The organism is Pseudomonas sp. NPDC096917 (assembly GCF_044762555.1).
GTDB lineage: Bacteria > Pseudomonadota > Gammaproteobacteria > Pseudomonadales > Pseudomonadaceae > Aquipseudomonas.
Genome location: NZ_JBIWEO010000017.1, coordinates 57,672 through 106,926 on the forward strand (window position 1 = coordinate 57,672; position 49,255 = coordinate 106,926).

Annotated in this window: 49 protein-coding genes and 1 pseudogene (1 of these 50 running past the window's edge); 26 read left to right on the top strand and 24 right to left on the bottom strand. The window is 57.1% G+C overall.

What is annotated here, in order from left to right; genetic code table 11:
* Both ACIQYF_RS18885 and ACIQYF_RS18890 read left to right on the top strand, forming a co-directional pair.
* On the top strand, positions 1–828 hold the 3' portion of the coding sequence (locus ACIQYF_RS18885) for a collagen-like triple helix repeat-containing protein (protein WP_402864863.1). Its footprint begins 813 nt before the window's first position; only the last 828 of its 1,641 coding nucleotides appear in the window; its start codon lies off the left edge, out of view; it ends in the stop codon at positions 826–828.
* Between the two features lie 183 nt (positions 829–1,011).
* The gene (locus tag ACIQYF_RS18890; protein WP_402864865.1) at positions 1,012–2,694 is read left to right on the top strand and encodes a ShlB/FhaC/HecB family hemolysin secretion/activation protein; all 1,683 of its coding nucleotides are present in this window, start codon (positions 1,012–1,014) and stop codon (positions 2,692–2,694) included.
* A 138-nt stretch (positions 2,695–2,832) separates the two neighbouring features.
* Here the strand turns inward: ACIQYF_RS18890 and ACIQYF_RS18895 are convergent, their stop codons facing one another.
* From ACIQYF_RS18895 to ACIQYF_RS18905, 3 genes are all read right to left on the bottom strand, one after another.
* Positions 2,833–3,231: a response regulator gene (locus ACIQYF_RS18895; RefSeq protein WP_402864867.1), complete on the bottom strand. Its 399-nt coding sequence runs from the start codon at positions 3,229–3,231 to the stop codon at positions 2,833–2,835.
* A gap of 4 nt (positions 3,232–3,235) precedes the next feature.
* Complete coding sequence (locus tag ACIQYF_RS18900) at positions 3,236–3,457, bottom strand: Flp family type IVb pilin (RefSeq protein WP_402864868.1); 222 nt, start codon at positions 3,455–3,457, stop codon at positions 3,236–3,238.
* A gap of 61 nt (positions 3,458–3,518) precedes the next feature.
* The gene (locus ACIQYF_RS18905; RefSeq protein WP_402864870.1) at positions 3,519–3,743 is read right to left on the bottom strand and encodes a Flp family type IVb pilin; all 225 of its coding nucleotides are present in this window, start codon (positions 3,741–3,743) and stop codon (positions 3,519–3,521) included.
* A 331-nt stretch (positions 3,744–4,074) separates the two neighbouring features.
* Between ACIQYF_RS18905 and cpaB the strand changes: the two genes are divergently transcribed.
* The 8 genes from cpaB to ACIQYF_RS18945 are packed head-to-tail and all read left to right on the top strand — an operon-like array spanning position 4,075 to position 11,509.
* Positions 4,075–5,013, top strand: coding sequence for a Flp pilus assembly protein CpaB (gene cpaB / locus ACIQYF_RS18910; RefSeq protein ID WP_402864872.1), 939 nt, complete (start codon positions 4,075–4,077; stop codon positions 5,011–5,013).
* Positions 5,014–5,040: 27 nt separating this feature from the next.
* Entirely contained in the window at positions 5,041–6,267 is a 1,227-nt protein-coding gene (locus ACIQYF_RS18915) for a type II and III secretion system protein family protein (RefSeq protein ID WP_402864874.1), read from the top strand.
* The gene (locus ACIQYF_RS18920; RefSeq protein WP_402864876.1) at positions 6,264–7,463 is read left to right on the top strand and encodes a pilus assembly protein; all 1,200 of its coding nucleotides are present in this window, start codon (positions 6,264–6,266) and stop codon (positions 7,461–7,463) included. The genes ACIQYF_RS18915 and ACIQYF_RS18920 overlap by 4 nt, the downstream gene beginning before the upstream one ends.
* Positions 7,460–8,734 carry a CpaF family protein gene (locus ACIQYF_RS18925; RefSeq protein ID WP_402864878.1) on the top strand — a complete coding sequence of 425 codons (1,275 nt, stop codon included), beginning with the start codon at positions 7,460–7,462 and terminating at the stop codon, positions 8,732–8,734. Before ACIQYF_RS18920 ends, ACIQYF_RS18925 begins: the two co-directional genes overlap by 4 nt.
* Positions 8,735–8,744: 10 nt before the next feature.
* Positions 8,745–9,629, top strand: coding sequence for a type II secretion system F family protein (locus ACIQYF_RS18930; RefSeq protein ID WP_402864880.1), 885 nt, complete (start codon positions 8,745–8,747; stop codon positions 9,627–9,629).
* 1 nt (position 9,630) lies between these two features.
* Positions 9,631–10,515: a type II secretion system F family protein gene (locus tag ACIQYF_RS18935; RefSeq protein WP_402864882.1), complete on the top strand. Its 885-nt coding sequence runs from the start codon at positions 9,631–9,633 to the stop codon at positions 10,513–10,515.
* 14 nt (positions 10,516–10,529) lie between these two features.
* Entirely contained in the window at positions 10,530–11,225 is a 696-nt protein-coding gene (locus ACIQYF_RS18940) for a tetratricopeptide repeat protein (RefSeq protein ID WP_402864884.1), read from the top strand.
* 17 nt (positions 11,226–11,242) lie between these two features.
* Positions 11,243–11,509 (top strand): DUF3613 domain-containing protein, encoded by a 267-nt coding sequence (locus ACIQYF_RS18945; protein WP_402864886.1) that lies wholly within the window; start codon positions 11,243–11,245, stop codon positions 11,507–11,509.
* Positions 11,510–11,606: 97 nt separating this feature from the next.
* On the opposite strand, the gene ACIQYF_RS18950 is transcribed toward ACIQYF_RS18945, so the two are convergent.
* On the bottom strand, positions 11,607–12,386 hold the full coding sequence (locus ACIQYF_RS18950) for a response regulator transcription factor (RefSeq protein ID WP_402864888.1): 780 nt from the start codon (positions 12,384–12,386) through the stop codon (positions 11,607–11,609).
* A 119-nt stretch (positions 12,387–12,505) separates the two neighbouring features.
* Entirely contained in the window at positions 12,506–12,982 is a 477-nt protein-coding gene (locus ACIQYF_RS18955) for a prepilin peptidase (protein WP_402864890.1), read from the bottom strand.
* Between the two features lie 71 nt (positions 12,983–13,053).
* On the opposite strand from ACIQYF_RS18955, the gene ACIQYF_RS18960 reads away from it, so the two are divergent.
* Both ACIQYF_RS18960 and ACIQYF_RS18965 read left to right on the top strand, forming a co-directional pair.
* Entirely contained in the window at positions 13,054–13,494 is a 441-nt protein-coding gene (locus ACIQYF_RS18960; RefSeq protein WP_402864892.1) for a TadE family protein, read from the top strand.
* A gap of 26 nt (positions 13,495–13,520) precedes the next feature.
* Positions 13,521–16,247, top strand: a complete 2,727-nt coding sequence (locus ACIQYF_RS18965; RefSeq protein WP_402864894.1) for an ATP-binding protein — start codon at positions 13,521–13,523, stop codon at positions 16,245–16,247.
* Here the strand turns inward: ACIQYF_RS18965 and ACIQYF_RS18970 are convergent.
* The 7 genes from ACIQYF_RS18970 to ACIQYF_RS19000 all read right to left on the bottom strand — a co-directional run bounded on the left by ACIQYF_RS18970 (position 16,236) and on the right by ACIQYF_RS19000 (position 23,147).
* Positions 16,236–18,233 (bottom strand): pilus assembly protein TadG-related protein, encoded by a 1,998-nt coding sequence (locus tag ACIQYF_RS18970; protein WP_402864896.1) that lies wholly within the window; start codon positions 18,231–18,233, stop codon positions 16,236–16,238. The two genes, ACIQYF_RS18965 and ACIQYF_RS18970, sit on opposite strands and share 12 nt — an antisense overlap.
* A 188-nt stretch (positions 18,234–18,421) precedes the next feature.
* Positions 18,422–19,009, bottom strand: a complete 588-nt coding sequence (locus ACIQYF_RS18975) for a DUF4136 domain-containing protein (RefSeq protein WP_402864898.1) — start codon at positions 19,007–19,009, stop codon at positions 18,422–18,424.
* Between the two features lie 27 nt (positions 19,010–19,036).
* On the bottom strand, positions 19,037–19,651 hold the full coding sequence (locus ACIQYF_RS18980; protein WP_402864900.1) for a DUF4136 domain-containing protein: 615 nt from the start codon (positions 19,649–19,651) through the stop codon (positions 19,037–19,039).
* 23 nt (positions 19,652–19,674) lie between these two features.
* Positions 19,675–20,424 carry a methyltransferase domain-containing protein gene (locus tag ACIQYF_RS18985; RefSeq protein WP_402864902.1) on the bottom strand — a complete coding sequence of 250 codons (750 nt, stop codon included), beginning with the start codon at positions 20,422–20,424 and terminating at the stop codon, positions 19,675–19,677.
* Positions 20,421–20,726 carry a MazG-like family protein gene (locus tag ACIQYF_RS18990; RefSeq protein ID WP_402864904.1) on the bottom strand — a complete coding sequence of 102 codons (306 nt, stop codon included), beginning with the start codon at positions 20,724–20,726 and terminating at the stop codon, positions 20,421–20,423. Before ACIQYF_RS18990 ends, ACIQYF_RS18985 begins: the two co-directional genes overlap by 4 nt.
* Positions 20,727–20,924: 198 nt before the next feature.
* Positions 20,925–21,791: a MaoC family dehydratase gene (locus ACIQYF_RS18995; protein WP_402864906.1), complete on the bottom strand. Its 867-nt coding sequence runs from the start codon at positions 21,789–21,791 to the stop codon at positions 20,925–20,927.
* A 3-nt stretch (positions 21,792–21,794) separates the two neighbouring features.
* The gene (locus ACIQYF_RS19000; RefSeq protein ID WP_402864908.1) at positions 21,795–23,147 is read right to left on the bottom strand and encodes a 3-oxoacyl-ACP reductase; all 1,353 of its coding nucleotides are present in this window, start codon (positions 23,145–23,147) and stop codon (positions 21,795–21,797) included.
* Positions 23,148–23,269: 122 nt separating this feature from the next.
* Between ACIQYF_RS19000 and ACIQYF_RS19005 the strand changes: the two genes are divergently transcribed.
* The 3 genes and pseudogenes from ACIQYF_RS19005 to ACIQYF_RS19015 all read left to right on the top strand — a co-directional run bounded on the left by ACIQYF_RS19005 (position 23,270) and on the right by ACIQYF_RS19015 (position 25,515).
* Entirely contained in the window at positions 23,270–24,544 is a 1,275-nt protein-coding gene (locus ACIQYF_RS19005; protein WP_402864910.1) for an acetyl-CoA C-acetyltransferase, read from the top strand.
* Between the two features lie 165 nt (positions 24,545–24,709).
* The gene (locus ACIQYF_RS19010) at positions 24,710–24,862 is read left to right on the top strand and encodes a hypothetical protein (protein ID WP_402864912.1); all 153 of its coding nucleotides are present in this window, start codon (positions 24,710–24,712) and stop codon (positions 24,860–24,862) included.
* Positions 24,863–24,970: 108 nt separating this feature from the next.
* Positions 24,971–25,515: pseudogene (locus ACIQYF_RS19015) on the top strand (DUF2515 family protein).
* A gap of 203 nt (positions 25,516–25,718) precedes the next feature.
* Here ACIQYF_RS19015 and ACIQYF_RS19020 read toward each other — a convergent pair.
* Positions 25,719–26,747 (bottom strand): bile acid:sodium symporter family protein, encoded by a 1,029-nt coding sequence (locus tag ACIQYF_RS19020; RefSeq protein ID WP_402864914.1) that lies wholly within the window; start codon positions 26,745–26,747, stop codon positions 25,719–25,721.
* An 82-nt stretch (positions 26,748–26,829) separates the two neighbouring features.
* Here ACIQYF_RS19020 and ACIQYF_RS19025 point away from each other — a divergent pair, with 82 nt between their 5' ends.
* Both ACIQYF_RS19025 and ACIQYF_RS19030 read left to right on the top strand, forming a co-directional pair.
* The gene (locus tag ACIQYF_RS19025) at positions 26,830–27,621 is read left to right on the top strand and encodes an AraC family transcriptional regulator (protein WP_402864916.1); all 792 of its coding nucleotides are present in this window, start codon (positions 26,830–26,832) and stop codon (positions 27,619–27,621) included.
* A 246-nt stretch (positions 27,622–27,867) separates the two neighbouring features.
* Positions 27,868–28,761, top strand: coding sequence for a PA4780 family RIO1-like protein kinase (locus tag ACIQYF_RS19030; RefSeq protein WP_402864918.1), 894 nt, complete (start codon positions 27,868–27,870; stop codon positions 28,759–28,761).
* An 80-nt stretch (positions 28,762–28,841) separates the two neighbouring features.
* Here ACIQYF_RS19030 and ACIQYF_RS19035 read toward each other — a convergent pair whose 3' ends face one another.
* A complete protein-coding gene (locus ACIQYF_RS19035) occupies positions 28,842–29,705 on the bottom strand; it encodes an MBL fold metallo-hydrolase (RefSeq protein ID WP_402864920.1) in 864 nt (287 codons plus the stop codon).
* A 92-nt stretch (positions 29,706–29,797) separates the two neighbouring features.
* Here ACIQYF_RS19035 and ACIQYF_RS19040 point away from each other — a divergent pair, with 92 nt between their 5' ends.
* The 3 genes from ACIQYF_RS19040 to ACIQYF_RS19050 are packed head-to-tail and all read left to right on the top strand — an operon-like array spanning position 29,798 to position 32,546.
* Entirely contained in the window at positions 29,798–30,127 is a 330-nt protein-coding gene (locus ACIQYF_RS19040) for a metalloregulator ArsR/SmtB family transcription factor (protein ID WP_402864922.1), read from the top strand.
* Between the two features lie 44 nt (positions 30,128–30,171).
* On the top strand, positions 30,172–31,737 hold the full coding sequence (locus ACIQYF_RS19045) for a TIGR01244 family sulfur transferase (protein ID WP_402864924.1): 1,566 nt from the start codon (positions 30,172–30,174) through the stop codon (positions 31,735–31,737).
* 8 nt (positions 31,738–31,745) lie between these two features.
* A complete protein-coding gene (locus tag ACIQYF_RS19050; RefSeq protein ID WP_402864926.1) occupies positions 31,746–32,546 on the top strand; it encodes a sulfite exporter TauE/SafE family protein in 801 nt (266 codons plus the stop codon).
* Between the two features lie 35 nt (positions 32,547–32,581).
* Here the strand turns inward: ACIQYF_RS19050 and cueR are convergent, their stop codons facing one another.
* The 3 genes from cueR to ACIQYF_RS19065 all read right to left on the bottom strand — a co-directional run bounded on the left by cueR (position 32,582) and on the right by ACIQYF_RS19065 (position 35,873).
* The gene (gene cueR / locus ACIQYF_RS19055; protein WP_402864928.1) at positions 32,582–32,995 is read right to left on the bottom strand and encodes a Cu(I)-responsive transcriptional regulator; all 414 of its coding nucleotides are present in this window, start codon (positions 32,993–32,995) and stop codon (positions 32,582–32,584) included.
* 1 nt (position 32,996) lies between these two features.
* Positions 32,997–35,390 carry a heavy metal translocating P-type ATPase gene (locus ACIQYF_RS19060; protein ID WP_402864930.1) on the bottom strand — a complete coding sequence of 798 codons (2,394 nt, stop codon included), beginning with the start codon at positions 35,388–35,390 and terminating at the stop codon, positions 32,997–32,999.
* A gap of 102 nt (positions 35,391–35,492) precedes the next feature.
* Complete coding sequence (locus ACIQYF_RS19065) at positions 35,493–35,873, bottom strand: hypothetical protein (RefSeq protein WP_402864932.1); 381 nt, start codon at positions 35,871–35,873, stop codon at positions 35,493–35,495.
* A 146-nt stretch (positions 35,874–36,019) separates the two neighbouring features.
* Here ACIQYF_RS19065 and ACIQYF_RS19070 point away from each other — a divergent pair, with 146 nt between their 5' ends.
* Together ACIQYF_RS19070 and ACIQYF_RS19075 are read left to right on the top strand one after the other, a co-directional pair.
* The gene (locus ACIQYF_RS19070; RefSeq protein ID WP_402864934.1) at positions 36,020–36,214 is read left to right on the top strand and encodes a heavy-metal-associated domain-containing protein; all 195 of its coding nucleotides are present in this window, start codon (positions 36,020–36,022) and stop codon (positions 36,212–36,214) included.
* Between the two features lie 120 nt (positions 36,215–36,334).
* Complete coding sequence (locus ACIQYF_RS19075; RefSeq protein ID WP_402864936.1) at positions 36,335–37,531, top strand: multidrug effflux MFS transporter; 1,197 nt, start codon at positions 36,335–36,337, stop codon at positions 37,529–37,531.
* 1 nt (position 37,532) lies between these two features.
* Here ACIQYF_RS19075 and ACIQYF_RS19080 read toward each other — a convergent pair whose 3' ends face one another.
* Positions 37,533–37,703 (bottom strand): hypothetical protein, encoded by a 171-nt coding sequence (locus ACIQYF_RS19080; RefSeq protein WP_402864938.1) that lies wholly within the window; start codon positions 37,701–37,703, stop codon positions 37,533–37,535.
* 122 nt (positions 37,704–37,825) lie between these two features.
* A complete protein-coding gene (locus tag ACIQYF_RS19085) occupies positions 37,826–38,839 on the bottom strand; it encodes a zinc-binding alcohol dehydrogenase family protein (RefSeq protein WP_402864940.1) in 1,014 nt (337 codons plus the stop codon).
* Positions 38,840–38,963: 124 nt separating this feature from the next.
* On the opposite strand from ACIQYF_RS19085, the gene ACIQYF_RS19090 reads away from it, so the two are divergent.
* Entirely contained in the window at positions 38,964–39,881 is a 918-nt protein-coding gene (locus ACIQYF_RS19090) for a LysR family transcriptional regulator (protein ID WP_402864942.1), read from the top strand.
* Between the two features lie 107 nt (positions 39,882–39,988).
* Here ACIQYF_RS19090 and ACIQYF_RS19095 read toward each other — a convergent pair whose 3' ends face one another.
* A complete protein-coding gene (locus tag ACIQYF_RS19095; protein ID WP_019408737.1) occupies positions 39,989–40,942 on the bottom strand; it encodes an adenosine deaminase in 954 nt (317 codons plus the stop codon).
* A gap of 225 nt (positions 40,943–41,167) precedes the next feature.
* On the opposite strand from ACIQYF_RS19095, the gene ACIQYF_RS19100 reads away from it, so the two are divergent.
* Positions 41,168–42,253, top strand: a complete 1,086-nt coding sequence (locus ACIQYF_RS19100; protein WP_402864945.1) for a calcium:proton antiporter — start codon at positions 41,168–41,170, stop codon at positions 42,251–42,253.
* A gap of 204 nt (positions 42,254–42,457) precedes the next feature.
* Here ACIQYF_RS19100 and ACIQYF_RS19105 read toward each other — a convergent pair whose 3' ends face one another.
* From ACIQYF_RS19105 to ACIQYF_RS19120, 4 genes are all read right to left on the bottom strand, one after another.
* A complete protein-coding gene (locus ACIQYF_RS19105; RefSeq protein ID WP_402864947.1) occupies positions 42,458–43,141 on the bottom strand; it encodes an SDR family oxidoreductase in 684 nt (227 codons plus the stop codon).
* A 536-nt stretch (positions 43,142–43,677) separates the two neighbouring features.
* The gene (locus ACIQYF_RS19110; RefSeq protein ID WP_402864949.1) at positions 43,678–44,280 is read right to left on the bottom strand and encodes an IMPACT family protein; all 603 of its coding nucleotides are present in this window, start codon (positions 44,278–44,280) and stop codon (positions 43,678–43,680) included.
* A 1-nt stretch (position 44,281) separates the two neighbouring features.
* On the bottom strand, positions 44,282–44,944 hold the full coding sequence (locus ACIQYF_RS19115; RefSeq protein ID WP_402864951.1) for a TetR/AcrR family transcriptional regulator: 663 nt from the start codon (positions 44,942–44,944) through the stop codon (positions 44,282–44,284).
* A gap of 56 nt (positions 44,945–45,000) precedes the next feature.
* Positions 45,001–45,921 carry a LysR family transcriptional regulator gene (locus tag ACIQYF_RS19120; protein ID WP_402864953.1) on the bottom strand — a complete coding sequence of 307 codons (921 nt, stop codon included), beginning with the start codon at positions 45,919–45,921 and terminating at the stop codon, positions 45,001–45,003.
* A gap of 123 nt (positions 45,922–46,044) precedes the next feature.
* Here ACIQYF_RS19120 and ACIQYF_RS19125 point away from each other — a divergent pair, with 123 nt between their 5' ends.
* Complete coding sequence (locus ACIQYF_RS19125; RefSeq protein ID WP_402864955.1) at positions 46,045–47,394, top strand: aspartate aminotransferase family protein; 1,350 nt, start codon at positions 46,045–46,047, stop codon at positions 47,392–47,394.
* An 82-nt stretch (positions 47,395–47,476) separates the two neighbouring features.
* Positions 47,477–48,970, top strand: a complete 1,494-nt coding sequence (locus ACIQYF_RS19130; RefSeq protein ID WP_402864957.1) for a CoA-acylating methylmalonate-semialdehyde dehydrogenase — start codon at positions 47,477–47,479, stop codon at positions 48,968–48,970.
* Positions 48,971–49,255 lie beyond the last annotated feature (285 nt).

Sequence of the window (49,255 nt, forward strand, 5' to 3'; positions counted from 1 at the left end):
ACCGTCACCATGATCGGCAACACGCTGAACGCTGACGTCACCAGTGGCCAATTGGGCAAGGTGACCGGCGGGGTCAATGACAAGGTGCTGGTGCCCGTGATTTCGCTGGTCGAGAAAACCACGGGTCAAGTGGGCACTGCAACAGGTTTGGGAGCACCCGTGGATGGGGTGTTGAACAAGGTTGGCGGTGTGGTGACCGGGCTCGGCAACAAGGTGGCCAGCGTCGGCGATCAAAACCCTGTGACCACGTTGGTCGGGGGGGTGTTGGTCGGTGTCGGGGGGGCAGCTGATAAGGCCGGTGGTTATGTGAACCCGGCCCCCGCTACAGGCACAGGTACGGGTACGGGTACCGGGATCGGTGGATTGCTGGGTAGCGTGACCGGCGCGGTCGGTGGCTCAGGTGCGGGCGCAGGTACTGGCGCTGGTGGTGTGGGCGGCTTGCTGGGCGGCGTGACAGGTAGTGTGACAGGCGGCTCGGGCGCAGGTACTGGCGCTGGTGGTGTGGGCGGCTTGTTGGGCGGCGTTGCAAGTACGGTCGGTGGTGTTGTAGGTACTGTAACCGGTGCGGGTACAGGCACAGGTGCTGGTACGGGGGGTGTTGGCGGCTTGCTCGGCGGTGTAGGTGTTGGAGCAGGTGTTGGCGTAGGGGCTGGTGTCGGTGCAGGAACCACCACCACAGGCGCAGGTGCAGGGGTTGGTGCTGGTGTGGGTGCCAGTGCGGGCGCTGGTGCAAGTGCGGGTACTGGTGCAAGTTCGGGTACAGGATTGGTCGGTGGCTTGGTTGGGGGAGTGCTTGGCGGGTTAGGCAACTTGGGCAAGAAAAACTAACGAAATTGCACCTGGCCGGTTCGACGGCCACACCTACAACGCCTACGCTTGGTTGGGACGAGAGATTCCTTTGGATCTCTCGTCTTTTTTCATGTCCAGGCTGTAGGACTGCTATTTGGACAGTGTCACCGCCAGATGACGACCCAGGTCGTTAAGCCGCTGAAGTTGACCATGGAGTGTCATATGCGAACGTACGTCCCTTTTTTGCTCTTGGCATTGACCCCGTATGTGAGTGCCGAACCTCTTCCTCGTTACCTCAACAGCAACGACACCCTGCAGTCCCTGCCAACGCCCAACTTGCCGGTGGATGCCTATCGCCCGCAAACGCCTGCGCTGGAATTGCCCAAACCGGGTGCCGCCGAACCTCAGCCTTTATTGATGGGGACCAAACTGACCATCCGTAAATTGCAGATTGAAGGCGGCACGGTGTACCCGCTGCAAGAGCTGGGCGCGGCCTATAAACCTTTGCTGGGCCATGAAATCACACTGAGCGAATTGATTGAGGCCACGCGCAGCATCACCCAGCGTTATCAAACCGATGGTTACTTGTTGTCGTACGCGTTTTTGCCTCCTCAGAATTTCGATCAAGGCCTGGTGCGCGTGGTGCTGGTCGAAGGGTATATCCGTGATTACACGGTCGATGGCGATGTGGGGCGGGTCAAAGGGTTTATTGATGAGCTGGTCGACAAGCTCAAGGGCGAGCGCCCATTGACCCGTAAAACCTTTGATCGATACGCCACGCTGATGAGCCGGATTCCGGGGGTGACCTTGCAGGCGCAAGTGCCACCGCCGGGGACCACGGATGGTGCGGCAACGCTGCATGTCACTGCCAGTCGCAAACCATTCACCACCAGCATGAGCCTCACCGAAGGCAGTCGTAACAGCACCCAGGCCTTGTTTGCAGTGAGCAGCAACTCGCAAACCGCCATGGCCGAGCAACTGACCTTGAGCGGATTATTCCCGCCCGGCAACGACAAAGAGCACTACTACCGTCTCGATTACAGCCAATTCTTGAATGCCGAAGGCACGCAATTGAGTCTGTATGGCGCGCGTTATCGCAGTGATCCGGGCACTAACATTGCCACCAGCGATGGTTTCGAACTCAAGCCCCACCGCGAGAATGATCGTTTTTCGATTGGCGTCAGCCACCCGCTGATTGTCGCGCCGGACCAATGGCTAAGCGTCGCGGGCCGCTTGTATGGGGTTAACGACAAAACCGACTACGACATCGTTGGGTATTCGCAGACCATCAGCGAGAAAACCAATGTGCGGGCACTGGCCTTTGAGGGTGACTGGCGCAAGTCCACGGCCAGTCAGTTGCGTATTGTCAGTGGCGGCGTGTACCAGGGTATCAACGGCATGGGGGCCAAGACCGAGAGCAACTTGACCGGCAACCACTACGACCTGGACTTCTTTCGTTTGCGATTATCCGGAGTGCAGAGTGATACGTTCTTCGACAATTGGCAGGGGGTGATGTCGGGTGCGTTGTATTGGACTGACGACAGTGTGCCGGACAGTGAGCGTGCCGTTTTTGGTGGGCAAAACTTTGGTCGTGGTTATCCCGATGATCAGGCCTCAGGTGATAAAGGTTGGGGTGTGGCGTATGAACTCAACTACAGTTTTAACCGCGAGGGTGAGTGGGTGAAACTGTTACAGCCTTATGCCGTTTTGGACAGGGCCAAAACCTGGTTCAACGAACTTCCGCTTAAAGGCTCTGATATGTCGTCCGCTGCTGTCGGGCTACGTTTTAGTGACAAGCGTTATTACAACATTGCATTGGAAGTGGCCAAGCCATTGTCCGATATGGCGCTGGACAGTTTTAATCGTCGGCCACGCTATACGTTGAGTTTTAGTTATCAGTTGTAAGTTCCTGGCTGTTATTCCTGTGGGTGTTTTTAATGCGGCGAATGTTTGGCGTGTGCGCAATAAATCAGGCGTGCAACACGTCAAATGTTCGCCGTTTTTTTCGTCTGTCTCTACGGGATATAAAGAGAGGAACGTAAGTTACAGGGAATGGTATTTTGGGAAGAGATTGTCGAGGGTATTAATCAAGCGCAGGTGATAGATGGGTTTTCGAAATAAATCCAGGACCTGCAATCGTAACAAGTCGCTGACATCGTTCATGTCGGCATGCCCCGAGATGACAATGACGGGCAAGTGCTGGCGCGAGGTGTGTTTGCGTAGACGCTGGATCAACGCTATGCCGCTTTCCTCAGGCATGCGCAGGTCGGTGATGACCAGCGCAATGTCCGGGTGCAGACTCAATTGCTGAAGGGCGAGGGTGACTGATGTTGCCGTAAAGCAACAAAAGCGCTCGCCTTCCAGCAACTCCGCCAGTTCCAGAAGTGCCTCTTCTTCGTCATCTACGATCAGAAGCTGCTCTCGTGTTGAGGGGGCGCCCATAGGGTTATGCGGGTTTGGTGACAGCGGCTTGAAGCGTCGTGAACATCGTGGTGATCGCACCAGAGATGGGCGTCACGAATGCTGCCAAAGCGATAGCCACCATGGCTGCGATGATGGCGTATTCAATGCCCGAGGCGCCTTCTGTACGCTGAAAAAACAGCTTGGCCTGACGTGTCAGGAACACGTGAGCCGGGACGTAGACTTTCAGAACGGTGGTTGAAATCATTTTAACTCTCCTGAGGACGCCGTAATGACAGCAGTTTTATAGCGCTTGAACAGAAGTAGAACTACGTCCCTGTTTTAGTCACTGCTGTTTGAATGGTTGTGAACATGGTTTTGATTTGGCCCGAGATCGGCGTCACAAAAGCGGCGAGTGCGATAGCCACCATGGCCGCAATAATGGCGTATTCAATACCCGATGCACCTTCTGTTTGCTTGGCGAACTTTTTAGCCTGTTGCGCAACAAACATTTGGGTCGGTACGTAGACTTTCAATACGGTATTCAAAAACATCTGACTTCTCCTTAGTGCACCGGTTTGGGCACTGCGCAACAGTGGGGCACATCGTTACTTTGTGCTATCACAGCATGGCAATATCAGGCGATTCAGCAACTGTAAAAAAGCGCTAATGACAAAGTATTAATCCGAAAGTACCTGCTTGGAAAGTGTGGTAAATCAACGGGTTTTCCTGAACTAAAATATTTTTAAGCTGACTAATGGCATTTTGCTTTGTCTGGGCTACGTTCAAATAGCGAAATGGTTGCAACACAATTATCTGCAATAGCTACCTGATTGCGAATGGGTTTTTTTGTCAGCAGTACGCAGTGGCATAGGGAGTGTGTTAATGAACAACCAACGCAGTTTGATCTTGGCCGCGATTCTGTTTGTCGGTGCCATTGCTGCCGGTTATTGGGGGTTAGTGTTGATGCGCGAACAACAGCCCGTTGCAGAAGTCCCTGTGACTCAGGTTGTTGAGCAGAGCGTGGCAAAGGTTGAAGATCAAACCCGCCAGCCGGTCGTGGTATTGGCCCGTGATGTGCCCCCGCACCAGGCGTTGACAGCCGACGATGTCATCATTGAAAAAATGCGAACGGCACCCGCAGGCAGCTTCACCACGGTTGAGCAGGCGGTAGGCAAGACCCCTTGGCGCAGTTTGAGTGCGGGCACCTGGCTTAATGCACAAAGCTTTGAGGTTGGCGGTCCCTTGGCGCGGATGATCCGCCCCGACGAGCGTGCCCTTGGAGTAGCCATTGATGAGGTTGTAGGCGCGGGCGGGCAGTTGACCCCGGGCGACTACGTGGATGTCTTGCTGTTTTTACGCAAGGATCCGGAGAACCCGCAGCAATCGGCACAGGTGGTATTGCCGGCGGCGCGTGTACTGAGTGTGGGGGATGAACTGGGCTTGACCCACGACGGCTTGCCTTCCGGCCAGCCACTGAGTGCCGAAGAAGCCCTTAAGCAAACACAACGCCGAGTCGCTGCGCGTACAGCGGTACTGGCGATTCCAGAGGCGTTGATCGATCAGATGATGCTCGCGACTCAAGCGGGCACCTTGCGCCTGGCCGTGCGCAGCGCTGATGAGCAGCGTTTGAGCAAATACTGGGCGGGCGATTCGCAGGCGCCCACCAACCTTGAGAACGCCAAGCGCGATCTTTATCAGTTCAATCAATTAGCCCTGACCGGGCCGGTAAAAGTGTTCAGCAGCAACCCTGGCAGCCCTCCTCGGGCACGCGGTATTGAAATTATTCGCGGCAATCAAACGGCCCAACAGCCAGCCCAATAAAAAGTCCTGATCTGCAAGGAGGCCCGCATGAGCCATCGTCGCGCTGCGCTTTACAAACGAGTTGTCTGGACGCTGGTCTTGAGTAGCTTGCCTTATGAAATGGCGTTGGCTGCTTCAGACAGTTGCGCTGCACTCGGCCCGTTACCCGCTGTATTGGAAGTGACCCAAGGGGCCCAGCAGGCGCTGGATTCACCGGTCAGCATTTCACGCATTGCAGTGGGCGACCCCGCCATTGCCGATGTACATGCCAATGGCAGCAATGCATTTCTACTCACGGGGGTGGCGCCGGGGACTACCAGCCTGATGGTCTGGACCGCCTGCTCCAAGTCGCCGCGCCAGAGCATGGTGTTCGTCAGAGGCAAGGCCACGGATGGTTTTACCACCGCCACATTGCCACCGTCTGCCGATGCAACATTGCCCAGCCAGGTGCAGACCGACATTCGTTTTGTCGAAGTCAGCCGTACCAAGTTGCAAGAAGCCAGCACCTCGATCTTCGGCATGGGCAAAGACTTTCTCTTCGGGTCGCCAGGCTCATTTATCAGCAATGCCGAAAGCCTGATTACGGGTGGTCCGGTGGCCAACGGCAAGTACTTCAACATTGGTTTTGGCGGTGGTCGGGTCAAAGCCATGATCAATGCGCTGGAAGGCAGTGGTTTTGCCTACACCCTGGCGCGTCCGAGCCTGGTCGCATTGAGTGGGCAGAGTGCAACCTTTCTCGCGGGTGGCGAAGTGCCTATCCCGGTGCCCAGCAGTGGTAGCGATAACGTGTCGATCGAGTACAAGGAGTTCGGTATCCGCCTGACGCTGACCCCGACCGTCGTGGGACGTGACCGCATTTTGCTGAAAGTGGCACCCGAGGTCAGCGAACTCGATTACACCAATGCAGTGAACATCGCCGGGACCTTAGTGCCGGGGCTGAACGTGCGTCGCACCGATACCAGTATTTCCCTGGCCGATGGCGAGAGTTTTGTGATCAGTGGCCTGATCAGCTCCCGCAATAGCTCGCAGGTGAACAAATTTCCGGGGCTGGGCGATGTTCCGATTCTTGGCGCCTTCTTTCGCGATTCCAACATTAGCCGTGAAGAGAAAGAGCTGTTGATGATCGTGACCCCGCATTTGGTCCAGCCGCTTGCAGCTAATGCGGCTTTACCGAGTATGCCCGGCGAAAAACTGCGCAATTACGACCCTAACTGGTATCGCTTGTATTTCCTTGAAAACGGAAATTTTAATAGCCGTAGCGGGTTATCCCAATGAGCCAAAGCCTAAGCCAGACGTTTCTCGCGCTGACGCGCAACAACACGGACCTTGAGTGGTTGCAAGGCGCACTGGCACCGCTGGGGCAAGTGGTGGGCGCAGGGAGCAGCAGCCTGGATGAGCTGTTGGCGTTGATTGACGTGACCTTCGCCGGGCTGGTGTTCGTGGGGTTGGACCGCGACAAAGTGGTGGCGCAGTGCGCATTGATAGAAGGTGCGCTGGAAGCCAAGCCAATGCTGGCGATTGTCGCGTTGGGCGATGGCATGGATAACCAGTTGGTGCTCAATGCGATGCGCGCCGGGGCACGAGATTTTGTGGCCTACGGCTCGCGTTCCAGTGAGGTCGCGGGGCTGGTCCGACGCCTTAGCAAGCGATTGCCGCCGCCCACGCCGAGCACTGAATTGGGTGGCCTGACCGTGCTGTTCAGTGCGCAGTGCAATGCCGATGGAGCATTGCTTGCCAGTCACCTGGGGCTGGTGGTGCAAAAGAGCGGGCAAAAAACCTTGTTTCTGGACTTGGGAATTCCCCGTGGCGATGGCTTGGCACTATTGGGTCTGGAGAGTTCGTTCTTCTTTGGCGATGCGCTGCGGCATTTGCGTCGCCTGGACAGTACGTTGATTGACAGTGCGTTTACTAAAGCCCCCGATGGATTGCGGGTGTTGGCTCATAGCGATAACGACGAGCCTCTGGAGCATACCAGCGCCGCCGAGTTGTATATGTTGCTCAGCGCTTTGCGTCAGCACTTTCAGCACATTGTGGTGAACCTGACAGGTCAGCCCGATGGTGAGGGGGTACGCACGTTTGTCACCCACTGTGACAAGTTGCTGTGGTACGTGGATCAAAACGTACTGGATTGTCGGCGCAATCTGGATGTGCTCAACCTGTGGCGCGCCAAAGGCATGAAGCTTGAGCACACCAGCCTATTGGTTGATCGCTGCCTGCGCGGTGTTGCCCCGGACGCCGATGCACTGGCCAAGAGCTTTGGCTTGCCGGTGTTGAGCACATTGCCCATGAGCGCCGAGTTACGCATCAATGCCAAGAATCAGGCCGTCACTCTGTTTGAGTTGGGGCCACGCGAAGCCCTTAGCCAAGGGTTGAAAAAAATCGGTGAGCAGTTGGCGAAGCGCTCACAGTTGTCTGGCAAAGCGGGCGCCAAACCTGGCAAATGGCTAAACCGCCTGTGGGGGTCTCAATGACCAATGAACAGCTTTTTGGCGCTGGCCTCTACAAGGATGGGCATGCCGATCACGACGGCCTGAAACTGGTGCTGCACCGCTACATCATTGATGCCATCGAGGAGAGTGGCAAAAACCTGTTGGAAGATTCGCGCCATGCTTTGTCGCAGTTCGTCACTGACCGGGTGGCGGAGTATGTGTCGCGTCTGCACCTGGCTATTTCACGTTATGAGATGGAGCGGCTGGCCGAAGAAATCGTCGATGAGTTGACCGGCTTCGGTCCTCTAGAGGTCTTGCTGCGCGACACTGCCGTCACGGAAATTCTGGTGAACGGCCCGCACCGGGTGTTTGTGGAGCGTGAGGGTGTGTTAAACCGAAGCGATCTGCGTTTTATCGACGACCATCACGTTGAACGGGTGATGCAGCGCATTCTGGCCCCGCTCGGCCGGCGCCTTGACGAGTCGTCCCCCATGGTCGATGCGCGCTTGCCCGATGGCAGCCGGGTCAATGCGATCATCCCGCCGATTGCGCTCGACGGCCCATGCCTGTCGATCCGTAAGTTTCGTCAGGACATGCTCAAAAGCAGCGACCTGGTGGCGATGCAAACCATCGATCAGGCGATCTATGAGTTTTTCCAGGAAGCCGTGGGTAAGCGCTGCAACATCTTGATCAGCGGCGGTACCGGTACCGGTAAAACCACACTGCTGAATATCTTGAGCCAACTGATCAATCCACATGAACGTCTGGTGACCATCGAAGACGTCGCCGAATTACAGCTCGGCCACCCGCACGTGGTTCGCCTGGAAACCCGTCCGCCAAATGCCGAAGGGCATGGCGAAGTCAAATCCAGTGATTTGATTCGCAACGCCCTGCGGATGCGCCCGGACCGCATCATCCTTGGCGAGATTCGGGGCGTGGAAGTCCTCGATGTACTGACTGCGATGAACACCGGTCACGATGGTTCGATGAGCACGGTGCACGCCAACAACGCGCAAGATGCCCTGCTACGACTCGAAACCCTGGTGGGTTTGACCGGGCGCACGGTGGCAGAAAAAACCCTGCGCCAAATGATTTGCGCCGCGCTGGACGTGATCATCCAGTTGACGCGCATGCCGGACGGTCGGCGTTGTGTCAGTGAAGTGCTGGAGGTGGTGGGCGTGCGAGACGATGTGTACGTCACCAACACGCTGTTCCGTCTCGATAAGCGCACCGGCTTTGGTTTTATGCGCGAAGCGCTGAACCCGGCAAGCGACAAGTTGCGCCGTGATCCTATTTTGAATGCCAACGGCTGAGGCGCTGATCATGATCCCGGCCTTAGTCCTCTTTGTGATTAGTTTGATGATGTTCCTGATGTCGATGCGCCTGGTCTACCTTGCCCTGCGTGACCCCACCACCAGCCGAGTGCTTGAGCGCTTGACGCAGGGGCAGCCGCAATTGGTGGAAAAAACGCTGGGTGTTGCGTGGTTGGACCGGGTGTTTATTCAGGCGGGTCTGGGGCGTCCATCCGAGCGCCTGGGGCTGTGGCTGGCCATTTGGGGGGTGGCTGTGGTGTTGGCCGGCCTGCTTGGCGGCTGGGTTCTTTTTTTCGTGTTTCTGATCGGGCCGCCGCTGTGCTTGCGGCTGTTTATCAGCTGGCGTTACCAGCGCCGGGTACGGCGCATGGTGGAGCAACTGCCACAACTGCTTGATCACTGTGTGCGCAGCCTGAAGGCCGGACGCACGTTGGCCGACGCTGTTCTGAATGCCATCGAGGTGTCCAATGATCCGCTTAAAAGCAGCATCAGCCGGGTGTCGCGCAACGTGCAGTTAGGTGTGAGTTTGCCCGAGGCGGTGCAGGACTTTGCCGAGCTGTATGAGCGTGACGAGTTCCGAATGTTTGCGCTCGGTTTGAAGGTTAACCACCGCTACGGCGGCAACGCCAGCGAGTTGCTGGAAAACCTGATCGTACTGATTCGTGAGCGTGAGTCAGGGGCGCGCAAGCTTAAGGCCATGACCGGTGAAACCCGTGTAACGGCGCTGGTATTGGCACTGCTACCGCTGATGGTCGGCGGCTATTTCATGCTTACCAACCCGACCTTTCTGGTCAATATGTGGCATGACCCGAGTGGTCAACACTTGCTGATTACGGCTTTTGCCATGCAGGCAATTGGCTGTTTTGCACTGTGGCGCATGGTACGGAGCGTATGACATGGCCTTGTTGATAAGCGTACTTTTGTTGATTGGCGCTTTTGGGGTGTTGATCAGTACCGCGGTCCAGCAGCGTTTGCGTCAACAGCGGGTGGTGCAGCGACTGGAGGGCGACAAGACCGGCCCAGGCAAAATCAGCCTGTGGGTGCGGGCGCTGGGCAGTAGCAAGTTTGGTCAGCGTTCGGTGTCGATGGACAACGAAACGCAAATCTTGCTCAACCGTGTGGGGTGGCGCACTGCTAGCCAGCGCTCGCTGTTCGCTGCCTTTCAGGTCGGTACGCCAGTTGCGCTGGCGGGGCTGGCTTTTTTAGGCCATGAGCTGTTTTTTCCACGTTCTGGCTATCTGGCCATTGTGCTGCTGTTCGCGTTGGCGCTGGGTTATCTCATCCCCAAGCGGATGCTGGCCTACGTCGCTAAAAAACGTCAGCAAGAAGCCGCTGTGGAGGTTTCAACGTTTATTCCGTTGCTGCGCATTTTGTTTGAGTCGGGCATGGCCGTTGAGCAAGCGTTGCGGGTGCTGAGCCAGGAGGGGCGGCATTTGTTGCCTGTGCTGACCTCAGAGTTGCGCCTGGTGCTGGCCCGTGTCGACTCAGGGCTGGAGTTGAGCCAAGAGCTGGACAAAGCCGCCAGTTTGCTGGCGGTGGATGAGTTTGACGATACCTGCGTGATTCTTCAGCAATTGATCCAGCAGGGCGGTGGTGCGATGAAGTCATTGCAGTCGCTGAAAAGCTTGCTTGATGACCGACGGCTTACGCGTATGGAGGAATACATCTCAAAGATGTCAGCCAAGATGTCGGTGGTGATGATGATGTTTCTGTTTCCGGCGCTCCTGATTGTCTTGGGCGGCCCGAGTTTTATTGCTATCGCACGGGCCTTTGGCTCTTGATCAGGAGTATGAGCATGAAAGTTGTCATTGCCGTTTGTGCGCTATTGATGTTGGGAGGTTGTGCCACAGGGGGGCTGAGTAATCCGCCGTGGGCGAGCTTGAGTGGCGGCAGTTGCTCCAAGCTGAGCGCCGACCAGGAGTTGTCCATGAAACTGGCGGATGACATGGCCCAGGAAGGCAAGTTGCACGCCAGCCTTGCGAACCTGCAAAGCCTGCCGGAGCGCTATGCAGAGGTACAACTGCGCAAGGCGCGTATTTATCGGCAGTTGGGGCGGCCTGAAGCCGAACCGTTGTATAGCGGCTTATTGCGCACCTGCCTGAGCGCCGAAGGCAACCATGGGCTGGGTCAACTTGCCGCCGCACGAGGTGATAACGCCCTCGCTGCTTCTTACCTTGAACGTGCCGCACAGGCGGCTCCGACGGATGCAAAAATCCGCAATGACCTGGGCGTGGTGTACCTCAATCAACTGCGGATAGACCAAGCGCGTTTTGAGTTTTTGACGGCCTTGGAGCTTAAACAAGCCGATTCGCTGGCGGCGCTGAATCTGGTGACGTTGCTGATCTATCAAGACCAGTGGAAGCAGGCCGCTGAACTGGTGTCGCGCGCCGAGTTAACCCCCGAGCAAGTGGGCGATGCGCAAGCAAGGGCACAAGCACTCAAAGCTCAGGCTGCCAGCCCGGCCAGCAACCAGGTGGCGGCTCTTAAATAAAGCGTTGGAGGTTTGCCATGAAATGTTCTGTTCGATTGGGTTTGCTGTTAGCCGTGATGCCGCTCAGTGCCTTGGCCATTCAGCCGGGGCCGGCGTCGACCTCGCAGCAGGAAACCGAACGCTGGTTGCAGCTTCAGGTGAGTGGTCAGGCTAAGTCGCCTGTCGTGCAGACGGCCACTCCACCCGAGCGTGAGCGCAGCCTCCAGCGTTGGCTGGACACCTACAGTTATCCCATACCCGAGCACTTCAAACAGGATGAGGGGGGGAAGGCCAAGCAAGAGTGAGGTTGGGCCTGGGTCAGGAAACGTGTTAACTGCGATCTTTGGAGAGTGAAACAGCACAGTCCAAATATCGCAGTCTGCGCGGCGCTCAAAAGAGGGGTCAGTGCGCGGTCAGTTTCTGCGGTTGGCTGGCTACATTGGGGGACAGAGCCAGCGCCAGTTGAGTTCGATTGTTCATGTGGGTCAGGCGCAACACTTGCGACACATAGAGTTTGACGGTGTTTTCAGTGATGCCCAAATCGCACGCAATCTGATAGTTGGTCTGGCCTTTGCTCACCAGTTTTGCCACATCCAATTGCCGCGGTGACAGTTGCTTGAAAATCGCCGGTATGCCGCCGCTTAAAGTCGCATCATCCCCTGTGGGGCTGCTTTTGAGGGGGGGAGGGCGACGCACCGATTCCATGTCGTGATAAAGGTCATCGATCGACTCAGCCAAATACTGCAGCTTCTGGTTCAAGTGGCCCAAATGCTCACTTTTTTGTCGTTCGTGCAGAATCGCATCCTGACGCTGAATGCCCTCGAGTAATTCATCAAGGTCTACCGGCTTTTGATAGTAGTCGGCGATACCAATGCGCAAGGCTTTGATCACGTCCTGCTTGTCGGCTCGGCCGGTCAGCAAAATGCTTTCAAACAACCGATTTTTGCCGGCTATTTTTTGCAGTTGCTGAGTCAGTTCGATGCCGTTCATGTCGGGCATGTGCAGATCACACAGGACCAAACCTATTTCGGGGTCTTCGATGAAGGCCCTGATCGCGTCGTGACTGGAATGACAGGGCGCACAGCGGTATCCGCTGCTTTCCAGGAATTCGCACAATTCTTCGACAATCAAAGGTTGGTCGTCGACGACAAGTACTTTTATTTTTGAGGTGAGCTTGTTCACGCGTTACTCCATGCCTGCCAAGCCATTTTAAGGCGTCCTTTACCATTCAATCGAATGGCGGTGGTTTTTAAAACATAGTCGTACTTTTACCTGCTGTACAACCATTAAACCCAATGTTTTTACTGGGTTAGACACACAGTAGTCAGGCCGAAACCACCTAGCAAGAACGGTGCAAAAGGTAGTTTTTTTGACACTTGGGCTGTGTTTTGAACAAGTGAAGAGCTAAGGCGTTGATTCATAGGATTCAACATTTTTGGCGTGAGCCAGTACCAAAGTCCGGCGCACAGGCCTGCGCCGATGAACGTGCCCAGCAGCATCTGACGGTCGGTTGCCAGTGCCAGCGCGATAAGCAGTTTTACGTCGCCCGCGCCCAATTTGTTCAGCGCATAACCTGGCAGGGTCAGTACTAATGCAATCAGCAGCGCCCAGCCTCCTTCTGCAGCGCTGGCGCCGAGCCAGGTCTGGCCAACCCAGAGTAAATACACCAGTGCCAGACCCGCAGCGCCAAACGTGAGTGTGTTGGCGATGTGGCGCGAATACAGGTCTTGGGCGGCACAGGCGGCTAGCCAAATGAACACAATGAGTAAATGGATCACGTAAAAAACATTCCTTTTTTTTGAATGATTCTATGCTGATATCACGGTGATTTATCAGGGTAGACGCAGTCATGAACACAGGCCTTCCCAAGAAGCAAAAAGGTGCAGCAGCCATTGAATTTGCGCTGGTTTTTGTGATCTTTTTCGCAGTTCTTTATGGGGTTCTCAGCTACAGCTTTCCGCTGTTGCTGATGCAGTCTTTCAATCAAGCCACCGCAGAGGCGGTGCGACGTAGCATGGCGGTCGACCCGTCGCTGGCGGCGGATGATTACAAAAACCAGGTTGAAACCCTGGCCAAAAGCGTGCTGGACACGCAACTGGGCTCACTGCCGACCGCGCTGACCACCAATGTCAGCAAAACGGCGGTGTACAACGCAGGCGTATTAACCGTGACGGTTACCCTGCCTGTCGCTACGTTGAACGCCATTTTGCCGGTGCTCAAATTGCCGGGAAATATAACCGTGCCCAGCTTGCCGCCCACGTTGTCGTCCACCTCGAGCCTTCAGTTTTGAACCCGGAGGGAAGGTTTTTTGGGCGAATGACGGCGCGTGATAACGAGCATCTGACCGATCTGAGCGAGCCACAGTCGGGCAGCCCTATGAGCCTGCAAATGTTGCTTGATCATCAGGGACGAGTGCTTAAAACATTCGGTGCGCAGCGTTATGGCCTGGCTTGGGCGACCCGGGATGAGGCGCCACGGTTGCTGCTCGATTACGTGGTGCCAGGTAGCACCCAGGCGCTGGAGGGCACGCCAGCGGATTGGGTGGGGCAAAGCCTTGATCTGGACTTTCAGAGAAGCGCGCAGCCGGTGCTGCACACCCGAGGCTGGATTCAACCGCAGGCCGATGGCTGGCTGCTACAACTGCTGGATATCAGTGATTTGCGGCGCAGCAGTCAGCAGGCCCGCCGTCGTGAGTATTGCACACAACTGAGCTTGAGCGTGGCTGGGCAATTACGCATGTGCGCCCTGACGCGTTTGCCTGAGGTGATGCTTGAGTCGTTGCAGCGTGTGGCCCAGCACGGACATGTGCCCTGCGTCGCTCTGGCGCTGCGCGATGCTGAGCAGCAGGGGTGGAGCCTCTACAGCGTGTATCAGGCTTTTGACGCCCCTCAACTGTGGCGGGCGGGACAGTTTATTGGCTGCGCCCTGGACAGCCTCGGTGCTGCGCAGCGCATCAATCTTGACTCTGCCAAAGGGCAACACCTTGCGCTCAGCAGTCTGTTTGGCGCGGCCACCGAGGGGTTGTGTGTGCCCTATCGCGACCAGCGCGGGATTAGCGCGTGGCTGCTGCTCGGGTTTTATCCCCCCTCAGAGCAGATGAGTGAGAGCGACTGGTCGCAGATGTGTGCTGAGTTGGCTGGCCCGTTGCTGGAACGTTTGCGCGAGCAGCAGCAGATCGAAGACCGTGACCGCAATGAGGCACTGCAAGGTTTACTGGGCGCGGGATGGTGGGAGTGGTCGATACCCGATGAGCACCTGCAACTGGCACCTCAATTGGCTCAACGCGTGTTGTCGACGCAGGCTTCTTTGACGCGCGAAGCGTGGCTGGCGCTGTTTCATCCTGCGGATCGGGATGAGCTGAGTAGCCGTTTTAACGAGCTACTGGATAACGGTAAAGAGTTGCTGGTATGCGCGCGGCTGCATCAGTCGCAGAGCGCAGAGCCTGCGCAGTGGTATCGGATTCAAGGCCAGGCAATGGGCAGAGGCAACCTACGGCGTATCGTGGGGTTTATGCTCGATGTCAGCGTTATCAAGAACCAGCAGATGCAAGCTGCGGCGGCCCATGCACGGTTGGACAATTTGATCGCCAGTTCACCGGCGGTGATTTACGTACAGCGCTATGACCAAGGTGCGTTAGTGCCCGCTTTTTTCAGTGACAGTTTGAAACCCTTACTGGGCTGGACGCTGGAAGACGCCACCCGCACTGCGCTGATCGATTGGATACATCCCGATGACCGTGAACAGTACTTGGAGCGCTCGCGCCAACTCATGCGTTTGGGCAGTGCCCGAGGCCGTTACCGGTTGCGAGATCGTCGCGGCAATTATCACTGGTTGCTGGACGAGGCCAGACTGCTGCGTGATGACTTGGGGCTCCCTATTGAAACCGTAGGGCTGTGGTTGGACATCACCGAAGCCACCGAGAACTCTGAGCGAGTGCGGCGCAGCGAAGAACGTTACCGGATGCTGGTGGAAGACTCGCCTGCGATGATTTGCCGGTACCTGCCGGATCTGACCCTGACGTTTGGCAACCAACCGCTGGCCACCTATTTGGAGTGCGCCCCGGAGCAGCTTGCGGGTATCAATCTGGGCAGTTGGTTGTCGCCTGAACAGCGCGAAGCGTTTGTACGTCGCATCGCAAACTTGAGTGTGGAGTTTCCGGTGAGTACGGCGGAAATCAGCTTGCAACTCCCGGGGCGCGAATATGCGTGGTGGGTATGGTCGGATCGAGGCGTCTTTGACGCCCAAGGCAACCTCTTGGAAATACAGGCCGTTGGCCGCGACAACACCGAGGTGCGTCGCTCGCAGCAGCAACTGACTCACGGTGCAAAAATGGCTACCCTCGGTGAGATGGCCACCGGCCTGGCCCATGAGATCAATCAGCCGCTGAATGTGATGCGGATGGCCATCGCCAACGTGCTCAAGCGTCTGAGCAATGACGACGTACAGGTGGACTACCTGCTCGAAAAGCTTACTCGCATCGATGCGCAAATCCAGCGTGCGGCGCGGGTGGTTGACCATATGCGGGTGTTCGGTCGTCGTTCTGAAATCGAGCAACAGGTGTTCAATCCCGCGCAGGCGCTGGAAGGCACCTTGGCTTTGTTGGGCGAAGGTTTACGCGGTAAAGGGGTTCAGGTGCGCAGTGAGGGCCTTGCCTGTACTGCACACGTGCGTGGTTACTCCGACCAATTGGAGCAAGTGCTGATCAACTTGCTGGTTAATGCCCGTGACGTGCTGATGAGCAAACGTGAAACCGATCGCGACTTCCAACCCTGGATCTCACTGAGCGCAGAGTCGTGTGGCAACTGTGTCCGCCTGTGGGTGGAAGACAACGGCGGCGGCATCGACCCGCGTTTGCTGGAGCGGATCTTCGAGCCTTTCTTCACCACCAAGGCGGTCGGTCAGGGCACAGGGCTGGGGCTGTCCGTCAGTTACGGCATTATCAACAACATGGGCGGCCGGTTGAGTGTCTGCAACACCGGGCACGGCGCCCGGTTTTGCGTGGAGTTACCGGTGGTTGAACCGGCGGGGCTGTCAAAGGACTAGTTGGGCGCGTCCGCCTTGAGCACAGTTAAGGTTGGCGCCGATCTGGACGTCTACCAGACTGATCCCCAATGCAGAAAGTAAATTGTTGATGAGCGGGTCCAGCAACGGACTGAGCAATTTCTGGATGACGGGATTCAAAAGGTCACTCACTGACGTGATCAGCCCGGTGAGCGTGGTCAAGACAGTACTGAAAACGTTGTTGTCCTGCGGAGCGTAAGCCTTAATCCCGATGCCGCTCAGTGTGCTGGACAAGCTGTTAACAATGTCTTTCGTAGGAGGCGTGCCCAGAATGGCCGGTGGCAGTTTCAAATTGGGTGGCGTTGCGTCAGGTGTCATGTTTTTTGAAAATACCAGCGTCTGGGGTGGGCTTGGCAAAACATTGCTGTTGGCCATGAGGCCAATGCCGCCTGCCGCAAAAGGCACCCTGGCGTCGCACGACTCAAAAAGAATAAGCGTCTTGTAGCAAGTTTGTGTACCCAAATCGACGATGGGTATCGCTGTGGCTACCGGCGCAGCAGTAGAAGAAAAAGCCGTTGTGGGATCAATTTTCCCGATCCTCAAATCGACTAAAGACTTTGTCGTGGTAACGGTCAGGCTTTTAAGGCCGGTGTCGCCGACTGGGCAGCTATAACCGGCTATTTGGGCCTGGGCGCCACCGGCATCAAGGCTGATGAATATGTGAGGGTCTGGCAGTAACAGAGGGGAAATTTTCTTGCAGCCATCGGGGCGCGGGCAAAACAAATCGTCAAGCAACCCGACTAAGTCAAGCGACAACGCTTTATTCAAAGCAGTGAAAAGTGTGCTGGCCAACCCTGCTACGGCGTTACTCAGGTTAGTGATGGGCCCCAGGGCCAAGTCGACAGCAATAAGCGTTCTGACCTGAGCGGTACGCACGGAAATGAGTTGGCCGGAACTGGGGTCACCGATAGCTGAAAATTGGGGGGGCTGTATCACTTTCATCGCGAGCGTTACGCTCAGTAAGCCCGGTATTTTGGCCGGCACTGTCAGGTCAACCGCGTTCTTACTATTGGCGATTTGAATAAAAGCCTGCACCAGTTGAAAGGCTTGCAGGTTTGCATCCACCCCCGCCGATTTTGTGCCGGTTGCCAAGTTGAGCAGGTCGCCCAGCTTGAGCGTAGTGGGCTTCACCTTAAGGGCTGCTTGCAGCAGGCTATCCAAGCTGGCGGTTAAATCCGCCGTTGCTCCGTTTGCTTTGGCAACGGTGAGAGCGGTCGTCAGTAATTGAGTGAGGGTTGTATTGGCGGACAACAATTTATCGTAATTACCTGCCGAAAGTTTAAGATCAAGGGCAAGTTGGTCCATGAACTTCAGGAGGTTGATGTTGCCATTAAGAAGTCCATTCCACCCGGCAACACTTAAAGTGATATTTCCCCCAAGCAGGGAGCTAAAAACCGCATTTAATATAGCCGCCTGAGAGTCAGTCGTTACTGTTGCCAGGGTACTTCGGATACTTATCTGCGCAAGTAGCCCCTTTGGAGCAGCCCCTACCGCACTCGCTGTCAATTGTGTTGTCTGTCCAAATGTCCCGGTGGTAAACAATTGCCACAATCCACCGGCGATGCTGGTGGGGATGGTGTTGGTGACAATGATGCGGATAGCGTCGGTCTTGGTGGGATCGAGTTGAAAGGTGCGCAGGTTCTTGACGGTCACCAAGGTGCCGCACGCTGCACTCAGGGTCTGAAGCGTACCGGCGGGGACGAAGCTGTTACGGGCTGCGTTTTGGGTGGCATAGAGGGTGGCCGTCGAAGGCGTGGCGGCACAAGTGCCACCCCGACTGACGGTCTCGAGCGCGGCCATGTCCGCCACCCGTTGCAGCTTGCGCTGCTCCAGGTAGAGGCGGCCGCTGTCGACCACCAGCAACATAAAGACCAGCACCATCCCAAGTGTCAGTGCCGCCATTAAGCCAATTGCCCCGCGTTGTTGCTCACGGCCGATGAAATGCACACCACGTAGTTGGGGAGACATCGAGCACTCCTGAGGCTGGAACAACGTCCAGCGCTAACGCTCCAAAGTTTAAGCGAGTGTAGTCAAGAAGTACTGGCTGGTGGCCTTTTTTATAGCAGTTTTTATGGGGTGTAACTTACTCGCGAAAGTATTAATCCCTATGGCTTAGTTACTTCGTGAGTAAGTTATCCCTTATAAAGTTGTATGAGTTACTTGGGTGGGTAATTACTCAGGATTTTCGTCACCGCTTCGCGGATGGCCGCGCTGCGTTCTTGCGGTGTCGGGCTGTCGTTGAGGGTTTTTTCAGCGCTGCCACGCCAGACCAGCCTGCCGTCTTTGGCATCGGTCAGGTCGATCTGCAGGGTGCCGACCTGATAGATCACATTGCGGGTTTCGTTGTACGCCGCAGGGCCCCAATAACCTTCCCATGGGCCACCCCAGTAACCTCCCCAAGGCCCGCCCCATGGACCGCCATAGCCGTAGTTAGTCACCACCTGTTCCTGGCGGTTGGCCACGATCAGGTAGGTTTGCACCAACAGGTCCGGCTTGCCGCCCGCCGCCACCGGGCGTAGGCCGCGTTGGTCCAGTTGGCTGCTGACGGCCTGAATAATCCGTTGCTCTGTCAGGTCACTCTTGAGCATCGGATTGTTCGGTTGGTATTGCACGGCAGGGTCTTTCCAGGCCCAGGTTCGAAACTGTGCGAAATCCACAGTAGGGTTGAAGTCGTTGGTAACCTGCATGCTTTCACAAGCACTGAGCAACAGGGCCAATCCCAATAACGCAATGCGCCTTAACATGATGATTGCTCCACTTAAAAAACAGTCTTAATGGGGAGGATAAGCCTGCACTGCCTTGTTCAGTGATTCGCGCAGGGCGTCACCGCGTTCGCTCAGGCTGCCTTTACTGCTGGTCTCTGCACTTGAACTCCAGACCGGTTGACCGGTTTTTCCGTCATACAAGTTGATGCGCACCACCATCACTTCAACTTCATAGGTGCGCACCACCGGTACGCTGTTGTACATGCCGTACGGGTTGCCATAGCGGCCATATCGGTCGCCATACATACCGCCATAACCATAGTCTTCCTGAACCTGACGCAGACGTTTTTCTGTGTGTAAATCTGCGCTGACCAGCAGGTCTGCTGGACGGTTTGGCCGTGCAGGCCGCAATCCTCGTTGGTCCAGGGCGTTACTCACGGCTTCGGCGATTTGTGCCGAATCTGCCCATGCCGAGCCCGCAGGCAGGCGGCCATTGAGCCAGGCCCAGCTTTGATAACGGCCGTAGTCCCGTGGCGCCGCCGGGTAGGCGCTCAAGTCCAGGGTGTTGGCCGCTTGCGCCGGAGCAGGTTGCATTGGCAGGGAGCTGGCGATGTAAGGGTTGGGGCTTTGGCACGCCCCCAAGCCGAGGCTTAAAACGAGCAAGGCGACGCGGCGATACATCATGTACTCCTCGAACGGATGGTTTAAACCGGGCGGCAAACCCAATGCAGATAACGTCCAAGCCCCGCAAACGCTGGATGGCGACGATGGGCCAGTTCCATTTCAACCAGTGCTTGCAGCTCGGCGCGGGCTTGAAACTCCACTGGCATGTAGTCGTGAAACACCCGTACACCACTTTGCGTTTCAACGTGCCACAGGCCTTCAAGCGCGGTCGCCAGCGCGCGCGGATCGAGCGGTTGTTGCGGGGTGAGGCTTTGTTTTTCGCCTGCCATGTCGTTCTTGCGCATTTTGCGGAAGTGGCCTTTGAGCAGGTTGCGATAGATCAGCGCGTCGCGGTTATAAAACGCCAGCGACAGCCAGCCGTCTTTGGCGGTCAGTTGGTGCAGCACGGGCAGAATTGCGTGAGGTTCGGCCAACCATTCCAGCACGGCATGGCAGAGTACCAGGTCGTAGGGCTCGGTCAGTTGCCCCAGCAATTCTTGCCACGGTGCCTGAATAAAGGTGCCGGTCTGGCCTGCCTCGACAAAGCGCTGACGCGCGCCTTCGAGCATCGGTGCAGCAGGTTCTGCCAGGGTGACGTCGTGCCCTTGTTGAGCCAGCCACAGCGACATATGGCCAAGGCCTGCGCCGATGTCCAGCACGCGCAGCGGGCGCTGCGGCAATGATTCTTGTAGGTCGGCCTGAAGCACGGCCAAGCGAATGGCACCTTTGGCACCGCCATAGATTTTCTCGGCGAAGCGGGTGGCCAGTTGATCGAAGTGACGGTCACTCATTTGCTGAAACGCCTTTCGCTGTCGGCCAGTTTGCTGCGTACCACTTCATTCATGTCCAGCCCCAATTCACTGCATAACAGCAGCAGATACAGCACGATGTCGCCCACTTCCTGTCCGGCGTGGGCCCGTTGTTCGGCGGGCAGTTGGCGTGATTGGTCTTCGCTGAGCCACTGAAAAATTTCCACCAGCTCGGCCATTTCGACACTCGCCGCCATGGCCAGGTTTTTCGGGCTGTGAAATTGTTTCCAGTCGTTGTTATCGCGAATGCGGTGCAGGCGTTGAGTGAGTTCGTCGAGGTTCATCGGGGGTGGGTTCTCCAGAAGGAGCAAAGCTTGCGGCGGAATAAGAATTGGTGCAAGTGAAAGGCATCGTCACCTCGCGAAGATCTTTTGTAGCCGTTGCCGCAGGCCGCGAGCGGACCCGAAGGGGGCGTGCCTTTACAAGATTGAAGGTCCTCCGGCCCTTTTCGTCGCCTGCGCCAGCGGCTACACGTGTCTCTCTCAGCTCACCGGCCGCCACTGTCCGACCATGTGCACCAAGTCCCCCTGCCCATTGAGCTGGAAGTCACCACTGGCCCCCGCATCGCTGCTCAGCAAGATGACTTCATTGGGCAGGCGTACCGGCTTTTTAAACGCCACGTTGATCTCGACATTGGCCACCGGTAAATGCGTGGTGAGCGCCGCGAGTGCACGCGCCTTTAGCCAAAGCCCGTGGGCGATGGCGCTGGGCAGGCCAAAGAGCTTGGCGCTGGCGGCGCTCAGGTGGATGGGGTTGTAGTCACCGGACACTTTGGCGTACTGGCGGCCAATACCGGCGGGGGCGTACCAGCGTGTCAGTTCGCTCAACGCCATCGGCGCTGGCGTTGCGGTCTGCGGCACCTCGCCCGGCACCTCGCCCGGCACCTCGACGCCTTTGCACAGCAACCTACTTTCGGCCTCCCACAATGGCCCGAGCAGGTCATCGGCCTGAGTCACGACCTCAAACGTCGCGCCCTTGGGGTGTTTTTGCAGGTTGTGCACAAATACACCGATGCGCAACTGCGTCACGCCGCCCAAGGGGCGCAACACCCGAATCCGATTGCTCAGGTGAATCAGCCCGAGCAGCGGGAAGGGAAAGTCCTTGTCGGTCAGTAGCTGCATTTGCAGGCCAAAGGCTAAAACATGGGGATACGTCGGCGGTAACAGCGGGCTTGGTGCTAATCCGCAGACATCCCGAAAAGCAGCCAGCGACTTGGCCTCGACGTCGACCCAGCAGCGTAATCCTTGCTCCGGGAGGGTGTTGCCGGTGATTTTGCGCTTGGTGGCTGCGTGGGCATACAGCGCAGGCAAGGGCGGCGGGCTGTCGAGGTCGAGCCAATGCACGGTCATGGTTTAGGCCCCCAGTACACTTTGGCCGCACACCCGCAGCGCTTGCCCGCTGACGGCGCCCGACCCCGGCTGGCTTAACCACGCCACGGCTTCGGCCACGTCTTGTGGCAAACCGCCCTGGCCCAGAGAGCTCATGCGCCGCCCGGCTTCGCGCAGGGCAAACGGGATATGCGCGGTCATTTGGGTTTCGATAAATCCGGGGGCCACGGCGTTGATGCTGATGCCGCGCTCGCCCAGCAGCGGCGCCCAGGCTTGAGCCAGGCCGATCAACCCGGCTTTGCTGGCCGCGTAGTTGGTTTGGCCGCGATTGCCGGCGATGCCGCTGATGGACGCGAGCAAAATCACCCGTCCGTTATCGCGCAGGGTGCCGTTGTCCAGCAGGGCTTTGGTCAGCACTTGGGGGGCGTTTAGATTGACCGCGAGCACCGCATCCCAAAATTCGGGTGTCATGTTGGCCAAGGTTTTGTCGCGGGTGATACCGGCGTTGTGCACCACAATATCGACGCCCTCGGGCAGGTGTTCGATCAACTGCACGGGAGCCTCTGCGGCGCAAATATCCAGTGCAATGCTGCGCCCGCCCAAGCGCGCGGCGAGTGCATCGAGATCACTTTTAGCCGCTGGCACGTCGAGCAGGATCACCTCGGCACCGTCGCGGGCCAGGGTCTCGGCAATCGAGGCGCCAATGCCGCGCGCCGCGCCGGTGACCAGGGCTTTGCGTCCGGCCAGTGGGCGGGTCCAGTCCGCCACCTGAGTGGCGCATGGGCGCAGGCGCACCACTTGAGCGCTGATGAACGCGCTTTTCGGTGAGAGGAAAAACCGCAGAGCGCCTTCGAGCTGATCTTCGGCACCTTCACCGACATACAACAGCTGCAACGTGCCACCACTGCGCAATTCTTTGGCCAGTGAGCGGCTAAACCCTTCAAGGGCGCGCTGGGCGCTGGCGGCAAAGGGATCACGCAGGGTTTCGGGCGCCCGGCCCAACATCACGATGTGCGCGCAGGGCGCAAGACTGCGCAGCAGCGGCTGGAAGAACTCGCGCAATTGCTTGAGCTGATCGGCGTGCAGCAACTCGCTGGCATCAAACACGACGGCTTTGAGCTTGGGCCCTTGGCCAGGAATCCACGGGTTCGCCTCCCATGGCCCGGTGCCGTAGCCGAACACGGCGTCGGTGAGTTTGCTGGCAAATCCGCCCACCTTGGCCGCCAGTGCGCCGCCGCCCAACAACAGCGCGCCTTCTACCGGTCGCACCCGGCCTGCTTGCCAGCGTTCCAGTCGTACCGGTGACGGCAGACCCACTGCACCGACCAGGCGATGGCCGATGGATGAGTTGGCAAAGTCGATATAACGGTCTGACATGGAACACTCTCCGACAGATGGGGTTCAAAGGGTTGACCACAAACATGTCATGGTCGTTCGTTATCAGCGATAAGGCCTACGCTTGTTACGATCAAAGGCCTTGAAAGAATAGGGAACATCTTATGAGTTTGCGTCGTGTAGCCATTATTGGCGGTAACCGGATTCCATTTGCCCGTTCCAATGGGCCGTACGCGACCGCCAGTAATCAGGCGATGTTGACGGCGGCGCTGGAAGGGTTGATCGAGCGCTACAACCTGCACGGGCTGCGCATGGGCGAAGTGGTGGCCGGGGCGGTGCTCAAGGACTCCAGAGACTTTAGCCTCACTCGCGAGTGCGTGCTGGGGTCGCGTTTGTCGCCGCAAACCCCTGCCTATGACCTGCAGCAAGCGTGTGGGACGGGGCTTGAAGCTGCACTGCTGGTGGCCAATAAAATTGCCTTGGGGCAGATCGAGTGCGCGATTGCCGGTGGCGTCGACAGCGCTTCGGACGTGCCGATTGGCTTGAATGACGGGCTGCGCCAGTGGTTGTTGCAGTTCAACCGAACCAAGGCGCCGCTGGACAAGATCAAAACCTTGCTTGAGTTGCGTCCCAGTTTTTTAAAGCCTGAGTTTCCACGTAATGGCGAACCCCGTACCGGGTTGTCGATGGGCCAGCACTGCGAGTTGATGGCTCAAACCTGGAACATCCCTCGCACCGAGCAAGATGCGCTGGCCCTGCACAGCCACCAGGCGCTGAGCGCGGCGTATCACGCGGGCTGGGAAGATGACTTGATCACCCCGTTTCGGGGGTTGAGCCGCGACAACAACCTGCGCCCGGACCTGACGCTGGAGAAACTCGCAGCCCTTAAGCCCGTGTTCGAACGCAGCGCCAAAGGCACCTTGACGGCGGGTAACTCCACACCGCTGACCGATGGCGCCTCAGTGGTTTTGCTCGGCAGTGAGGAATGGGCTAAAGAACACGGGTTGCCGATTTTGGCTTATTGGCGAGATGGCGAAACGGCTGCCGTGGATTTCGTGCATGGCGCCGAAGGCTTGCTGATGGCCCCGGTGTATGCGGTCCCACGGCTTTTGGCACGCAATGGCCTGACCTTGCAGGACTTTGACTACTACGAGATTCACGAAGCGTTTGCTGCGCAGGTGCTGTGCACCTTGAAGGCCTGGGAAGACGCCGAGTACTGCCAGAAAAGACTGGGGTTGGATGCGCCGCTGGGCGCCATCGATCGCCGCAAACTGAACGTCAAAGGCAGCTCATTGGCGATTGGGCATCCATTTGCCGCGACCGGTGGGCGGATCGTGACCAACTTGTCCAAATTGCTCGCCACGGCCGGGCAGGGACGAGGTTTGATCTCGATTTGTGCGGCGGGCGGTCAGGGCGTTACAGCGATTATTGAGCGTTAAGGCATCTGTAGCCGCTGCCGAAGGTCGCGATCTTAAGACCGTGTAACGCGCTCGTTCCTACAGTATTGAGCGCTGGGAGCAGTAAGGCATGTCCTGATTTTTTGGGTGATGCTGCGCGCAAGTATTGGGCTGTTAGGATCGCAAAAAATGCCCCGGACCCAGCCCATGAGTCAGTGTTTTAAAGACCACCCCTGCGACACCCAGAAGTTGAATGAAAGCACTACACCGCTGGATGAGTGTAAAAGCCATGTGATGGAACTTTACGGCGTTCAGACGTTAGTGACTGATGTGCCGATCCTGACCTGCGCGTGTATTTAGCGCATTTTTCAGCGCAAAGCTGAAGAGATCGTCGCTCCCGGTGGCACGTTGATTGCCGACTCTAAAGAGCGTAACCGCGCCATCAATGCGGCGTATGCCCGGTTGTGGTTGCACGACTCGCGTTTTCAATGGCCGGGTTGGCAGCGTTTGCGTCCAAGCAAGTGGGGTGCGGGTTGCTGCATGCAGCGCACGCGATTGAGCGTATTCAAGCAGAAGAAGATGCGCAGCAAGACTTACGTGACAGTCGACGCGATTGGGGCCTGTTCACGAAGGACCAGATGGCGCCGCAACATCAATTGCTGCGTGAATATCAAACTCGGGATGCCCAAAACCCTGTGCCTTTAGATGTTTGGCTTGCGGGTGACGTGCAGTCTGTTGTCCAGCAACAGTTCCAGCATGTGTACGACATGATGGCTTTGGGCAATACCACTTTGTTTCTGGATATCTTCCCGCTGCATGCGTTTTATAAGAAACGCGGGCTTCAGGAGTTAAAGACCTGTTTGAAACACCGCGCGGGCATTTATGGGCATCCGAAGTTTCATCAGGTCATGGTGCTTTTGGGGCGTTTCAAGGACAGCAGACGGCCTGACGAAGAGCGCTACATGATCACACTTGCGATCGCTAGCCCGTGGGTGCAAGGCGACGAAGAATAACCTGCGCATAACGCCCGCTCTTTCATCTTCTTTAGGCCATGACACCCAGCAGAATGAGTCTTGAAAATGAAGCACCCGAGCCTGCCAAGGACTCGAAAATTTCCGTGCATGTAATCATCAGTTGATCAATTTTGTGCAGGGTTTGGGCGCGGAAGGCTGCGGTCTTATAAGCCATCAAAAGATCGCAGCCTTCGTCCCTTGGACTAGTTGGCGGGCACTGCGGGTGGGTTTAGCGCGGCTTTCTCTTGGTGGTTACGGCTGGCGTAGCTTTCGGCCATCACCGAGCACACGATGAGCTGCAACGGGTGATAGATCATGATTGGCAGCAGAATCAGCCCAATCCCGGGGTTGGCGCCAAAGATCAGGGCGGCCATGGGTGCACCTGCGGCGAGTGATTTTTTGCTGGCGCAGAACACGGCCGCGATCTCGTCTGCGGTGCTGAACCTGAGGGCGCGGGCGGTGCGGGTGGTCAAATACAGGATGATGGCGAGCAGCATCGCGCTACCGGCAAAGGCGCAGAAAATCACCGATGAGCCTTGCTGTTGCCACATGCCCGAGACCATCGAGTTACAGAACGCGGCGTACACCAGCAGCAAGATCACCAGTTTGTCGCAGATGTTGGTGTAGCGCTTGTGGCGGGCGAAAAAGCGTCCGAACAACGGGCGCACCAATTGCCCGAGTACCAGCGGCAACAAGAGCATGGCGCACAGGTCGAGCAGGGTTGAGCCCAGATCGATACCGCCTGAACCGCTGCCCATCACAAAGCTCACCAGCAAGGGTGTCAAAAATATCCCCATGACGCTGGACAGGCTGGCGTTGAGAATCGCCGCGGGCACGTTGCCGCCTGCGCTGCCTGTAAGGGCCACGGATGAGGAAATGGTTGAGGGCAGGGCGCACAGGTAGAAAAAGCCGAGCATCAGCAGTGGCGGAATGTGCGCACCCAGTAACGTGTTGGCGAGCACCCACATCAGCGGAAACACGATAAAGGTGAAGCCCTGAACCATGAGGTGCAGGCGTATGTTTTGCAGGCCATGGCGGATTTGCTCGCTGGACAGGTTGACCCCGTGCAGGAAAAACACCAGAAATACGCCGACATTGATCACCACTTCTGCGTGCATCGCCCCGCCCGTGCTGCCGAAGGTCGGAAACAGATAGGAGAGAAATGTCGCCACCAACATGCCGCACAGAAACCAGTCGGTGAACAATCGTTTGAGGTGTTTGAACATAGCCATCGCGGGCCCCTGAATATTGTAAGAATTGATGACTTAGCCTAACGTCGGCCCTATCTGACGTCTTGCGACATAAGGCCAATCAATGCCGCCAAACGGACAACGTGGTACGCAACGTGCGATTCCTGCGCTCAATACCTTGCCTCGGCCGCTGTATGCCCGCGCCGAAAGCTTGGGGGCCGGGTCTTGGACGCCGCGTCATCGACATGATTGGGTGCAGTTTTCTTACGCCATCAGCGGTGTGCTTGGCGTGCACACCGACGAAGGCAGTTTTTTCGCGCCGCCACAGTGGGGGATCTGGATCCCCGCCGGGCTGGAGCATGAAGTCGTGACCTCGATGCGCGCCGAGATGCGCAGCTTGTACGTGCGCCGTGAAGCGTGCCTGTGGGCACCGGGGCACTGCCGCGTACTGGAAGTCACGCCGTTGGCGCGGGAGTTGATCAAAAGCTTTTGCGCTTTGCCGGTGGATTACCCGGAGGGCGCAAGCCCGGAGCAACGCTTGGTGCAGGTGTTGCTCGATCAACTGGCGGGTTTGAGTCAGGTCGGTTTTTCGCTGCCATTGCCACGGCATGCGCGGTTGTTGACGCTGTGTAATGAACTGATCGAAAACCCGGACGCTGACGCGAGCCTGAGCCTCTGGGCCGAGCGTTTGGGCACATCTGAAAAAACCCTGATGCGTTTATTTGACCGTGAAACCGGTTTGAGTTTTCGCCGTTGGCGTCAGCGTATGCGCTTGCTTTCGTCTTTGCGTGTACTTGAAGAGGGCGCCAGTGTGACGCTGGCCGCGCTGTCGTGCGGGTATGAGTCGACGTCGGCGTTTATTGCGGCCTTTAAAAAGATGTTTGGCTTCACGCCCGGCGAGTTATTCAGACATTAATAAGGCGCTTTTCGAAAATGGCCTGCATACGTTTACCCCTGCTCTAGTAGGTGCGCGTTTATTCAACGGGATTAGTCGATGCTCTTCGGTTGGCGCTCGACTATCATCCATGCCATTCGGAATTTTTGGCACATGACGTGTCTACAAGCGACTCATACACGTTCGCCCCTTCCCCGTAATGAGTGGATTGCCGTATAACGAGTGACATTCGCGTGTTTGGTAACAAAGGACCCACAATAAAAGCTGATGAAGACTCCAAAACGCTTAGAACCCCTGATCGAAGACGGTCTGATCGACGAGGTGCTGCGCCCACTCATGAGTGGCAAAGAAGCAGCTGTTTACGTGGTCCGCTGCGGCAATGAGCTGCGATGCGCCAAGGTTTATAAGGAGGCAAACAAACGAAGTTTTCGCCAGGCCGCTGAATATCAGGAGGGTCGCAAGGTTCGTAACAGCCGTCAGGCTCGAGCGATGGCCAAGGGCTCGAAGTTTGGTCGTAAAGAAACCGAAGATGCCTGGCAGAACGCTGAAGTGGCAGCACTGTTTCGCTTGGCAGGTGCCGGTGTTCGGGTTCCCAAGCCGTTCGACTTCCTTGAAGGCGTGCTGTTGATGGAGTTGGTGGCCGATGAGTATGGCGATGCGGCGCCGCGTCTGAATGACGTTGTGCTGGAGCCGGATCAGGCCCGCGAGTACCACGCGTACCTGATTTCGCAGATCGTGCTGATGCTGTGCACGGGGCTGGTTCACGGTGACTTGTCCGAGTTCAACGTGCTGCTCACGCCGACAGGGCCGGTGATTATCGACCTGCCGCAGGCTGTCGACGCGGCGGGCAACAACCACGCGTTCAGCATGCTGGAGCGGGACGTTGGCAACATGGCTTCTTACTTCGGACGTTTCGCGCCGGAGTTGAAGAAAACCAAGTACGCCAAGGAAATGTGGGCGCTTTACGAAGCGGGCACCTTGAGCCCTACCAGCGTATTGACGGGTGAGTTTGAAGAGCCTGAAGAGTTGGCGGATGTCGGCGGTGTGATCCGCGAGATTGAAGCGGCTCGACTGGACGAAGAACGTCGCCAGGCGGTGCGTGCTGCTGATGATGCACCACCGAGCAAAGCCGAAGAGCCGCCTCCACCCTGGATGCAGTGATTCGATGAATGAAAAATCCGGCTCAGGCCGGATTTTTTATGCCTGGAGAATACTGAGTGTGAGGGAGCGCTTTGCAGTCTTTAAAACCGGTTCAAAGGGATTTTTAAGCTGCGCAACCCGCTTTCATCGGCTGGCGGCAGGTTGCCGGCGCGGATGTTGACTTGTATGGCCGGGATTAGGAGTGCCGGCACGCCCAGAGTGGCGTCGCGGGCCGTGCGCATGTCGACAAAGTCCGCCAGCGCGATGCTGTCGTTGACATGAATATTTCGAGCGCGCTGTTCGCCAACGGTGGTCGACCAACGGGCCTCGCGACCGGCTGGCGGGTAGTCGTGGCACATGAACAGTCGCGTGTCGCTCGGCAAGGCCAGCAGGCGTTTGATCGATTGATACAGCTGCTGTGCATCGCCCCCCGGAAAATCGCAACGTGCGGTGCCGACATCCGGCATGAACAGGGTGTCGCCCACGAAAATAGTGTGATTTTCGATCTGATAGGCCATATCCGCCGGCGTGTGGCCCGGCACGTGGAGCGCCCGCACCTGGAGTCGGCCAATCTGGAACACTTCATCGGGTTCAAACAAATGGTCGAATTGCGAACCGTCCAGTTGGAATTCAGGCTCAAGGTTGTAGAGGTCGCGAAACACGCCTTGTACCTGGGTGATCGCCGAGCCGATGCCAATCTGGCCGCCGAGTTTTTGCTTGAGGTAGGCGCTGGCTGACAGGTGATCGGCGTGGGCGTGTGTCTCCAGTAGCCACTGCACCTTCAGGCCGTGGGCTTCTACAAAACCAAGGATGCTGTCTGCGCTGTCGGTACTGATGCGCCCGGCGGCGGCGTTGTAATCGAGTACCGGGTCAATGATTGCGCACTTGCCCCCACTGGCTTCGTACACCACGTAGCTCACGGTCGAGGTGGCAGGGTCGTAGAAGCCTTGAATTTCGGCGTGCATGGAAAGCCTCACGTGTATCAAAAGAGTTTCAATATATTGAAACATATATTATCGAGTCGTAGACTGTCGACCATTACGTTACGGAGCCTTCCATGCCTGCTCAGCTCACCAGTGAAGAGATCGGCCTTCTGCGCGATTCTGCCACCAAAGCCTGCACCCTGCTTAAAGCCTTGGCCAATGAAGATCGGCTGCTATTGCTGTGCCAACTGACGCAAGGCGAACGCAATGTCGGCGAGCTTGAAGCGCTGACGGGGATCCGGCAGCCCACCTTGTCGCAACAACTTGGCGTGTTGCGCGATGAGGGCATGGTCAATACCCGCAGGATGGGTAAATTCATTTTCTACTCGCTCGCCAGCTTCGAAGTGGTTTCGGTGATGCAAACCCTGTCGGGTCTGTATTGCGGTCAAGCGCTCAAGAAGTAACGGGCCAACTATTCCATTCATTTTTGTTGTGCCTGGAGTGACCCATGGAGCCAACCATCAAGCGAATCGACGACACATTTTCTGTATCAGGGCAGCTCGCGCTGTCGGAACTCCAAGCATTGGCCGCGCTGGGTTTTCGCAGTGTGATCTGCAATCGCCCAGACCATGAAGGCGGGCCGGAGCAACCCGAGCACACGTCCATGCAGCAGGCCGCTGAGGCCTTGGGGCTAGGCTTTGCTTACCTGCCCGTGCAAACCAGCGGGGCGACTCCCGAGCAAGCGCAGCAGTTGCATCAATTGTTGAGCGAGATGCCCAAGCCGGTATTGGCGTATTGCCGCACCGGTAATCGCTCCTTAAAGCTGTATGAAGCAGCGACTCGGAGCGTGCGTGAAGTCCGCCAATTTGACGTGGTCGTGATTGGCGGCGGCTCGGCCGGTATCTCGGTAACGGCCAGCTTGCTCAAGCGCGATGCATCCTTGCGCATCGCGGTGATCGAACCCAACACCGAACACTACTATCAGCCAGCGTGGACGCTGGTGGGCGGTGGTGCCTACGACGTCAAAGACACGGTGCGGCCCACCGGTGAGGTGATGCCCAAAGGGGCGCAATGGATCAAGGCATCGCTTTGCGCCTTTGCGCCGCAACGCAAAGTGGTGTTGATCAGCGATGGCACTGAGCTTGGCTATCAGCAATTGATCGTTTGCCCTGGGCTGCAACTGGCCTGGGAGAACATCGAAGGCCTGGAAGAAACCTTGGGCAAGCATGGCGTCACGTCCAATTACCGACATGACCTGGCGCCCTATACCTGGGAGCTGGTGCGTTCGCTGCGCGGTGGCAAAGCGCTGTTTACGCAGCCGGGCATGCCGATCAAATGTGCCGGTGCACCGCAAAAAGCCATGTACTTGTCGTGTGATCACTGGCGCAAGCAGGGTGTTCTGGATTCGATTTCGGTGGAGTTCAACCTGGCCGGCGCGGTGCTGTTTGGTGTCCCGACCTTTGTCCCACCATTGATGAAATACGTTGAAGCCTACAAGGCTCAGTTGGCGTTTCAGTCCAATCTGGTCAAGGTCGACGGACCTAACAAGACCGCCTGGTTTGATGTGACGGGGGTTGATGGCCAGGTTACCCGCCATGAAAAACGTTTCGACATGCTACATGTGGTGCCGCCACAGCAGGCGCCGGATGTGATCCGCCGCAGTGAGCTGGCAGACAAGGCCGGCTGGTTTGAAACCGATCCGGCGACGTTGCAACACCCGCGTTACCCCGAAATTTTCGCGGTAGGCGACGTGTGCGGAACATCCAATGCCAAGACGGCAGCGGCGGCTCGCAAGCAAGTTGTGGTGGTGGCCGACAACCTGATTGCCCTGCGCAAAGGGGTTGCGTTGCCCAAGCGTTATGACGGCTATGGTTCTTGCCCGCTGACGGTGGAAAAAGGAAAAGTGATTTTGGCCGAGTTTGGCTATGGCGGTAAATTGCTGCCGACGTTCCCGCTGGACCCGGTTGTACCGCGCAAGTCGGCGTGGTTCCTGAAGGCGACGCTGCTGCCATGGTTTTATTGGCAAGGCATGCTCAAAGGCCGCGAGTGGTTCACTGACTGCAAGCAGGACTGAGTTCAAGCATGCTGATTATCATCTTGGGCACGTTGGTGGGTTTGCTCCTGGGCTTGACCGGTGCGGGCGGCGGCATTTTGGCCATCCCGGCGCTGACGCTGGGCTTGGGTTGGACGTTGCTTGAAGCGACCCCGGTGGCGTTGTTGGCCGTTGGGGTGGCAGCGGCCGTGGGCGCAGTCGACGGATTACGCAAAGGGTTGGTGCGTTACAAGGCTGCCGGGTTGATGGCCGGGGCCGGTTGGCTGGCTTCGCCGGTGGGGTTGTACCTGGCCAAGGTGTTACCGGGTGCGGCACTGATGGCGCTGTTTGGCTGCGTGATGGTGTTCGTTTCCGGGCGTATGTTTATGCAAGCCAGAGCAGGTTGCCCGGGCGACGAGGGCGATCACCCTAAAAACTGCCAGCTTAACCCTTCAACCGGGCACCTGAAGTGGGATGCACGATGCGCCGCGACGCTGGCGTCCATCGGCGCGACGTCGGGATTGCTCACGGGGCTGTTGGGGGTTGGCGGCGGTTTTTTGATCGTGCCGGCCTTTCGAAAGTTTAGCGACGTGCCCATGCACGGGATTGTAGCCACGTCGTTGATGGTGGTGGCCCTGGTGTCACTGGGCACGTTGGGGCATCTGGTTTATCAGGGGTTTAGCCTGTCTGAGGAGGCGGTGTTGTTTATCAGCGCGACCTTGGCCGGGATGATTGCTGGACGTGTTCTGGCGCCTAACGTCTCGGCGCAACGAATGCAGCAAGGCTTTGCCGTGTTGTGTGCGGTGGTCAGCGTGTTGATGATAGGCCACGTGTTGCTGATGGTGCTGTGACGGGTATTTGATGTAGCCGCTGTCGAGGCACCGGGTTATGGACTTACGGGATCACAGCAGCTACCCGACTCCAGGTCCTTAAGGATTGGGCAGTCGGGGCGATGGTCGCCTTGGCAGCTTTCTACCAGCACTTGCAGGGTGTCGCGCAGGCTGCTCAGCTCAAGAATCTTTTGATTCAGGGTGTCGATGTGCTGGCGCGCAAGCGCTTTCACATCGCCGCTGGCGCGTTGGCGGTCTTGCCATAAGGTCAGCAACTTGCCGACCTCTTCCAATGAAAACCCCAAGTCCCGCGAGCGTTTGATAAACGCCAGCGTGTGCAGGTCGTCGTCGCTGTACAGGCGGTAGCCGCTATCGCTGCGCAGGGCGGGTTTGAGCAAGCCAATAGACTCGTAGTAACGAATCATTTTGGCGCTCAGGCCGCTGTGTTTGGCGGCCTGGCCGATATTCATGTCAGTCGTCTCCCAGGTCTTTGGGTTTCCAGAACTTCAGTAACAATGCGTTGCTGACCACGCTGACGCTGGAGAAGGCCATTGCTGCGCCTGCCAGCACCGGATTTAAAAAACCAAAGGCTGCCAACGGAATGCCGATCACGTTGTAGACAAAGGCCCAGAATAGGTTTTGACGGATTTTAGCGTAGGTTTTACGGCTGATTTCCAAGGCGGCGGGCACCAGTCGTGGGTCGCCGCGCATCAGGGTGATGCCGGCTGCATGCATGGCCACGTCAGTGCCGCCACCCATGGCGATGCCAATGTCGGCTGCTGCCAGCGCCGGGGCGTCGTTGATGCCGTCGCCGACCATGGCCACCACGGCGGTTTTTTTCAGTTCGGCCACGGTGGCCGCCTTGTCGGCGGGCAGCACTTCGGCGTGCACATCGGTAATGCCCAGCGCCTCAGCCACCACGCGGGCGCTGCCGCGGTTATCGCCGGTCAGCAGGTGACTGCTGATATGGCGTGCATTGAGTTGCTTAATCGCGGACTGTGCACCTGTTTTGAGCGTGTCGCCAAAGGCAAAAAGCCCCAGCACTCGAGTCTGCGGGCTTTGCTCGATCAACCACGACAGGGTGCGGCCTTCGTTTTCCCAGGCGGCTGCGGATTGCGCCAATGAACCTGGGGTGAGGCCCGTTTCATCCAGTAGGCGGCGATTGCCCAAGGCCAGGCGATGACCCTCCAGCGTACCTGCGATACCCCGGCCTGTGAGTGATTGGCTGTCCGTCACATCCGGCACCTTCAGGTTACGGGCGGCGCAGGCGTCAAGTACGGCTTTGGCCAGCGGGTGTTCGCTGCCGCGTTGCAAGGCCCCGGCGGCTTGCAGCAGGCGGGCTTCGTCGCCATCCAGCGCACTGAAATGAGCAATTTGCGGAGTACCCGAGGTTAAGGTGCCGGTTTTATCGAAGACCACGGCGCTGACTTCGTGTGCCCGCTCGAGGGCTTCGGCGTCTTTGATCAGAATACCGTAGCGTGCGGCCACGCCGGTCCCGGCCATGATTGCAGTCGGTGTTGCCAAGCCCAGCGCACACGGGCAGGCGATGACCAATACGGCCACGGCGTTGATCAGTGCCGTCTCGATTGGGGCGCCATAGAACCACCAGCCGAGCAGGGTGGCGAGGGCGATCAAGAGTACGACCGGGACGAAGATCTGGCTGACTTTATCCACCAGTTTCTGGATCGGTGCTTTACCGGCCTGCGCGTCTTCGACCAAGCGAATGATGCGCGCCAATACGGTTTCTGTGCCCAGTGCCAGGGTTTTGATCACCAGGCGGCCTTCGCCGTTAATGGCGCCGCCGGTGACTTTATCCCCTGGCTGTTTGGGCACGGGCAGACTTTCACCGCTGATCAGCGCTTCGTCGGCGTGGCTTTGACCGTCGACCACTTCGCCATCCACAGGGAATCGCTCGCCGGGTTTGACGAGCACCCAATCATTGAGGCGCAAGTCGCTGATGGCGACGTCTTGTTCCTGTCCGTCGACCACCCGCAATGCGCGTTCGGGGCGCAAGGCTTCAAGGGCTCGAATAGCGCTGGCGGTCTGACGCTTGGCGCGGCTTTCGAGGTATTTGCCCAGCAGTACCAGTGCGATGACGACGGCCGAGGCTTCGAAATACAGATGCGGTGTGCTGCCCGGCGCTGCGATGGCCCACTCGTACAGGCTCAGACCGTAGCCGGCGCTAGTGCCGAGGGCGACCAGTAAGTCCATGTTGCCAGCGCCGGCCTTGACGGCTTTCCACGCGGCTACATAAAAGCGTGCACCCAAAATGAACTGCACGGGCGTGGCGAGTACGAACTGTGCCCACGCGGGCAGCATCCAATGAATACCCAAAGGCATGAGCAGCATGGGCAGTACCAGCGGTAGCGCCAGCACGATGGCCAGAATCAGCGACCAACGCTCACGACGCAGGCGTTTTTGCTGATCGTCATGGAGTGTTTGCTGGTTTTGCGCCTGGTGCAGGCTGGCGCTATAGCCCGCCTGGCTGACGGCGTCGATCAAAAGCTTAGGGTCGATCTGGCCGAGCAGTTCGACATAGGCACGCTCGCTGGCAAGGTTGACGCTGACACGTTCAACGCCTGCGACTTTGGCCAAGGCTTTTTCGACGCGTCCGGCGCAGGACGCGCAAGTCATGCCGCTGATATCGAATTCCAGACTCTGCGCCGGGACGCTGTAACCTGCTTGCTGCACGGCTTCGACCAGTGCAGGCAAACTGTCGGCAGGGGCTTGGACACGCGCCTGTTCGGTGGCTAGATTGACGCTGACCGAGCTGACCCCCGGGACTTTGGCCAAGGCTTTTTCGACGCGTCCAGCACAACTGGCGCACGTCATGCCGTCAATCGGCAGGTCGAATTGGGTGGGCACGAGCAGTCCTCCTCAAGAAGTTATCTGTCCCTAGAATCGACCTTGACCCCATGGCAAGGTCAAGGTGTCTTGCTGTGCTTTATTTGGGCGCTTGGCGTGAGTTTAATATTCCAGTTTGGCGGGTTTGAGGTACATGCCGTCTTTGCCGAGGGCGATCCGGTATTTGCGCACGTCACCGGCTTTCAACGTGAATTGCTGCGCGGGCGGCACCAGTATGCCGGGCAAGCAGCCGGGCGCTTGTCCGGGCAGTAGCTTGAGTCTTATGTCGACGCTGGCAGGTGGCAAATTGAAGGACAGCGACTGCTCTTGAAATAATCGGCCAGCCAGTTGGTCATCGATGTACACGCCGATCTCGCAGTGGGTGGGGACTTCTAGACGCTCGCGCGAAATGATCAGCACGCCATAGTCCTGATCGGCATTCGCCCACAAAGGCAGGCTGGCGAGACTTAGAAGACTGACTAGGCTTAAAACGGACCCGCGCATGGCTCAGTTCCCTGTTTTCAAATCACAAGGCATTGAGCTTGGCCGAGCCAGGTTCAGATTGCCAGCGCGCTGATTCAACCAGGGGCTTGACCTTGCCACGATGGCAAGGTCAAAGCTGTAGGCCTCTCAAACAAAGGAGGTTCAACATGCCGACGTTTAAAGTGGATGGAATGACCTGTGGCGGTTGTGTACGGGGTGTGACTAATGCGATTCAGCGCGTTGACCCTCAATCGACCGTTCACGTCGATTTGGCGACCAAGACCGTTGAGGTTGATAGCACGCTGCCTTCAGCACAGATCGTCGCTGCGATTAAAGGAGCCGGATTTGATGTATCTGAATAGGGCTTCGCAACGGTGTACGCCCTGGGGGTTTAATAGCTAGCTCGCTATCTTTATGTTCATCGTCTGCAACCACGGCTAGACTATCGGGCTGCGCTAACCGCACTTCGATTTGGATACCTGATGAACGTTAGAACAATCCTGATTCTGGGCGCTCTCAGCGCTTTTGGTCCCTTGGCCATCGATTTTTACTTGCCAGGCTTTCCGGCGATGGCTCAAGCCTTTGCCACTGATGAAAAGCACATTCAGCTCACGCTCGCGGTCTACTTTCTGGGCTTGTCCATCGGCCAACTGGTGTATGGCCCGATCGCTGATCGTTTTGGTCGACGGGTGCCGCTGCTGGTTGGTGTGGGCCTGTTTACGCTGGGTTCCTTTGCCTGTGCTTTTGCCCCAACGCTCGAGTGGCTGATCGGTGCGCGCTTTATCCAGGCGCTGGGCGGTTGCGCCGGGATGGTGCTGTCGCGGGCGATTGTCAGTGATAAGTGCGACGCGGTGGGGTCGGCCAAAGTGTTCTCACAGCTGATGCTGGTGATGGGGCTCGCGCCGATTTTGGCGCCGATGCTGGGCGGCCTGTTGGTAAATGTGTATGGCTGGCAGTCGATTTTTATCGTGCTGACTGTCTTCAGCGCACTTGCGGCCCTGGCCGTGGCGCTGGGCTTGCCGGAAAGCTTGCCGGCCAACGTGCCGCGCCAACCGTTGTCGGGGGCGCTGCGCCAATATGGCCGTTTACTCAAAGATCGCGAATTTCTGGGGCATGCACTGACCGGGGGGATCGCAATGGCCGGGATGTTTGCCTACATTGCCGGTTCACCTTTCGTATTTATCAAACTCTACGGTGTGCCTGCTGAGCACTATGGCTGGCTGTTTGGCAGCAACGCGGCAGGTTTTATTTTGGTTGCTCAGGTGAACGCCCGTTTGCTGGCCAAGCGCGATCCAGGCTTTTTGCTGGCGCGCACAGTGTGGGTCTATCTGGCAGCGGGCCTTGCGTTGCTGGGCATTAGCGCTTTGCACACCGAGCAACTGTGGCCGTTGCTGATTCCGTTGTTTGTCTGCATCGCCAGCTTGGGTTGCATCATCCCCAATGCCTCGGCGTGTGCCATGAACGGGCAGGGCGCGCGTGCGGGCAGTGCTTCTGCGATGTTGGGCTTTCTGCAGTTCAGCGTCGCTGCCGGGGCTGCCTCACTGGTTGGCGTGTTGCATGATGGCAGTGCGATGCCCATGGCAATGGTCATCACCTTGTGCGGGCTTCTGGCAGTGGCAATCGGTATGGCGACCCGCCGCTTATACACTGCGCGGATCGCCGCCCAAGACGCTGCCTGAGTTACCCCACCCAGCGCTCTGGCAATCTGTGCGGGGCTTGCAAGCGTGATTGCAGTTTATCCACAAAAGCTCTGGCCTCGGCTTCACTGCGAAAATTCACGGCTTGCTGGTCGATTTGAACCTGCCATTGGCAGTCACGCGATCTTGCTAACGCTTTAATCAGGATTTTCATTTCTGGCCTCCTTTGGTTGGCAAAGGTGGCCAGTGTATGCCCGAAAACCTTGACCAAGATGACGGACATCAAGTCTCTGACTGACGGTTAGAAATTGGCCGTTTCAGTCCCCGCCGCTTTGCTCAGAACCCTTCCAGTACGATTTTGCCTTTGGATTTGCCGCTTTCCAGCAGCGCATGGGCGCGCCGCAGGTTAGCGGCATTGATGGTGCCAAAGTGCTCACCCACGGTGGTACGCAATGTGCCTGCATCAATCAGCTCGGCAACTCGGTTCAACAGGTTGTGTTGCTCGATCATGTCCGGGGTTTCGAACAGCGAGCGGGTGTACATGAACTCCCAGTGCAGCGACAGGCTTTTGCGCTTTAGTTTGGTGATGTCGAGCGCTTTAGGGTCATCGATCAGTGCCAGCTTGCCTTGTGGCGCAAGGGCTTCGACCAGTTGGTCCAGGTGCTGATCGGTTTGGGTCAGGCTGGCGACGTGAGTGACCGCGCTAATGCCTTGACGCTTGAGTTCTTCGCTCAATGGCTGTGCATGATCGACGATGACATCGGCGCCCAGTTCGCGCACCCAGGCTTGAGTTTCGGGGCGTGATGCCGTGCCAATCACCTTGAGCGCGGTCAACTGGCTGGCCAGTTGGATCAAGATAGAGCCGACGCCGCCTGCCGCACCGACGATCAGCAGGCTTTGTTGCTCATCGGTTTTACCTTCTTTGATCCCCAGGCGTTCAAACAGCAGCTCCCATGCGGTGATGGCGGTCAGTGGCAGCGCAGCGGCTTCGGCGAAGCCCAGGCGCTTGGGCATGTGCCCGACAATGCGCTCATCCACCACGTGAAGCTCGCTGTTGCCACCCGCGCGAGCGATGGAGCCCGCGTAAAAAACCTTGTCGCCCACCTTGAACAGGCTGACCTCACTGCCGACGGCCTTGACCACGCCGGCCACATCCCAGCCCAGCACTTTGGCGGCATCGGCCTCGGGCTGCACGTTTTGGCGGACTTTGGTGTCCACCGGGTTCACAGAAATCGCTTTGACCTCCACTAGCAGGTCACGCGGGCCGGCCTCGGGCGCGGGCAGTTCGATGTCTTGCAGGGCTTTAGGGTCTTGAATCGGCAGCGAATGGTAGTAAGCGATAGCTTTCATGGGGCAAGTCCGAAAAGTGAGTACGAAAGTGAGGCGATGATTAACCATTTCACAGGGCGATAAAACCGGCTAAAACAGCAGTCTCTTTCAACAATATTTTGATAATGGCGAGGATGAGCCCTGGATGCTGCGTTTCGATGACCTGCAATTGTTTGTTCGCGCTGCTGATTTGGGCAGTTTGTCGGCGGCCGCGCGGGTGATGGACATGTCGCCCGCCGTGGCAAGTGCCGCGCTCAAACGGATAGAGGCGCAATTGGGGGCTCGATTGTTGGCGCGCTCCACTCGCAGCTTGCGCCTCACGGCAGAGGGACAGGGGTTTCTCGACTATGCGCGTACGGCGTTGAGCAGCCTTGATGAAGGACGACGCCTTTTAGCCCGTGGGCAAGATCAGGTGAGCGGTGTGTTGCAGCTTTCGGCCCCGTCGGACTTTGGACGCAATTTGTTATTGCCGTGGCTGGATGAGTTCCAGCGTGCGCATCCGCAGTTGACCGTGCGGCTGTTACTGGGCGATCGGATTGCCGATTTGTTCCGCCAACCGGTGGACATCGCCTTGCGCTATGGCGAGCCGGAAGATTCCAGCCTGGTTGCGCTACCGGTGGCCACCGATAATCGGCGAGTGTTGTGTGCGTCGCCAGATTACTTAGCCCGTAAGGGCGAGCCTCGTCAGCTGGAACACCTGCTGCAACATAATTGCCTGTTGTACATGCTGGGGACGCGGGTGCACGACTATTGGCAGTTTGACGACGGTAAGCGTGATTTAGGGCTGACGGTCAGCGGTGATCGTTTTAGTGATGATGCTGATGTGGTGCGCCTGTGGGCAGTTGCCGGGGCCGGGATTGCTTACAAGTCGTGGCTGGACGTGGCGGGGGATGTGACGGCGGGGAGGCTAAAGGTGCTATTGCCCGAACTGAGATGCGAGCGGGCGCCCCTGAATATGCTGTGCAGTCATCGCGCGCAGTTGAGCAAGCCGGTGAAGTTGCTGCGTGACATGTTGAGTGAGCGGTGTGCGGGATTGAGCCATTTGTACCCGGTAAAACGCTGACCCTGTGAGGGCGCGAACTTGCTCGCGATTCAGGCGACGCGGTTTGTGAGTCAAACCGAGTATTTTCCATCGCGAGTAAGCTCGCTCCCACAGAAGACAGTAGGGGCTTACGGTTTGACCAACCGTGCGTCCAGGCTGTTTTGCGCCAGGCGCTTGGCTTGATCCTGGGTCATGCCCAGATCGGTGTACAGCGCGTGGAAGTTCTCGGTTACGTACCCGCCGAAGTAGGCAGGGTCATCGGAGTTGACGGTGACTTTCACGCCGCGCTCAAGCATGTCGAGAATGTTGTGTTGCGACATGTGATCGAACACGCACAATTTGGTGTTGGACAGCGGGCAGACGGTCAGCGGGATTTGCTCGTCAATGATGCGCTGCATCAAACGCTCGTCTTCAATCGCGCGCACACCGTGGTCGATGCGCTGGATTTTCAGCAGGTCGATGGCTTCCCAGATGTATTCCGGCGGGCCTTCTTCGCCAGCGTGGGCGACGGTGAGAAAACCTTCGTGACGGGCGCGGTCAAACACACGCTTGAACTTGCTTGGCGGGTGGCCCATTTCTGAACTGTCGAGGCCAACGGCGACAAAGGCATCGCGAAATGGCAGCGCTTGGTCGAGGGTTTTTTCCGCTTCTTCTTCGCTCAAGTGGCGCAGGAAGCTCAGGATCAAACCGCTGGTGATGCCCAGTTGCTGTTCACCGTCTTTGAGTGCGCTGGCAATGCCATTGAGCACGACTTCAAACGGCACGCCGCGATCGGTGTGGGTTTGCGGGTCGAAGAAGGGTTCAGTGTGAATGACGTTCTGTGCCTTGCAGCGCAACAGGTAGGCCCAGGTCAGGTCGTAGAAATCCTGAGAGGTGCGCAGTACGTCCGCGCCCTTGTAGTAGAGGTCCAGGAACTCTTGCAGGTTGTTGAAGGCATACGCCTTGCGCAAGGTTTCAACATCATTCCAAGGCAGGGCGATTTTGTTGCGCTCGGCCAGGGAGAACAGCAGTTCAGGCTCCAGAGAACCTTCAAGGTGCAAGTGCAGTTCTGCTTTTGGCAGGGCGTTCAGCCAGTCATACATATACTTTTTTCTCATCAAATCAGGTGCAGATGGCGGCATTCTACAGGCGCAGGACGACACAGCTTGTAAAAAAGCCCCCGCCATTTGTCGCACCGCGCTCGTCCGAGTGGGATGCCAGTGCCTTCGAGTCGCGTGTCCCTGAACTAACATGTAACGAAACGTTAGCCAGTTGTTGCAGTCTGTAACCTCACAACATGTATTCGACTCCCGGCAAAAAGGCCCGCGATGCTGACTTTATTGAAAGACGAAAAACTCCTGCTGCTGGCGATAGTTATGGCCGCCGTGGCGTTCCCGCTGGAGCATTGGCTGCTGAACAGCGGTCAGGTTTTTGCCTTGGTGGGAGGCTTTGTGCTGATCGCCGCGATTGTTTGTGCGTCGATGCGCGTGGCGCACCATGCCGAGGTTCTGGCTGAAAAGGTTGGTGACCCTTATGGGACGATGATCCTGACGTTGTCAGCCGTGTTGGTGGAAGTGGTCATCCTTGCCATTATGATGAGCAACGAACCGTCACCTACCTTGGTGCGTGACACGATTTATTCGGCGGTCATGCTCGATATCAACGGCATTCTCGGTTTGGCCGCATTGATGGGCGGGATCAAGCACGGCGAGCAGTCCTATAACGATGATTCGGCCCGCACCTACAGCGTGATGATTCTGACAGCCATGGGTGTGTCGATGGTGGTGCCGGAATTTATCCCCGAGGCCGACTGGAAGATTTACTCCGCTTTCACCATTGGCGCGATGGTGCTGCTTTACACCTTGTTCTTACGGATGCAGGTGGGGCCGCATAGCTACTTTTTCAGTTACAGCTACCCGGAGAAAAAGAGCCGCAAGCGTGAGCCAGAAGGCGCACCTGCTAACGTGAAACTGTCGGTCGCTGTTTTGGGACTGGGTGTGATTGTGATCGGAGCGCTGGCGGAGGTGATGTCTAAAGCGCTGGACCTTGGCCTTGAGGGCACGGGAGCGCCGCCGGTGATTACGGCTATTTTGGTGGCAGCCATATCAGCTGCCCCTGAGATTTTGACCGCCTTGCGGGCCGCGCTGGCGAACCGCATGCAGTCGGTGGTGAATGTGGCTTTGGGGGCTTCGCTGTCGACAGTGATTTTGACTGTGCCGGTGATGGAGGCCATGGCGTTGTACTCCGGGCAGCCCTTCCAGATGGCCATGACCCCGGTGCAGACGGTGATGGTGTTGATTACCCTGGTGGTCAGTGCGATCAATTTGAATGACGGTGAAACCAATGCCATCGAAGGCATGACGCACTTTGTGCTGTTTGCCACGTTCATCATGCTGTCGCTGCTGGGCCTGTAATCAGAACGGTGGCCCGTGCAAGTCAGTTAACCCATATGCCCTGTGGAGGCTGGCTTGCCCGCGAGGGCATCGGCGCGGTTCAGCAGAAAAACCGCATCGCATGCATCGCTGGCAAACCAGAGGCCCACAGATTTTCTGTGACATTTGTAACAGCGTTCGTCCCACTGACGGGCATTGACCTTGGCAGCCACCCCGTGTCGTGTTTTACCAAGGAATGGTCTGACCCTTGTAGTCGATAAAGTGATGGCCGCCTTTGCCAGCGTATGCCTTCAGCTGCTCTACGATGCCACGGATGCTGGTGTCGACATCGATGTCTCCCTCTCCACCGCTCAGGTCGGTTTTGACCACGCCAGGGTGCATCGATAGCACGGTAGGCCGCTCATCCCCCAGTTGGGTAATGAACGTATTGGTCAACGAGTTGAGTGCCGCCTTGCTGGCTTTGTAGAGTGCCAATTGCGGTGCGTTGGGGATGATGACACTGCCCAGCCGTGAACTCATGAATGCCAGGATGCCATCGCCTTTTCGAATGTTGGCGACGAAGGCCTGTGCCACGTTGATCGGTGCAACGCTGTTGGTCATGAATAGCTGGCCTATGTCAGCCAGACTGGCGCTGCCCGATGTCTGATCATCCGGACCTTTGATGCCGGCGTTAATGAAGACCAGATCGAAGACCTCAGCATTTAAGCGTTGGTGCAGTGCTTTGATGGCTTGCAGGTTGTCGATGTCGAGTTGCTCGACCCGAACATTTGCCAGCTTTTTTAACGCATCGGCCCGCTGAGGATCGCGCACGGTTGCGATGACGCTCCAGCCTTCATTCGATAACGCAGTGACTAGGCCGAGGCCAAGTCCTCGTGAGGCACCGACGATGAGTGCTTTTTTGGCTGTCATGGGTTCACCCTCTGAAAGTAAAAGGAAGTCAGCGCCGAAGGTTTACGCCTTCCTGTAATCGCGAGAGGAGGGCGTTAAGAAAACCGGCTTGTGCAATTAACTGACTCTGCAGGATTGAGCTTGCTCGCGATCTTTTAAAAGATCAAAAGATCGCGAGCAAGCTCTGCTACAACTGGCCGTCAGATGTTGCGTTTACCTGCTCCGAGTTGGTTAAAAAACGTACAAGATTAAGTAAGCGTTATGGGGGCTGAATCCGCGAGGAATTTACACGGCTTATCCACAGGTTGTTCCACAGGATCTGTGCGCAACTCGAAAGGAGGGATATAAGCACTGAGCTGCTTTGTTCTAACCGCGATAACCCGTTCTAACTGACTGTTTTTACAGTAAATTGCGAAATCGTCTAACAGGTTGGCTAAAAAGTGTACAAAGCGCTGAAAACCCCGCTGCATATGGGCTGCAGCGGTGTGTGCTCAGGTTATCCACAGCCGGGTGCACAGTGATTGTGGGCAACTGCAGTAAAGGCTAATCACAGGTTTTTATGGGGCGGTGTCAAACGTGTCCCGGTGCAGCAGGATTCTGCCGCGACTGATGTCTGCCAGCTGCTGTTGCAGGGATGCTATGTGTTCTTCGCCTAGCGCCAGTTGCAGATCCACACCGTTGGCGGTGAAGCTTTCGTCGATAAGCAGGCCGTTGAGTTCGGCCAGGCGTAATTTCACCAGGGCCAGCTCACTGAAGTTGCATGAGCAGTGCAGAGGCACGCGGTTGATGAGCGGACGTTTTTCTGCATTCTGCAGGCATTTGTTTGCGCCGCCGCCATAAGCGCGTGCGAGCCCGCCAGTGCCGAGTTGAATGCCACCGTACCAGCGGATAACCAGCACCACGACTTGATCGCAGTCTTGCGCTTCAATGGCTGAAAGGATGGGGCGGCCAGCTGTACCGCCGGGTTCTCCATCATCACTGCTGCGATATTGATCGCCTAGCTTCCAGGCCCAGCAATTGTGCGTGGCGTTAAGGTCACTGTGTTGCTCGATGAAGTCATGGGCCTGCTGGGCGCTGGTGATTGGCGCGGCGAGGGTGATGAAGCGGCTTTTGCGAATTTCTTCACGGTATTCGCAAAGGCCGGTGAGGGTCGAGGGCATGTCAGTTCCGGGCTTGGGCGGTGGGAGTGAGGCCGCAGCCTTTGAGGATGATTCGAATCAGGTTGTCGCTGGCGTCTTGCATGTCTTGTTTGGACAGGCGTGTGCGGCCAGTGACGCGGCAAATCTGGGTGGCAAAGTCAGCGTAATGCTGGGTGCTGCCCCACAACAGAAAGATCAGGTGCACGGGATCGACGGGATCCATTTTTCCGGCATCTATCCAGGCTTGGAACACCGCGGCGCGACTTTGGAACCAGGCGCGGTAGTCTTGCGTGAAGTACTCGGTCAGACATGTCCCGCCGCTGATGATTTCCATCGCAAATACCCGTGAGGCCTGGGGCTGGCGGCGTGAGAACTCCATCTTGGTGCGAATGTAGTGACTGAGTGCTTGAGCCGGGTCGTCTTCAACGTTCAGGGTGTTGAAGGTGCTGTCCCACAATTCGAGGATATTGCTCAACACCGCAATGTAGAGCCCAAGCTTGTTAGTGAAGTAGTAATGCAAATTGGCTTTGGGCAGGCCTGCCTTGAGTGCAATGGCATTCATGCTGGTGCCTTTGAAGCCATGGCGGGCAAACTCATCCTCAGCGGCTTTGAGAATGGTTTCTTCGTTCTTTTGACGAATTCGGCCAGCGGGCTTTCCATCGTGGGATGGGACTTCAAAGGTCATAGGTTTTCCAAGGCAATCTGTGTGGGCGCATTCTGTGTAGTCGCTGTTTTTTCACGTTAACGCGTCGCTTCCAGGCTCTCAAGAAAACTTTCCAGTACCAGGTGCGGGCGACGGCCTTTACGGGTGACTGACGCCAGGCTTAAGTCATAAAAACGCGTTTTGGCTTTCAAGGGGCGAAGGCGCCCCTGTTGAACCCAAAAACTGGCGTAGTGATCGGGCAGATAACCGATGTAACGCCCGGTCAAAATCAAGAAGGCCATGCCTTCTCGGTCGGAGGCACTGGCGGTGCAATTGAGCGCCTGATAGTGCGCCTGGATCTCGGCGGGCAGGCGAAAGGTCGGAGCAATCGCATCCTGTTCATTGAGGCGCTGATCTTCCAGTTCGCTGTCGTCGACATAAAAGAGTGGGTGGCCGACAGCGCAGTAGAGCAATGAGCGCTCGCTGTATAACGGTTGATACTCAAGACCTGAGAGTGCGCTGGCCTGAGGGACCACGCCGACATGCAGGCGGCCGTCGAGTACGCCTTGTTCAACTTCGTTGGGGGCGATCATGCGAATGTGGATTTGCACGCCAGGCCCGCGTTCTTTGAGTTGGGCCAGGGCATGGGTGATGCGCATGTGGGGTAGGGTGACGAGGTTGTCTGTTAGACCGATCGTCAACTCACCACGCAGATGGTGATGCAGGCCGTTGACCTCTGTACGAAAGCTTTCGAGTGCACCTAACAATTGCAGTGATGACTGATACACCTCGCGGCCTTCTTCTGTCAGCGAAAATCCCGCGCGACCACGCTGGCAAAGGCGTAAGCCTAGTCGTTGTTCGAGGTCGCTCATTTGTTGGCTAATGGCCGAGCGCCCGATCCCAAGCACGGTTTCTGCTGCTGAAAATCCACCGCACTCTACGACACTGCGAAAGATGCGCAGCAGTCGAATATCAAAGTCGCTGACTTGGGCCAGTGCATCGGGACGACGGCTGCTCATAGTTTAGTAATCACCTAACTAAAGGTTAGAAGAGTTGAATTTCATCGACTTTATAGGCGTGGCAATTTAGCTGCAACAACGCTTTGAATCCCACGCCGCTTTCTGCTTTGCGAGGTTTTGCTGATGAACATGCCTGAAAACGCCGAAATCACAGTGACTAGCCAGCTCAAGCTGGATGCTCATTGGATGCCTTATACCGCCAACCGTAACTTCCATCGTGATCCGCGTTTTATCGTTGGAGCCAAGGGGAGCTATCTGACGGACGATAAGGGTCGGCAAATTTACGATTCGTTGTCAGGCCTGTGGACTTGTGGCGCTGGGCATACCCGCACAGAAATTCAGGAAGCCGTGGCCAAGCAACTGGGCACACTCGATTACTCGCCGGCGTTCCAGTACGGGCATCCGCTGTCATTCCAGCTGGCTGAGAAGATTACTGAACTGACACCGGGCAACCTTAATCATGTGTTTTTCACTGACTCGGGTTCGGAGTGTGCGGATACCGCAGTGAAGATGGTGCGTGCCTACTGGCGCTTGAAAGGCCAATCGACCAAAACCAAGATGATTGGTCGTGCCCGCGGTTACCACGGTGTGAACATTGCTGGCACGAGCTTGGGCGGTGTGAACGGTAACCGTAAGCTGTTTGGCCAGCCGATGATGGATGTCGATCACTTGCCGCACACGCTGTTGGCGAGCAATGCATTTTCTCGTGGCATGCCGGAGCAGGGCGGTATCGCTCTGGCTGATGAGTTACTCAAGCTGATTGAGCTGCACGATGCTTCGAACATCGCGGCGGTGTTTGTGGAACCAATGGCCGGTTCCGCCGGTGTATTGGTGCCGCCGCAGGGTTATCTGAAACGCCTGCGTGAAATCTGTGATCAGCACAACATCTTGTTGGTGTTCGATGAGGTGATTACTGGGTTTGGTCGTACCGGCTCGATGTTTGGCGCCGACAGCTTCGGCGTAACGCCTGATCTGATGTGTATTGCCAAGCAAGTCACTAACGGCGCGATTCCAATGGGCGCAGTGATTGCGACCACCGAGATCTATCAGACGTTCATGAATCAACCGACGCCTGAGTATGCGGTTGAATTTCCACACGGTTATACCTATTCGGCTCACCCGGTGGCATGTGCTGCGGGTCTGGCCGCTCTGAATTTGCTGCAAAAGGAAAACCTGGTGCAGAGCGTGGCTGAAGTCGCGCCGCATTTTGAGAATGCCATTCATGGTTTGAAAGGCGTGAAAAACGTCATCGACATTCGCAACTACGGCTTGGCCGGTGCGATCCAAATCGCCCCACGTGATGGCGATGCGATTGTGCGTCCGTTCGATGCGGCGATGAAGTTGTGGAAGGCTGGCTTCTACGTGCGTTTTGGGGGGGACACCCTGCAGTTTGGACCAACCTTTAATAGCAAGCCGCAAGACCTGGATCGTTTGTTCGATGCGGTCGGCGAAGCGCTGAGTCAAATCGACTGATCCTTCTCTATATAGAAGCGATTTTTTGCAATTCATGCAGGCGCGCAGCGTTCGCGCCTGTGGACAACTTTTTGGAGCATCCATGAGCACCATTCAACATTTGATCAATGGCGAATTGCTGAGCGATTCCGGTCGTACCGCCGATGTCTATAACCCTTCGACCGGAAAAGTGATTCATCAAGTGCCACTGGCCAGCCGCGAAACCATTCAAAAAGCCATCGATGCAGCCAAGGCTGCATTTCCGGCATGGCGCAACACGCCTGCGGCCAAGCGTGCTCAGGTGATGTTCCGTTTCAAGCAACTGCTGGAGCAAAACGAAGCGCGCATCTCGCAGTTAATCAGCGAAGAGCATGGCAAGACGCTGGAAGATGCTGCGGGTGAGTTGAAGCGCGGGATTGAGAACGTTGAGTACGCGTGTTCTGCGCCTGAAATCCTGAAGGGCGAGTACAGCCGTAATGTAGGACCGAATATTGATGCGTGGTCGGATTTCCAGCCGTTAGGTGTGGTTGCGGGCATTACGCCTTTCAACTTCCCGGCTATGGTTCCGCTGTGGATGTACCCGTTGGCGATTGTGTGCGGTAACTGTTTCATCCTCAAACCTTCCGAGCGAGATCCAAGCTCGACGTTACTGATTGCACAGTTGTTGCAGGAAGCCGGTTTGCCTAAGGGGGTGATGAATGTGGTGCATGGCGACAAGGGCGCAGTCGATGCGCTGATCGAAGCGCCAGATGTAAAAGCGTTGAGCTTTGTGGGTTCGACGCCGATTGCTGAATACATCTATGCCGAAGGGACCAAGCGCGGTAAGCGTGTCCAGGCGTTGGGCGGAGCGAAAAACCATGCGGTCCTGATGCCGGATGCGGATCTGGATAATGCGGTCAGTGCTCTGATGGGGGCAGCCTATGGTTCGTGCGGTGAGCGTTGCATGGCGATTTCGGTTGCTGTGTGCGTGGGGGACCAAGTTGCCGATGCGTTGGTGGCCAAGCTGGTCCCACAAATCAAGGCGCTGAAAATCGGTGCAGGTACGTCGTGTGGTCTGGATATGGGGCCTTTGGTGTCCGGCCAGGCGCGTGACAAGGTTAGCGGTTATGTCGAAGACGGCGTGGCAGCCGGAGCTCAGTTGGTCGTTGATGGTCGTGGCTTGAGTGTCAAGGATCATGAAGATGGCTTCTTCCTGGGGGGCTGTCTGTTTGACCGCGTGACGCCTGAGATGCGTATCTATAAAGAAGAGATTTTTGGTCCGGTGCTGTGCATCGTTCGGGTTAACAGCTTGGAAGCGGCCATGCAGCTTATTAATGACCATGAATACGGCAACGGAACGTGCATCTTCACGCGTGACGGTGAAGCGGCTCGCCTGTTCTGCGATGAGATTGAAGTGGGGATGGTGGGGGTTAACGTTCCGCTGCCAGTGCCAGTGGCTTATCACAGCTTTGGTGGTTGGAAGCGTTCGCTGTTTGGTGATTTGCATGCTTACGGGCCGGATGGGGTGCGTTTCTATACGCGTCGTAAGGCGATCACTCAGCGTTGGCCGCAGCGTGCGAGTCATGAGGCGTCGCAGTTTGCTTTCCCTAGTTTGTAAGGGGCGCATAAGCTCTATATAGAAGAGAAGAGGCCAGCCGTTAGGCTGGCCTCTGCTTTTAGGGCGATATGACATAAAGATGAAATAAATGCTTGACCTGGATTTTCAACGGCCTATAATTCGCCCCACTTCCGGCGCAGTCGAAACGGAAAACTCCTTGTGTATCAATGAGTTGGATTGGTTTTCGGCAGTGCGAGCTTCAAGTCATCGAAGCAGGAAATGAGGTGTTGACAGCAGCGTGTAACGCTGTAGAATTCGCCTCCCGCTAACGAGAGATCGAAAGCG

Excerpts from the sequence above, each read along its gene's own strand:
- ACIQYF_RS18900 (WP_402864868.1), bottom strand. The coding sequence starts at position 3,457 with ATGATTTCAACCACCGTTCTGAAAGTCTACGTCCCGGCTCACGTGTTC.
- cpaB (WP_402864872.1), top strand. The coding sequence starts at position 4,075 with ATGAACAACCAACGCAGTTTGATCTTGGCCGCGATTCTGTTTGTCGGT.
- ACIQYF_RS18960 (WP_402864892.1), top strand. The coding sequence starts at position 13,054 with ATGAACACAGGCCTTCCCAAGAAGCAAAAAGGTGCAGCAGCCATTGAA.
- cueR (WP_402864928.1), bottom strand. The coding sequence starts at position 32,995 with ATGAATATCGGCCAGGCCGCCAAACACAGCGGCCTGAGCGCCAAAATG.
- ACIQYF_RS18930 (WP_402864880.1), top strand. The coding sequence starts at position 8,745 with ATGATCCCGGCCTTAGTCCTCTTTGTGATTAGTTTGATGATGTTCCTG.
- ACIQYF_RS19010 (WP_402864912.1), top strand. The coding sequence starts at position 24,710 with ATGAGTCAGTGTTTTAAAGACCACCCCTGCGACACCCAGAAGTTGAAT.
- ACIQYF_RS19070 (WP_402864934.1), top strand. The coding sequence starts at position 36,020 with ATGCCGACGTTTAAAGTGGATGGAATGACCTGTGGCGGTTGTGTACGG.
- ACIQYF_RS19050 (WP_402864926.1), top strand. The coding sequence starts at position 31,746 with ATGCTGATTATCATCTTGGGCACGTTGGTGGGTTTGCTCCTGGGCTTG.
- ACIQYF_RS19005 (WP_402864910.1), top strand. The coding sequence starts at position 23,270 with ATGAGTTTGCGTCGTGTAGCCATTATTGGCGGTAACCGGATTCCATTT.
- ACIQYF_RS18920 (WP_402864876.1), top strand. The coding sequence starts at position 6,264 with ATGAGCCAAAGCCTAAGCCAGACGTTTCTCGCGCTGACGCGCAACAAC.
- ACIQYF_RS19080 (WP_402864938.1), bottom strand. The coding sequence starts at position 37,703 with ATGAAAATCCTGATTAAAGCGTTAGCAAGATCGCGTGACTGCCAATGG.
- ACIQYF_RS18935 (WP_402864882.1), top strand. The coding sequence starts at position 9,631 with ATGGCCTTGTTGATAAGCGTACTTTTGTTGATTGGCGCTTTTGGGGTG.
- ACIQYF_RS18915 (WP_402864874.1), top strand. The coding sequence starts at position 5,041 with ATGAGCCATCGTCGCGCTGCGCTTTACAAACGAGTTGTCTGGACGCTG.
- ACIQYF_RS19115 (WP_402864951.1), bottom strand. The coding sequence starts at position 44,944 with ATGACCTTTGAAGTCCCATCCCACGATGGAAAGCCCGCTGGCCGAATT.
- ACIQYF_RS18975 (WP_402864898.1), bottom strand. The coding sequence starts at position 19,009 with ATGTTAAGGCGCATTGCGTTATTGGGATTGGCCCTGTTGCTCAGTGCT.
- ACIQYF_RS18980 (WP_402864900.1), bottom strand. The coding sequence starts at position 19,651 with ATGTATCGCCGCGTCGCCTTGCTCGTTTTAAGCCTCGGCTTGGGGGCG.
- ACIQYF_RS19075 (WP_402864936.1), top strand. The coding sequence starts at position 36,335 with ATGAACGTTAGAACAATCCTGATTCTGGGCGCTCTCAGCGCTTTTGGT.
- ACIQYF_RS19125 (WP_402864955.1), top strand. The coding sequence starts at position 46,045 with ATGAACATGCCTGAAAACGCCGAAATCACAGTGACTAGCCAGCTCAAG.
- ACIQYF_RS19105 (WP_402864947.1), bottom strand. The coding sequence starts at position 43,141 with ATGACAGCCAAAAAAGCACTCATCGTCGGTGCCTCACGAGGACTTGGC.
- ACIQYF_RS19090 (WP_402864942.1), top strand. The coding sequence starts at position 38,964 with ATGCTGCGTTTCGATGACCTGCAATTGTTTGTTCGCGCTGCTGATTTG.
- ACIQYF_RS19025 (WP_402864916.1), top strand. The coding sequence starts at position 26,830 with ATGCCGCCAAACGGACAACGTGGTACGCAACGTGCGATTCCTGCGCTC.
- ACIQYF_RS18905 (WP_402864870.1), bottom strand. The coding sequence starts at position 3,743 with ATGTTTTTGAATACCGTATTGAAAGTCTACGTACCGACCCAAATGTTT.
- ACIQYF_RS19085 (WP_402864940.1), bottom strand. The coding sequence starts at position 38,839 with ATGAAAGCTATCGCTTACTACCATTCGCTGCCGATTCAAGACCCTAAA.
- ACIQYF_RS19110 (WP_402864949.1), bottom strand. The coding sequence starts at position 44,280 with ATGCCCTCGACCCTCACCGGCCTTTGCGAATACCGTGAAGAAATTCGC.
- ACIQYF_RS18940 (WP_402864884.1), top strand. The coding sequence starts at position 10,530 with ATGAAAGTTGTCATTGCCGTTTGTGCGCTATTGATGTTGGGAGGTTGT.
- ACIQYF_RS19030 (WP_402864918.1), top strand. The coding sequence starts at position 27,868 with ATGAAGACTCCAAAACGCTTAGAACCCCTGATCGAAGACGGTCTGATC.
- ACIQYF_RS19130 (WP_402864957.1), top strand. The coding sequence starts at position 47,477 with ATGAGCACCATTCAACATTTGATCAATGGCGAATTGCTGAGCGATTCC.
- ACIQYF_RS19120 (WP_402864953.1), bottom strand. The coding sequence starts at position 45,921 with ATGAGCAGCCGTCGTCCCGATGCACTGGCCCAAGTCAGCGACTTTGAT.
- ACIQYF_RS18990 (WP_402864904.1), bottom strand. The coding sequence starts at position 20,726 with ATGAACCTCGACGAACTCACTCAACGCCTGCACCGCATTCGCGATAAC.
- ACIQYF_RS19035 (WP_402864920.1), bottom strand. The coding sequence starts at position 29,705 with ATGCACGCCGAAATTCAAGGCTTCTACGACCCTGCCACCTCGACCGTG.
- ACIQYF_RS18985 (WP_402864902.1), bottom strand. The coding sequence starts at position 20,424 with ATGAGTGACCGTCACTTCGATCAACTGGCCACCCGCTTCGCCGAGAAA.
- ACIQYF_RS18945 (WP_402864886.1), top strand. The coding sequence starts at position 11,243 with ATGAAATGTTCTGTTCGATTGGGTTTGCTGTTAGCCGTGATGCCGCTC.
- ACIQYF_RS19000 (WP_402864908.1), bottom strand. The coding sequence starts at position 23,147 with ATGTCAGACCGTTATATCGACTTTGCCAACTCATCCATCGGCCATCGC.
- ACIQYF_RS18970 (WP_402864896.1), bottom strand. The coding sequence starts at position 18,233 with ATGTCTCCCCAACTACGTGGTGTGCATTTCATCGGCCGTGAGCAACAA.
- ACIQYF_RS19020 (WP_402864914.1), bottom strand. The coding sequence starts at position 26,747 with ATGGCTATGTTCAAACACCTCAAACGATTGTTCACCGACTGGTTTCTG.
- ACIQYF_RS18995 (WP_402864906.1), bottom strand. The coding sequence starts at position 21,791 with ATGACCGTGCATTGGCTCGACCTCGACAGCCCGCCGCCCTTGCCTGCG.
- ACIQYF_RS19100 (WP_402864945.1), top strand. The coding sequence starts at position 41,168 with ATGCTGACTTTATTGAAAGACGAAAAACTCCTGCTGCTGGCGATAGTT.
- ACIQYF_RS19045 (WP_402864924.1), top strand. The coding sequence starts at position 30,172 with ATGGAGCCAACCATCAAGCGAATCGACGACACATTTTCTGTATCAGGG.
- ACIQYF_RS19040 (WP_402864922.1), top strand. The coding sequence starts at position 29,798 with ATGCCTGCTCAGCTCACCAGTGAAGAGATCGGCCTTCTGCGCGATTCT.
- ACIQYF_RS18925 (WP_402864878.1), top strand. The coding sequence starts at position 7,460 with ATGACCAATGAACAGCTTTTTGGCGCTGGCCTCTACAAGGATGGGCAT.
- ACIQYF_RS18895 (WP_402864867.1), bottom strand. The coding sequence starts at position 3,231 with ATGGGCGCCCCCTCAACACGAGAGCAGCTTCTGATCGTAGATGACGAA.
- ACIQYF_RS18890 (WP_402864865.1), top strand. The coding sequence starts at position 1,012 with ATGCGAACGTACGTCCCTTTTTTGCTCTTGGCATTGACCCCGTATGTG.
- ACIQYF_RS19065 (WP_402864932.1), bottom strand. The coding sequence starts at position 35,873 with ATGCGCGGGTCCGTTTTAAGCCTAGTCAGTCTTCTAAGTCTCGCCAGC.
- ACIQYF_RS19095 (WP_019408737.1), bottom strand. The coding sequence starts at position 40,942 with ATGTATGACTGGCTGAACGCCCTGCCAAAAGCAGAACTGCACTTGCAC.
- ACIQYF_RS18965 (WP_402864894.1), top strand. The coding sequence starts at position 13,521 with ATGACGGCGCGTGATAACGAGCATCTGACCGATCTGAGCGAGCCACAG.